Raw genomic sequence first — 56,339 nt, forward strand, 5'->3', positions numbered from 1 at the left:
ACCTGTCTTCTTTTTCGTCATTGTCGTGCGAAAGAGAGGTGGGGGGTCCCTGGGCCGGCCCCGCGCCAGGGGCCCGCCCCTCCTCACCGCTTCCTACTGGTGCCGCGCCCTGCGCCTACGGGCGACCAGGACCAGCGCACCGCCGGATGCCACCAGCACCGCGCCGCCGACGATCCCCAGCGGCACCAGGGCGTTGGCCCCGGTGTTGGGCAGCTGTCCCCCGGGCGGGGGCAGCGGGTTCACCGTCGACGGGCTCGGCGACTCCGTCGGCCCCGGCGGCGTGGTCGGCTCCGGCGCGCTCGGCGAACTCGACGGGCTCGGCGGGCTCGACGAGTTGGTCGGCGTCGGGGTCGGCGTCGGGGTGGGCAGCAGCTTGTTGACCGCCGTCACCGAGACACCGTCCGCGAGGTTGTCCGAGGTCAGCGCCAGCGGACCGAACACGGTGGTGTCCGGAGCCGCGTAGCCGTCGGGCGGGCTGAGCTCCTGCCAGTAGTACGTCCCCGGCACCCCGGCGCCCTGGCAGAGGCCGTCGGCGCCGGTCGTGCAGGGCCCGCCCACCGCCGTGTCGGGCTTGTCACCGCCGGTCTGCAACCCGTCGGTGCCGTTGGTGTCGTGCCACAGCTGGAACTTCGCCCCCGCCAGCGGCTTGCCGTCCTGGTCGTGCTTGACCAGGCGCAGCGCGCCCTCCTGCTGCCGGAACCCGAAGTCGAAGGTGTGGTCGTTCTCGCCCGGCCCGCCGGTGCTCAGTGCCCGTTCGGGGAACTTCGTGCCGGGCGGCACCAGGCCCTTGGAATCGATGAAGTGGTTGTCGCCGACGTCCGCGTCGGTGGGCACCCACTGGTAGAGCGGCCCGCCCTTGGCGTAGTCCGCCGGGTTGTCGAGCCGGATCGTGTACTTGGTCCTCGGCTTGAGGCCTCCGGTGACGTTCGAGTCGTCGAAGTAGTACTCGCCGCGCTTCGTCGTCTTCGTCGTGCCGACCAACTTGCCCGACTCGTCGTAGAGGTGGACGGTCGCGCCCTCGACGGGGCGCTGGCCCGGGTTCTGGATGCCCTTGCGCTCGGGGTCGTACCAGACCCGGTTGCCGATCTGCAGCGGAGCCTGGTCGCAGAGCACCTCCAGGTCGCCCATCGAGGCGCCCTTGCCGAACGGCGCGATCGTCCCGACCGGGTTGAGCCGGAAGCCGAACTGCGGGTCCTGCTGGCCGTTCGCCCGCTGGAGGAACGACGTGCCGTACCCGAGGGCGGTGTGGTTGGGGTCGAAGGCGGAGACCGCGACGGTGCTCTCGACCTTGGAGAGCGCCATGCCGGCGAACGCCGTGTTGCGGTGGCCGCCCCAGGTCGTGTCGAAGAACCGGGTGCCCCGGGGAGCGAGCCCGCAGCCGTTGTTGGTGTCCATCACGTACGTGCCGTTCGCCCGGCAGGCCTTGTTCAGGTCACCGCCGGACATGACGACGGCGACGGAGCCCGGCGCCGGGGAGCCCGGCGCGCGGTCGCCGAAGCGGTCGCGGAAGGCCAGCAGCATCGAGCCGTCGGTCTCGAACGTGATCTCGCCCAGCTCGGGTTCGGGTTGGGCGATGGTGTAGTTGCCGCACGAGCGGCCGTTCTGCGTGGTCGGGTAGGTGCTCGTCCACGGGAACCAGCTCGCACCGTCGCACGGGCCCGAGCCGACGGTGGACTGGCGCGGGTAGTCCAGCGGCTGGTCCAGCACCGGCTTGGCGAACACGCCGGTGGCGAGGTCGAAGGGCAGGACCACCGCGCGCAGGTCGGTGAGCTTGCCGGTGGACTCGCCGGAGCACACTCCGCCGAGGTAGCCGGTGCCGTCCTGGAGGCCGAGGCCGAACGGACGCCAGTCCCCCGCCGCCGGGCAGCCCGGGTCGGGGATCGGGTAGGAGGCCGTCGGGCTTCCGGCGGCCGCCACGGTGGCGTTGTAGCGGTAGAGCTTGCGGTCGTTGAGGTTGACGACGAACAGGTCCTTGCCGTCGTCGGTGATCTTGATGCCGCCGAGGCTCTCCCTGCCCGGCGTGTCGAGGAATGCGTCGTCGGTGCCGCCGCCGTGGGCCGTCGAGCCCGCGTTCGGGACGGTGGTGAACAGCGTCGTCTTCTTCTGCGCGATGTCGGTGACGTAGATCGCCCCGGCACCGCCCGGACCGTAGTCGGTGGTGCGCTTGGCCACCGCCGAGGAGAACAACCGCCGATCGGCCTTGTTCCAGGCGATGCCGTACAGCGTGCCGGTATCGGCGTTGGTGGCGAGGTTCGTGGCGGTCACGCCTTCGCCGTCCTGGCCGCGCGCACTGTACGGGAAGGAGACCAGCGTGCGCTGGGCCCCGCCCTCGCGGTCCATCGGCTGGCAGGCCGTGACCAGCGGGGCGTTCTTCTGGCAGTAGTCACCGGGGTTCCAGAGCCCGGTGGTGTACGCCACGTTCTTGCCGCCCGAGAGGTCGACGAACTCCTCGTTGCTGCTCAGCTGGGTCGGCGCGCCGTCCAGCCCCTGCCGGGAGGCGAACGCCGGGAACAGCACGCCCGGCTTCGGATTCACCACCTGCACCCGGTACTTGCCCCCGGACGGCTTGGCCGCCGCCGGGGCCAGGGTGACCGTCCCGTCGGCCGCCGTCACCCCCTCGATCGCCAGCCCGGCGTCATCCGTGAGCGTCACTTTCACGCCCGCGAGCCCTGGCTCCAGGGCCGGTGTCCACACTCCGCTGGTGTCCACCGCCCGGATCACCCGGACGGTCACCGTCCCGTCGCCGGGCTGTGGAAAGGCCGCCGGCGCCGTCACCAGCGCCGCAGCGGACAATCCCATCGTCAGCGCCGCGACCTGCGCGACGCACCTCGTTCGCTGCCTCGTTCTTCCCAATGTCCCGCTCTCATCATCGACGGGTTATCACACCCGGGCTGATCAGGAGTCATCAGCAGATCGGCAATCTTAGCTCTCCGCAAGGGAATTGACGAAACTTCATGTGCACGCGTGACAAGAGCGCCACACCTACTCCACCACCAGTTCGAATCCGGACCCGTTCGTCCGATACCGGCCGCCATGCTCGAAAACAGCACCTTCAGCCGGATTTCGTCCGAACAAACGGTGGGGCGCGGGGACAGCCCAGGACGCAGGGACGGTGGCGCGGGAGCAGGTGGGGCGGGGCGAGGCGGGCCGGGGCGAGGCGGCCCGGGGCAGCGCCCGAAGCACGCCGGCGCGCGACCCTGTCGGACCGGGCGGGTAGCGTGGCAGACGTGCCCCAGGTGTCCCGAGTCCCCCTACCCGACCTCGTCCGACTGCGGCGGGCCCGCGACCGGATGGACCGCGACTACGCCCAGCCACTGGACGTGTCGGCGCTGGCGCACACCGCGCTGATGTCGCCGGGCCACTTCTCCCGCAGCTTCCGCGCCGCCTTCGGCGAGACCCCGTACGGCTACCTCATGACCCGCCGGATCGAGCGGGCCAAGGCGCTGCTGCGGCGCGGCGACCTGAGCGTGACGGAGGTCTGCATGGCGGTCGGCTGCACCTCGCTGGGCTCGTTCAGCTCGCGGTTCACCCAGCTCGTCGGCGAGACCCCCAGCGCGTACCGGGCCCGGGACCACGGCCACGCCGCCGCCCTCCCGGCCTGCGTCGCCAAGGTCCACACCCGGCCGGCCAGGACCGGGGAGGCGGGCGACCCCACCGGCCCGCAGCCCGGCTCCGACCGGGCTCGGCAGTAGCCCCGGACCCTAGGGCGAGTCGGACACGCCTCAGGGCGTGTCCTCCGGATCCGGCTCCGGGGGCAGGCCCACCTCCTCGCGGTCCTCCTCCGTGCGCTCGTCGAGCTCCTCCTCGTCGGGCCGCCGGGGCAGACCGCGCCCGTGCCCGGTGTCCGGGTCGCCTTCGACGTCCTTGTTGGGCTTGTGGTGCGACATGGCGCCTCCTCGCCCCCGATTCCGCCGGTACCTTCCCACTCAAACGCGCGCCCCGGGCGCCCGCAAGCCGGGGCCGCGATCACGGGGCGCCCCGCCCGGGGCCTCGGGGAACGCCGCCGACTCGAACTGCGCCCGCTGGTCGGCGTCCAGCCGCAGCACGTCCACGAGCAGCCGCACCGTCTCCCGCCGGGGCCGCAGCGCCCCGCCCCGCTCCAGATTGCGCACCGCGCGAACACTCAGCGTGGCGAGGTCGGCCAGTTGCTGCTGGGTCAGGCCCCGGTGCTTCCGGTGTCCGTGCAGCATGTCGCCAAATCGCATCTTTCCCGACCTTTCCCTGTCCGCGTCAGCCGGCTGCTCCAGCCTTCGTAACGCGACCGGAGAACCGTCGGGTTCAACGGCCGGGCGGCGTGAAGTCCGGCTTCGGCCACCGCCCTTGACTCGCTGTCACCATCGGTGAAAGGAACCCGCCGGTCCGCCGCCTCACCACTGCCGTGCGCTCGCCCACGGCCGGGGCGACCCCCCGACCGTCGCCCCCCGTCACGGCTCCGCCCGCTCCGGTGCGCGTTGCAGGCGGAACGCGTCCGCGAGGACGGCCTGGGCCAGCACCCGGGCCGGGCCGCGCGCCGTGGTGCGTCCCGTGGTGAGGGCGAACTCGGTGGTACCGAGGTTGGGCAGGCCCGGCTGGTCGGGCAGCACCCGCAGGCCCGACGGGATCAGGCTGCGGGCGTGCGGCACCACCCCGAGGCCGGCCAGCGCGGCGGCCCGGACCCCGGAGAGGCTGGTGCTGGTGCAGGCGATCCGCCAGGGCCGCCCGTCGCGCTCGCAGACCTCCAGGGCGCGGACCCGGGTGAAGCTGGGCGGCGGGTAGACGATCAGCGGCAGCGGCTCGGCCGGGTCCGTCCGGAAGTCCTCCGCCGCGATCCACACCAGCTTGTCCTGCCACACCAGTTGGCCCTGCGAGCCACCGCCGGGCGGGCGTTTGCCGAGCACCAGGTCGAGCCGTCCGTCGGCCAGTTGCTCGTAGAGCACGGCGCTGAGGCCGACGGTGAGTTCGAGGTCGACCTGGGGGTTGCTCCGCCGGAAGCTCCGCAGGATCTGCGGCAGCTCGGTGTGGACGAAGTCCTCCGAGGCGCCGAACCGCACCCGCCCGCGCACCTGCGTCTGCGCGAAGTAGCCGAGCGCCTGCTCGTGCGCCTCCAGGATCGTCCGGGCGAAGCCGAGCATGGCCTCGCCCTCGCTGGTGAGCTGCACGGAGTGGGTGTCGCGCAGGAAGAGCTGCCGGTCGGCGGCCGTCTCCAGCCGCCGCACGTGCTGGCTGACCGTCGACTGCCGCAGCCCCAGCCGCTGGGCGGCCCGGGTGAAGCCGCCGGTCTGGGCCACCGCGAGGAAGGACCTCAACTGCACCGGATCGAACACATGGCCATTCTATCCGCTGATATCACGGATCATGATGACAGTGAGTTCCGCCAGCGGGATTCACAATCACCCCGGCGGACGGCAGGCTGAGGCCATCCCACCCGAACCGCCACCGCGGAGAACCATGCCTCGCCCGAACCGCCCGCTCCGCTCCCACCTGCCCCGGCGCCCCGCCCGCCTCCGGGTCGACCCGTTCATCGCCGCCCTGCTGGGCACCGTGGCAGTGGCCGCCCTGCTCCCCGCCCGCGGCGCCGCCGCACCGGCCTTCTCGGACGCCGCCACCGGCGCCGTCGCCGTCCTGTTCTTCCTCTACGGCGCCCGGCTCTCCGCCCGCGAGGCCTGGGAGGGGCTCAAGCAGTGGCGGCTGCACGGCACCGTGCTCGCGGTCACCTTCGGCCTCTTCCCGCTGCTCGGGGTGGCCGCCCACCTGCTGGTGCCGGCGGTGCTGTCGCCGCAGCTCTACCAGGGCCTGCTGTTCCTGACCCTGCTGCCCTCCACCGTGCAGTCCTCGATCGCCTTCACCTCCATCGCCCGCGGCAACACGGCCGCGGCCGTCTGCAGCGCGACCTTCTCCAGCCTCTTCGGCATCGTCCTGACCCCGCTGCTCGCCGCCGTGCTCCTGCACACCAAGGGCGGCATCTCGCCGGGCACCGTGCTGGAGATCGCCGAGCAACTCCTCCTCCCCTTCGCCGCCGGCCAGGTGCTGCGCCGCTGGATCGCCGCCTGGATGGCCCGCCACCGCGCCGTCCTCGGCCTGGTCGACCGCGGCTCGATCCTGCTGGTCGTCTACAGCGCCTTCAGCGCCGCCGTGGTGGGCGGGGTGTGGGGCGCCCTCTCCCTGCCCCGGCTGGCGGCCCTGCTGGGGGCGGAGGCGGCGCTGCTGGCACTGGTCCTGACCGCGACGCTGCTGGTCGGCCGCCGACTCGGGTTCGGCCGGGGCGACCTGGTCGCCATCGTCTTCTGCGGCTCCAAGAAGAGCCTGGCCAGCGGCGTCCCGATGGCCACCGTCCTCTTCCCGGGCCCGGCGGCCGGGCTGATGGTGCTGCCGCTGATGCTCTTCCACCAACTGCAACTGATGGTCTGCGCCGTCCTGGCCCGCCGCTGGGGCGCGCAGGCCGAGGGCGCCGGGGCCACGGCGCAGCCGGCGGCCGCGCCGGCCCTCGACCACGCGGCCTGACGGGCTCCGCGCGCCCTCAGAGGCCGACGACGTCGACGGCCTGCGGGCCCTTGGGGCCCTGCTCGACCTGGTACTCGACCCGCTGGCCCTCCTCCAGGGACCGGTACCCGACCCCGACGATGGACGAGTAGTGGACGAAGAGGTCCGGGCCGGGGACGTCCGGCGCGATGAAGCCGAACCCCTTCTCGGCGTTGAACCACTTCACCGTGCCGAAGTTGATCAAGGCGCGCCGGCCCTCCGCTGCCCGCCCGGCCACCGCCTGCCCGGTGTCCGCCCACGCCGGGGCGCCGACCGCCGCCAGGGCGCCGACGGCGACGACCGACGCGCACACCACGGCCGCCACGCGGCCGCGCACAAGGACGAGAGGGGACATCACAAGCCTCCTGGCTGGAGAGGGACTGGGCCGTTCAGCAGTGGCACGCGCGACTGATCGCATACTCACGGTGTCCGCCGATACCCCGTCCCGCAAGCCCGGACGACCGACCGGGCGGTCTTCCGTCCCAGCCACCCACGGGCCCGCGAGGCAGGGCCCCGGTTCTGGACCATTCGAGGCCCATCGGCGGGGTTCCCGGGATGGCGGCGGCCGGGATCCGTCGCGCCGTGCCACCGTCACCCTTCGGCCCGCCCCGCTCCGAGTGCGTGGGCCTCACTCCCGGTCCGACGAAAGAAAGGGAACCCACGTGTCCGTACGCCGAAGCGTTGTGATCGTGTCCGCCGTCCTCGCCGCGCTGTCCACCGGCGTGGCCCCGGTCGCCGACGCAGCCCCGCCGGCCGCCCCGGAAATCCTGGACTGCGCCGTGAAGGCCGCCGTCACCTTCAGCCCGCCGCTCTCGGCCGACCCGCAGTCCATCACCATGGCGGCCGGCGGGACGGCGAGCGGGTGCACTGACTCGCTGGACGGCCCGACGGCCGTGACGGGCGGCACCGTCACCGCGACGCTCAGGTTCGGCACGCTCAGCTGCAGCCCGGCGACACCGCCGGCACTGGCGCCGGGCTCCTCGGCGACCTTCACCTGGAACCTGAAGGACGGCACGCAGGCGACCAGCACCGTCACCGACATCGCCATCGTCGAGGTCGACGGGTCCGGGACCCTCACCGGCACCGTCACCGCCTCCTCCACCCGCCTGGCCGGGCAGAAGCTGACCGCGCTCGTGGACGTCACCAGCGACCAGCCGCTCGTGGACAACTGCGTCGACGTCCTGCTCGGAACCGGCCGGCCCATCGCCGACTCGACCCTGACCGCCGACCTCTCCTTCAGCTGACACCAGGCCGACCTGCCGTCCCTCCGTCCCTCCGTCCCGCTGACCTGTCCTCCCTCCGACGCGCGCAGGGCCACCCCGCAAGTGGCGGGCCCTGCGCGCGTCGGCGCAACCACCGTACGTTGGCGTCGAGTTGTCACCATGCCTCCCGCCGTCCCACCACCGCCCCGGGTCAACCCGCAGGGTCGGTGAGCCGGTAGACCGTGATGCCGGCGGCGCTCGCGACGGGGTGGTAGCCGGCGGCGGGGAGGGCGCGGAGGGCTTCGACCTCGTCGCGGGCGGGGAGGAGCCCGTCCCGCGGCTGGTCGGCTGCCACCACCCAGTCGGGCCGCGCGCCGGGGCCGCCCGGGTAGCGGGGGAAGAGGTAGACCCGGGTGCGGCCGGTGAGTTGGGCCGCGAAGCCGTTGGCGGCGGCCACCTCGGCACCGTCCGGGATCCGGCGCAGCAGCGCGCTCACCGCGTCGACGGTCGCGTCGCGCTGCCAGGTGGCGGGGCGGGCCAGTTCCGCGAGGGGCTGGGCGGGCAGGGCGGCGGCCGTCACGGCGAGCCCGACAGCCACGGAACCGCGGACCGTCCACCGCCGCAGGCCGTGCCGGGCCCGGAACCGGAGCCGGGTCAGGGCGTCGACGAAGGCGAGGAAGACGATCGGCATCAGGACGGCGCCGTAGTGGAAGCCCGTCCCCCAGTAGAACGGGTTGGTGGACCAGAAGCGCCAGCCCAGCGTCGGCAGGGCGAGCAGGATCAGCGGGGAGCGCAGCGCCAGGAACGCGGTGGGGGCCAGAATCGTGACGACGGTGTGCCACTTCTCGCCGGGCAGGAGCAGCCTGGTCACGGGGTTGCCGGCCGGGCCGTCGACGCTGGAGAGGTAGGTGTAGGCGCCGCCCGGGTTGAGGGCCGGGATGACGACCAGCAGCACCAGGAGCAGGGTGGCGGCGGAGAGCGCGACGACGCTCGCGCCCAGTCGGCGGCGGCCGTGCCAGAACAGGTAGCAGCCGATGACGGCGACCGTCGCCGCGAGGTCCTCCTTGACCAGCAGCAACGGCAGGGCGAAGCCGACCGCCGACCGCCACTGCCGGAGCATCAGCCGCTCCAGCGAGAACGCCAACAGCGGTACGGCGAAGGCGATTTCGTGGAAGTCGAAGCCGACGGCCTGCTGCAGGCCGACCGACAGCCCGTACCCGACGCCGATGCCCGCGCCCGCCCACCGGCCGACCGCCCGCACCGCGGCCCTGGTCACGGGGACGGCGGACACGGCGACCAGCGCCGCCTGGGCGACGAGCAGGGTGAGCGCGGAGGGGAACGCCCGGTAGAGCGGTGCGAGGGTGACCAGGATCGGGTGGAAGTGGTCCCCGAGCAGGTGGAACCCCGGCCCCTTCAGCTCGGAGACCGGCGCGCGGCCCTCGGCATAGCCGCGCACGGCCTGCTCGAAGATGCCCAGGTCGAAGGCGTTCGTCCGCAGGTGCAGGTGGCGGGAGACGGACAGCGCGGTGTAGGCGGCGAACAGCACGGCGGCGAGCGCCCAGGGCAGCAGGGCCGTCCCCGCCCCCTCGGCGGCGGGCCGCCGCCGTTCGGGCACGGGCCGGGTCTCGGCCGTGGCGCGGGCTGCACGGATCGGGCTCAGGGGCAACGGGGGCTCACTTGCGACGGGGCGGACGGGGCGGACGGGGAGTGACCCCGGAAGCCTCCGACAAACCCGCTGAAGATCCGCTGAAGAAGCCTGAGCACACCTTCAGAAACCGTGACGCCCCCGTGCCCGCGTACGCGGGTGCGCTCGCGTACGCGCGGTCAGGACACCGACGCACGGGGGGGGCGAAGTCCGGCAGGCGTACCGGCGCACGCCCCGGGGGGCTTGAAGCTCCTTCGCGCTCCACGGGGTCGGTACGCGCACCAGTGAGCGTCGTTCACGCCGATGGCGGCGGCCACCGCCCGGGCAGTAGTTCCTCCGGGCGCGACCGATCGGCGCCCTCCCGTGAGCCGGTCGGTGCGAGCACGTCCCCACGTGCGGAGGAATCGTGACCAGGTGCTGCATCGTCCAACTGCCCTTCCCGTCCACCCGCGACCCCGATGACCGGCTGTCCGCCTACTACCAGGACTACGACCGCCGCTTCCGCGCCTTCCTCCCGGAGTACTTCATCCCGTCCGACGGGCTCTGGGAGATTCCGCTCTGGGTCGCGCACCTGACCGCCCTGCTGGACAGCACCGCGATCGACTCCTGCTTCGTCGACCTGTCCCGCACCCCTGCCGACAGCGAGGCCTGCGGCGCTCCGATCATGGCGGCGACGGCACCCGGCGATCTCGTCCTGTTCTCGCCGCTGGCCCAGAACTTCCGGCTCGCCCTGGACCTCGCGGGCGAGCTGGAACGCGCCGGGCGGCGCGTCGTCCTGGGCGGGAACATGGCCCCGCTGGCGCCCGAGGGCTCCGTGCACGCCGTGCACCGCGGGCAGCTCGACGCCGGTTTCGCGGCCGTCCTGGTCGAGTTGGCCTCGGGGCGGGGCGGCCGTACGGAGAAGCGGGCCGCCCTCGGGCTGGTGGCCGAGCCCATCACCTGGGCACCGGACTACCGCCATCTGGACGGCTACAGCGGCAAGGTGCCGATGCTGCGACTCAACGCCAGCCACGGCTGCCTGTACAAGTGCGCCTTCTGCGGGGACGCCTGGAGCAAGCAGCTCACCCTGGTGGGGAACAGCGCCCTCCGCGCCGAAGTGGACCAGCTCTCCGACCGCTTCCCGGACACCCGGCTCGTCTACGTCGGCGACAAGACCTTCGGGCAGTCGCGGGAGGCGGTCCGCAACCTGCTGGAGGTGTTCCGCGACCGCCCCGGCTACAAGTTCATCGTGCAGACCCACGTCCTCCAGGTGAAGGAGTGGGTCATCGAGGCGATGCTCGAACTCGGCGTCGTGGCGGTCGAGCTCGGCTTCGAGTCGGCCGACTCCCAGATGCTCAAACGGCTCGGCAAGCTGTCCCGCGGACTCGACGACTACACCGAACGGATCCACGCGCTGAGCGACGCCGGCCTGAAGGTGGTCCTCAACATGATGGGCGGACTGGACGAGGAGACCGAGGAGTCCCACGCGCAGACCGTCCGGTGGCTGGAGGCGAACCGCCGGGCCCTGTGGCTCTTCAACCTCTACAACTTCGTCCCCTACCCGCTCACCCCCGACTTCCAGCGCCTGCGCGAGCGCATCTTCACCTGGGACTTCGCGCAGTGGCGGGAGGACGCCCCGGTGGTCTACCGGCCCAGCCACCTGACTCCGGAGCGCAGCTGGGAGCTCTTCCAGGAGAAGATCGCCGCTGCCCACCGCATCGTCCGCGCCCCCGTACCGGCCCACCCCGACCACCCCGGCCACTCCGACCACTCCGACCACTCCGACCACTCCGCAAGGGAGACCGCATGAACCAGCCCCCCACCCAGCCCCCTTACCAACTCCCCGACTTCGAGGCGCTCCACCGCAGCGTCAAACCCGAGGAGTTCGAGACCGACCCGCTGCCCGGGTGGGCCGGCCTCGCCACCCTGTTCGGTGCCCCCGCCGCGGACCGGGCGCAGGTCGACGTCGGGGAAGACGGCTGGGTGGCGGCCGGCGTCCCGTACGACGCGACCGCCAGCTCCCGTCCGGGCGCGGCCGAAGGGCCGCGCGCGATCCGGCAGGCGAGCCTGGTGTTCTCCAGCTACCTCACCAGCCTGGGCCAGTGGAAGATGCTGGACACCCGCAGCGGCCGGACGTTCCGCTACCGCGCCCCGCGCGTGGCCGACGCGGGGGATCTGCACATCTACCCGACCGACACCATCCGCACCTTCCAGGCGGTCGCCGCCGGGAGCCGGCGGCTGAGCGGATCGGCGCCGCGCCTGGTCTTCCTCAACGGAGACCACTCGACCACCTTCCCCACCTTCGCGGGCTTCCGCGCCGGCCGGCTGGACCGGGGCGCGCGGCGGGTGGGATTCATCAACATCGACCACCACTTCGACTTCGGGAACTGGAGCACCCTGCACGGGCCGCTCTACCACGGGTCGAACTCCCGCCGGATCAGCGAGCTCCCGGGGATGCACCCCGAGGACATCGCCTTCGTGGGCGTCGGCGACGTGACCAGGTACGACCAGTTCCGCGGCCTGCTCGACCGGGGCTTCCACGTGGTGCCCGGATCGCAGATCCTGCGCCAGGGCGCGGCCGCGGCCCTGCGCCCGCTCATCGAGCAGCTCGGCGAGCGCTGCGACACCGTGTACGTGTCGCTCGACATCGACGTCCTCGACAGCGCCGTGGCGACCGGCACCGGCCACGTGACCATGGGCGGCATCGACACCGGCCACCTCCTGGACGTCTACGAGGAGTTGCGCGCCCTGCCCGTGGAGGCCGTGGACATCGCGGAGGTGGCCCCCCGCTACGACCCCTCCGGCAGCACCGCGCAGCTCGCCGCCCGGCTGCTGTTCGAGTTCCTCTTCCGCAGCGAGAGCGCCGCACCCGACCTGGCCCCCTGGACCGACCTTCGCCAGGAGCCGTGATCCGTCCCGTCCCCTTTCAGGGCCTGGTCACGGCATCGAGTAGCGCCCGGTGTCCACCCGCCGCCCCAACGCCAGGTACCCCGCCGCGGCCACCGTGCCGAGGACCGCGCAGCACCCCCAGAGGGCGCCCCGGCCGGCGTGGTCCAGCAGCAGCCCGCCGGCGACCGGCCCGAGGAAGGAGGCCGCCGACCAGGCCAGCGAGTTGACCCCCTGGTAGCGCCCGCGGGTGCTCGTCGCCGAGAGCTCGCTCACCAGGCTCATGCTCGTGGGTGCCTGGATCATCTCGCCGAGCGTCCAGACCCCCACGGTGGCGGCGTAGTAGAGGGCGGAGGAGCCCGCGAACGCGGTGAGGCCGAAGCCCGACCCGGTGAGCAGCGCGCTGACCAGCAGCAGCATCCCCCGGTGCTGTCCCTTCGTCAGGCGGGTCACCGGGATCTGCAACAGGACGATCAGCAGACCGTTGATCCCGATCACCACTCCGTACTGCGTGCTGGTCAGCCCGGCCTTGCCCATGTCCACGGCGAGCGTCGTGTTGCCCTGCTGGAGCATCAGCCCGAAGGCGAAGGTCAGCCCGACCAGCGCCATGAAGCGCCGGTCCCGGAAGACCGTGCCCAGCCCGGCGCTCGGCCCACTCCCCGCCCCTTCCCCCACCCCTTCCCCCGGCCCTTCCCCCGGCCCGGCGGCGTCCCGCTGCGGCTCGACGGGCCGGGTCTCCGGGACCCTGGCGAAGACCACCACGGCGCAGAGCAGCGTGGACAGGGCATCCACGAGGAAGAGCACCCGGTAGTCGTGGGCGGCGACCAGCCCTGCCAGCGCGGCCGATACACCGAACCCGATGTTGATCGCCCAGTAGTTCAGCGCGAAGGCACGGGCCCGGTCGGCGGCCGGCACCAGGTCCGCGATGATCGCGGACGTCGCCGGTCGGGAGGCGTAACTGCTCAGACCGACCAGGAACGCCGTCGAGGCGATCGCCAGCTGCCCGTCGGCGAGACCCAGGGCCGCCGTGGTGAGCGCGGTGAGCAGCTGGGCGGCCAGCAGGGTGGGCCGCCGGCCGATCCGGTCCGCCAACACACCGCCGACCAGCGCGGCGATCGCCGAGCCGAGGCCGATGAGCGAGGCGACCACCCCCGCGTACGAGGCCGAATAGCCACGGTCCGCGGTGAGGTAGAGCGCCAGGAACGTGACCACACCGCCGAGCCGGTTGACCAGGGTCGCGGCCCAGAGCCACCAGAAGGCACCCGGAAGCCCGCCGAGCGACTCGGCGACCGAACGGTGGAACCGGACGATCGGACCGGCAGGGGCAGAAGCGGTCATGGGGCGGCTCCCGAGCGACGAACGCCCGTCAGACGGTGGCGACACCCGCCGGAACAACCACGCACCGAGACGGGGACCCAGGCGGCCAGGCCACCCGAACCGGCCCCATCCTGCCCTGCCCGAGCCACCCCCGCACGTCTCGGCGAGTCGCTCGATTCCCGCCCGCCCCCACCGCCTCGAACGTCGCAGCGCCCCGCCCGCCCCGGGGACTACTTCGCGCCGGGCGCCGCGTGATGGATCTCGGTGATCCTCGCGGCCGCGTCGAACCCGAGGACCGGGTCGGGGCGGTCGGAGAGCAGGCTCTCGTACAGCGGCCGGTAATGGGCCACCTTCCGGGCCGTCCGACCGTCCGTCCCGAAGGCGGCGAGCAGGTCACCGTCCCGGGCTGCGAAGCCGGTCATGGAGGTGTGGTCGATCCACACCTCCACACCCGCCCGGCCGAGGACCAGGCTGCTCTCCTTGCTGCTGGAGCCCGTGAGCCAGCTGCTGCGCAGACGTGCGGTGCCCGACTCGCCCCGGGACCGGTACTCGGCGGTGCACCACGCGCTGGCGCCGCCGTCCAGCTGCCGGGCGGAGGTGAGCGCCGTGAGGTCGACCAGGCGGGTGAGCATGCTGAGCTGGTTCACCCCGGAGTCCATCCAGCTGGAGCCGTAGGACTCATAGGCACCGGCGCCCTTGAGGACGTAGGGGTCGTAGAACGCGGAGGTGACGGCCGTGACGGGCCCCCACTCGGGATGCTCGGCGAGCAGCTCCGCCGCCCAGCCGACCTCCGGCGAGAAGGCGAAGTGGTGCGCGGTGAACAACCGGCCCCGCACGTCGACCGCTTCGTCCAGCGCGCGAAGCCGCCCGAGCGAGGCGAGGTCGTGGACGAGGGGTTTCTCGACCAGCACCTTGGCCGTGGAGAGCCGGAGAGCCTGGGCCGCCAGCTCCGCGTGCGTGTGCGTGGGAGTGGCGAGCACGAGCAGATCGGGTCGGTGCTCCGCGAGCGCGTCGTCCAGGCCGGCGTGGTGACGCGGGGTGGTTCCACGGAACGAGGGCGGTTCCGGCCGGTTCGGATCGACCGTGAACTCGACCAGCACATCGTCCCGTTCGGCCAGGACCGCGAGATGGGTCTGCGCGATGGTGCCGACGCCGACAAGGCCGACGCTTACGAGGTCAGTCATCAGACTCTGCTTTCTCCGGACGACTCGGCCGAGGTGCGGGGGCCGGGGAGCGTCATCGACGTGTCACCACCGCTGCCCAGCGGCCCAACGACGCGACGGGGCCGTCCACCCAGCCGACGGCGGGCAGGTGCTCCGCGGCGGCGAGGGAGCCGTCGATCCAGGAGGTCGCGATGGGAACCCAGTAGGTGTTGCCGCCGGACGTACGGGTGCGCGCATCGAGCTCGGATCGCGTGCGACGAGCACCTTCGTGGTCACCGGCGAGCACGCCGAGGAGGATATCGGCCACGTCCGCCAGGTTGTGGCCGCCCCGGTAGGCGATCCCGTCCGCAAGGTGCCGGGTGTCTCCCACCGCGGACCGGGCAGCGCCGACGTCGCCGGCCATGGCGTGGGCCACCGCCTCGGCGGACCGGAGCTTGACCAGTTCGACGGGGTTGGGCACCAGGTCGAGCAGTTCCCGGGCCCGGCCCGCCGCGTCGGCGACGGCTGCCGTGTCCCCGGACCAGCAGGCGGTCTGCGCCAGGTTGGCGAGTGCCTTCGCCTCTGCGGCGGCCAGTCCCTCGCGCCTCGCCAGGTCGATCGCCTCGTGGTAGACGGAAGTCGCTTCCTCGAAGCGGGCGTTGACCCGCCAGATGTGCCCGGTCAGCCGGAGCCGTTCGCCTTCGTCCTCCGGGCCACGGACCGGCTGTTCGTGCAGGGAGGCGAGAGCGGCCGCGAACCGCCCGTTGAGGTAGTCGAAGTCGCTGAGCCAGTAGCGGGCGGCCGCGTCGAACTCGCCCCCCACCAAGCCCCGGTAGATCTCCGCGGCCTGCGTGTAGTCGCCGTGGTTGCGCAGCGCGTGGGCGAGGTGGATGCGGACCAGCTGTGCCGTCCGGCCACCGTGCCGCACGCCTCCGGCCGCGCCGCCGAGCACCTCGATCGCCTCCTCGACGCGGCCGGTCCGGCGGAGCTGGACTCCTCGGATGGCGGCCCGGATCGCCCGGTACTCGGGGAGGCCCACCGGGCCGCCGGTAAGACCGGCGCCGAGCTCCGACCACTGGCCGGCCTCGACGAGTCGCTGGGTGGCCAGCGTCATCCAGTCGTCGAAGACACCGTGCTCGGCAGAGAGTTTGAGCCCGGTTTCGAGGGCTTGCGCCGTCGCCACCCGCCCGCCGGAGGGGCCCAGGCGTTCGCCCAGCCAGCTCAGCAGCCGGGCGGCGACCTCACTGCGGTCGCGATCCGACCAGCCGTCCGGAAGCGTCCGGTCCGCCTCGCCGATGGCCTGCCGCAACGCCACGTGCAACGCGTACGGGAACGCATAGGCGTCGTCGTGTGTCAGGAACGGTCGGCGAAGGAAGCGTGCCACGCTCCCGTCGGAGACTCCGGGTTGACCGGCGCGCAGCAGCTCTGCGCCCACCCGGTCGGTGAGCGCCGCTGTTCGGACCAGGTCGCGTTCCTCCCGGGGGAGGTCCCTGATCGACCGGGTCGCGACGGCTGTGAACGAGCCGCCGAAGTCCGCCACGGAGGGTTGCCCGCCGCGTGCCAGCAGGGCGGCGCAGTGCGAGACCGACAGGTCCAGGTACAAGGGCAGCCCCTGGCCGCCGGAGATGACGCGTTCCCGGATCTCCGCCGACATCGCGGGCTCACCGCCCCGGACGAGGGCCTCACGGAGATAGCTGTCCGCGTCGGAGTCCGACAGGTACCCCACGAGGTGCTGCCGTGGTTCGGCCGTGTCGTTGCTGAAGTGCAGCTGGGGCCAGCACTCCGGGCCGGTGAAATCCAGCTCGCCGCCCGCGCCCGAGTCGGCCCAGTCGATCCGGTTCCGGCCGGTGATGACGAACAGCACGTTCGGCATCAGATAGGCGCAGCGCTGGACGAACCGTTCCACTGCGCGATCGGCCTGGCCGTTGACCACCTCGAAGGTGTCGAGGAAGACGCACACCCGGGGCCGCCGGCCCGCCCGACCGCCCCGGGGTTGCCGTTCCAAGTCCCAGGCCAGCAGGTACGGGAAGTACGAGAGCGTCTCGTAGTCGGCGTCCGCCTCGACCAGTTCGGCGAACAGGTCGCAGTCGGCCAGCAGCCGGCCCTCCCGCACCCGGTCCCGGACGGCGCGGTACGTGACGAGCGCGGCCCGGTGGGCCAGTCCGGTCAGACCTCCCAGACCACCCGGGTCGACCTGCTTCACGGCCTCCGCGATCTGGTCGCCCAGCGCGATACTCCGCGAGGCGCGCCGCAGCGCCGGCGAGGCGTCCAGGAACTCCTGCAAGGCCTCGCCGGGGTGGGCGCGAGCCCAGTAGGAGGCCAGTGCCAGGTCGAAGGCCGGCCAACGGCTCCCCAACTGCCCCAGGGCGGCCCGAAGACGCAGCAACAGGCTCTCGATGTCGCCGGCGCCCTCCTCCGAGAGATCGATCCGCACGGTCACCACGTCGTCGCGCTCCTTCTCCCGCGCTTCGGCGAGGAGGCGGCGCTCCAACTCGTGGGAGAGCGTCGTCTTGCCTATGCCACCCACGCCGTAGAAGGTCAGCACGTTACGGCGGCCCTGCCCACGGTCCACGACCGGCGAGACCTCGGCCTCGTCCAGCATCCGGTGGAGCTCGTCGACCGACCGGGCGAACGCGGCCACTTCGTCGACCCGGTTGGTGAAGACCTGCTGAGCCGTGACGGTCGACGAAAGGCCGCTCATGAATGCAGCCCTCAGGTTCACCCGTGCCATGCGGCCTCCTGGCGTGCGTCGAGCCCCGGTCGGTTCGGCGGCATCTCCCGCAACAGGATGCCGTGCTGAAATCTTGTCAGTGATTGATGCGGCGCCACAATCTCGCCCATGGGGTTTTCAGGCGGCCGACCCCGTGCGCTCCTCGGCCACGACGATGGGGCGCGGCGGGGCCTCGGGTAGGCTCCCCGAGCATGTCTCAACCTGCGTGGCGTGCCGCATCCGCCGACTGGTCGATCCGCCGGGGTACGGCGTCGAAGGGTTACGGCACGTCAAGGAGCCTGATACCGGCGCTGGATGCCGTACGCATCGGACTGCATCGTGGCGCCCGCACCCTCGGAATGGGACCGTCCGATTCTGGCAGGAGTGCCTTCCCCGGGTGTGCAGCCCGATGACCACGCTGACCGTGGAGGAGATCGTCACGCCGGCGTTGCGGCTCGCGGGCGGGCTGCGCCGGCCCGCCTCGGGGCAGGTCGCGGCGCGCATGACGCACCTGGGCGCGTGGTGATCCGCCGCATCCGGAGGCTGGTCCGCCTCGTGGTGCCGGAGCGCAGGGACCTGTCGCTGGCGTGGAGCACGATCAAGGGGCGCAAGGGCGGGTTCGTCGGCTCCTTCGTCGCGATCGCCGCGGGCTCGGCGGTGATCACCGCGTGCGGGATCCTGCTGATGTCGGGGCTCAGCACCGGGGTGGCCCCCGAGCGCTACTCGGGCGCGGCGGTGATCCTCGGCGCGGAGCAGTCGTACTGGCTGGACGAGAGCTCCGAGGTCCGCTACAGCGAGCGCGTCACGCTGCCCGCCGACAAGGTCGCCGCCGTCGCCGCCGTGCCCGGTGTCCGGTCCGCCGTCGGCGATGTCGGCGTCGAGGTCGGCGTGCTGGCCCCGGACGGCCGCGCGGTGGGCGGCCCGGACGGCTTCCCCGTGGTCGGGCACGGCTGGTCCGCCGCGGTGCTCGGGCCGTTCGCGGTGCGTGCGGGCAGCGCGCCCGCCGGGCCCGACGAGGTCGTACTCGACGCGGGCCTCGCCGCGCGCGCCCACGTGTCGCCCGGCGCGACGGTGCGGCTCGTGGTCGGCTCGGTCGCGTCGTCGTACCGCGTGGTGGGTGTAGCCGCGCCGGAGGGGGGCGCGTTGGGCCGCCAGTCCGCGGTGTTCTTCACCGACGGCCGGGCGGCCGAGCTGTCCGGCCGCCCGGACCGGGTGGACGCGATCGGTGTGCGGGCCGGGCCCGACGTCACCCCGGAGCAACTGGCCGGCAGGATCACGGCCGCCGTGCCGGGCGTGGTGGCCCACACCGGCGCGGGGCGCGGCAATGTGGAGTTCTTGGACGTGGGCGACGCCCGCAGCCTGGTGGTCGAGACGTCGGCGTCGTTCGGCGGCACCATGGTGCTGATCGTGGTGTTCGTGGTGGCGAGCACCCTCGCGCTGTCGGTGCAGCAGCGCAGGCGCGAACTGGCCCTGCTGCGCGCCGTCGGCGCGACGCCCCGGCAGATCCACCGGATGATCGGCGCCGAGATGACCCTGGTGTCGTTGGCGGGCGCCCTGGTCGGCGCGATCCCCGGCGTCGTCATCGCGTTCGTGATGCGCGGCGCGTTCGTCCTCGCGGGCGCGATGCCCGCGGACTTCCGGATGGACGTGGGGTGGCTGCCCTTCCTCGCCTCGCTGGCGCTGTGCATGACCAGCGCCCGGCTCGGCGGCTGGCTGGTCGCGCGCCGGGTGTCCGGGACCAGCCCGGTCGAGGCGCTCGGGGATGCCGCCGTCGAGCCCGGGAGGATCGGCCGGGTCCGGCTGGCCATCGGCTTCCTGCTGATCCCGCTCGGGCTGTTGCTGACCTCGGGCCGGGTGGCGGTGTCGGGCGACTCTGCCGCCGACACCGCGGCGAGCGCGGTCCTGTTGTTCGTCGTGGCGCTGGGCTGTGTCGGCCCGCTGCTGGTCAGAGGCGCCGTCGTGCTGTTCGGCCCGCGCCTGAACCGGCAGTCCACGGCCCCCGGCTTCCTCGCCCAGGCCAACGCGCGGGCCCATGCGCGGCGGCTCGGTTCGGCCGTCACCCCGCTGGCCATGGGCGTGACCTTGGCCGCCGTGCAGGTGTTCGGCGCCTCCACGACGATCGCGGCGTCGCGGGACCAACTCGACGCCGGCCTGCGGGCCGACCACGTGCTGACCTCGTCGTCCGGCGCCGGGGTGTCCCCGGAGGTCGTGGACGCCGTGCGCGGCGTGCCCGGCGCCGCCGTGGCGACGCCGGTGGCACGGATGCAGGTGCTGCTGACGTTCCCGTCCGAGGACAGCACCGCGACCAAGGTCTTCGCCGCCCAGGGCGTCGCGCCCGAACGGCTCTCCGAGACCATGGACCTCCGGGTGGTCGACGGCGACACCGCGGAACTGCGCGGCGAGACGGTGGCGTTGAGCCGGGTCGTCGCGGACACCGTCCATGCGCGGCGCGGTGGGACGGTCGACCTGCGGCTCGGTGACGGCACGGCGATCAGGCCGCGGGTGGTGGCGGTCTACGAGCGGGGCCTGGGCTTCGGGGACGTCACCCTGCCCAACGACCTCGTCGTCGCGCACACCACCGCGCGGGTCGACACCGCCGTGCTGGTCAGGTCCGCGGACGGGACCGACCCGAAGGCGCTCGCCGACGCGCTGCGCGGCGCCGTCGGGCGCTACCCGACGGTCCAGGTGGGCGGCCAGGAGGCGTTCAAGGGCGCGCCCGGGGGCGGCGGTTCGGGTGGCTGGGCGCTCAACCTCCTGTTCCAGACCGTGCTGTTGGGCTACATCGCCATCGCCGTGGTGAACACCCTGGTGATGGCGACGGCGGCGCGGGTGCGCGAGTTCGCGATGCTGCGACTCATCGGCGCCAACCGGGCCCAGGTCCGCGCGATGATGAACGGCGAAGCCAGGATCGTGGTCTTCTCGGCGCTGCTGTTCGGTCTGTTGGCGACGATCCCGCCGCTGGTCGGCATCAGCCTCGGGCTGACGAGGTCACCCGTTCCGAGCGTCTCCCCCGTCGGCCTCGTCGCGATCGTGGCGGTCACCGTCGCGCTCTCCTGGGGTTCGATCGCGATGGCCACCCGGTCCGCCCTGCGGCCGGCGCCGGTCGACGCGATCGGCGGGCGCGAGTGAGCCGCCCGGCGAGCGGCTGATGCCGCCCGCGGGGCGGGACTGACAACGGCTCCTGCGGCCTGCGGAGTTGGGCCGGCGGTGAGTGGTTCGCCCGGCGGCCGGAATGCCGATGCACGGGGCTTGAACATCCGGGCTTCGAAGCTGCCAGACTGGGAGCTGCCGGACTGGGAGCTGCCAGACTGGGAGCACGGCTCAGGGGCGGATGGCGACGGCCCCGTAGCAGGAGGCCGCCGCGTCGGTGATGTGCTCGGTGTCGTCCGCAGGCGCCGGGTGCCAGCGCGGAGTGGCGGCGACGCCCGGCTCCATGAGGTTCCACCCGGTGAAGAACTGCGCGAACTCGTCGCGGGTGCAGGCGGCGACGGGGGTTCCTGCGGCGGTGTAGACCTGGATGAGCCGAGCGGTCTCCTCGGCGGCGAAGTCCTGCGTGAAGTGGCTGATCACCAGCGCGGAACCGTCGGGCAGTTGTGCCTTGAGGCCTTCGGTGATCCGCTGGGCCTCGAACGGCACGAAGTGCAGCAGGGCGTTCATGCTGAGCGCTATCGGCTGGGTGAAGTCCAGGATCGCCCGGGCCGAGTCCAACAGGTCTGCGGGCTCACGCACATCGGCCTGCACGTAGGCGGTGACGCCCTGTTCGGTGCCGTGCAGAAGCGCCTTGGCGTGGAGGAGCACGATCGGGTCGTTGTCGGCGTAGACGACCTTGGCGTCCGGTGCGACGGACTGCGCGACCTCGTGCAGGTTCGGCGAGGTGGGGATCCCGGTGCCGATGTCGAGGAACTGCCGGATGCCGGCCTCGGCGAGCAGGTGCGTCGACCGGCGCATGAAGGCGCGGTTGGCGCGCGCGGCGGAGCGGGCGTAGGGGAAGACCGCCAGGGCCCGGCCGGCGGCCTCACGGTCGGCGGGGAAGTTCGTCGTGCCGCCGAGGTAGTAGTCGTACATCCGCGCGGAGTGCGCCAGGTGTATGTCGAGGTTGACCTCTACGTCGTCGGTCCCGGCGGTGCCGTCCGTCATGCGTTCCCCCTGAGTCATGCGTTCCCCCTGATGCATCATCGACTCGCCCTGCGCAGGACAGGACCGATCCGCGCCCGCGCCACCGTGGCGAGCGGTGGCGAACCCTGGCGCGGCCCCTTCCACTATGCCCACACGCCCGAACGGCCAATCAAGGGCCGCTGCCGGTGACGACGCGACCGTGCAGCAGGACGACCGAATCAGAGCATGTAGTGACCCACTCCGACCATGTTCGAGCACAGTATCTCCATCATCCGCCGCGCCTTGTGTCTGATCTCGAAACACCTTGCCGCGGTTTAACATCTCGGCATCCAATCCGCCTTAATGTTCCTACCAGGGAAGCGAGTTCCCGCTGTGACCGCCGTACGGCCATGGGGTTCCACCACGGTCGGCGGCCCGCACCGGACGGCAGCCGACAGGCGTGCCGCAGGGGAGGAATGGGACGTGACCGAGAGCGACTGGGTGGTCGGAGGCCGGGACCGCCTGACGTTCGACGCGTTCTGCGACACGCACGAGGGGGCGTGGAGCGGGTTCGCCCGCGCGCGCCTTCGCGACGACGACGCCGCACACAGAGCGGTGGAGATCGCGAAGGTCCGCGTGTGGAAGGAGTGGCCGCGCATCCTGCGCGAGCAGATCCCGCCGTTCCACGCCTGGACGATCCTCAAGGAGGAGATCGGCGCCGCCTTGGCGGAACTGATGATGAACGGCGAGCCGCTGCCCACCCAGGCGAGCGTCCCCGGGTGGGTCTACGCGGTGCGGATCGCCGCCGAGCGGGCGCAGCACCTGATGGAGAGCGAGGGCAGCCACGAGCAACTGTACGTCGCGATACGGAGGTTGTCCGAACGGCGGCACGACGTGATCGTGCTGCGGTACCTCCTCGACCTGCCGGACGAGCAGATCGCCGACTGCCTGGGGACGACCGAGGCCAACGTCCGTTCGACCGCGAGCCAGGCCCTCGACCGTCTGGCCGCGGCGCTCGGCGGCCGACGCGGGGAGAGCCGGTGAGCACCGAACACGACCGGGCCCTGCACCCGAACATGGCCGGCATCCACGTGCCCACCCGGGCCCCGCGGCCGCAGCCGGGGGGTACGGGCGTCTCCTGGGAGCGGCTGCTGACCGCCCCGAGTCCGCTGTCCTCCGAGCACAGGCAGGCGGCCCACGAACTCGACCTCGCCGCGTCCCTGGTCCTCTCGATGCCGTCCGCCGCGGCCTCCCTGGGCCTCCTCGTCAACGGCGCGCAGATCCACCCCGAGGGCGCCCTCGTCCTCGGCGCGCTGCTGTACGTCGCGGGCCATCGCGACGGCGCCCAGTTCTGGTGGCAGTTCGCGGCCGGCGGCGGTTCCTACACCTCCGCATCGTTCCTGAGCCTGCTGCACCGCAGCCTCGGGGAGTTCCTGGACGCGGAGGTCTGGCGCCAACAGGCCGAAGCACTGGCCACCAAACCCCGCCCGCCACAGCGCGTCCTGGGCACCCCTCACGCACTGCTGCCGGCCCAGGTGCTCACCGACATCCTCGCCCGGTGCCACTACGGCCTCGACGTGAAGCTGCCCCCCCGCCTCGCGGCCGTGATCCACCAACTCCCCGTCGCCGCCGACGACCCCGAGTACGGCGAACTCCCCCAGATGAGCAGCACCCTCGTCCGCGACCTCACCGACGAACGCTAGCGACCACACGAACCCCCGCCTCCCCCAGGGGCGGACGAGAAAAGGCCCCCGGCCGGCACTGCACGAGCAGTGCCGGCCACGGCGCCCGGGACGAACCGAATGCACCGTAGATTCGGCATGGATCGGCGAGGCCCGGGAGTTGCTGTTCGTACAGCTCGGTCACCCAGGCAGGAGCCCTGACATCGGTACCCTCCGTGCCAACTCAGACCTCCATGCCCCTGACCAGCGCGTTTCCCTGGAGCGGATAGGCTGGCCACCTGAACGGAGCCTGTTCATGGCCCGGCGTCGCGCGCTTCTGGCAGCAGGGAGGTGAAACGGTTGCTCTACGTTCCGCTATGGGGTAGGGAGAATGCCGCGAGCCGCGAGCCGCGAGCCGCGAGCCGCGAGCCGCGAGCCGCGAGCCGCCTGAACGGCTCTGTGGGATCCTGCGGTCAAGCGGAGGTGCACGATGGATCCCGATGAGCGCATTCACGTCCCCGTAGGGGCGGGTGCCGACCGCTGGCGAACCTTCGATGGCGAACGGACCGTGGTCGTGGCCGCGCGGACAGTCACCTCGCTCGTGCGCGTCCTGGACGTGGTTCCCGAGATACTCCACGACGACGCCCGGATCACCGTGGTCTTCGGCTACGACCCGACGTCGGCCTTCAACGACGGTGTCCTCGACCTGCTCCGTTCACTGCGCTGCCGCACCATGCCCTGGCCGCAACTCGCCGAGTGCGATCCCGACCTGGTGATCTCCGCTTCCGAGAACCTCACCGTCCCACCGGGCGACTACCCGATCCTGGTCCTGCCCCATGGCATCGGCTTCCAGAAGCAGGTCCCCGACTCGGCCAGCGCGGGCACCCGTCTGTCCGGCCTGGTTCCGGACGCGCTGTTGGCGGCCCGCCGGGCCTGGCTCGCGGTGTCACACCCCGCCCAGGAGGCCCAGCTGGCGTCATTCCACCCCGGTACGGCGGGCAGAACCGTCCTGGTGGGCGACCCCTGCTACGACCGGCTCCTCGCCAGCGGCCGATGGCGCGAACGATACCGGTCCGCCCTGGGCGTCCTGCCGGGCCAACGCCTGGTGCTGGTGACCTCGACCTGGGGCACGGAGTCACTGGCCGGACGCCACCCGGGTCTGCCCGCCGAGTTGTTGGCCCAGCTACCGGCCGACGAGTACCGAGTCGCCCTTGTCCTGCACCCCAACGTGTGGTCCGGGCACGGCGCTTGGCAGGTTGGTGTCCTCCAACGAACCGCGGTGGAGGCCGGACTGACCACCACCGACCCGACGAACGGCTGGCAGCAAGCCCTGGTCGCCTCGGATCTGGTGGTCGGGGACCACGGTTCGGTGACCATGTACGGAGCAGCGATCGGACGCCCCGTATTGCTCGCCGCCTTCGGCTCCGAGGCCGTCCCCGGCACGGCAGGCTGGGCTCTGCGTACGGCCGCACCCCGGCTGGACACCGCGCGGCCCCTACCCGGACAACTTGAGGCGGCACTCGCCGATCACCGCCCGGGCCGCTACGAGCAGGTCACCTCCGAGGCGTTCGCCGCCCCCGGCGAGGCACTCCCCCGGCTCCGCGAGACGGTCTACCACCTGCTCGGCCTGGCCCGGCCCAAGCAGCCCCCCCGTACCGCCCGTGCCTTTCCGCTGCCGGCCCCGGGCGCGGCACCGCCCTGTTCCCTGCTGGTCCACACCACGATCACCAGACGCCGGAACGACGCGATCGAGGTGGACTTGCGCCGCTTCCCGGCCGCGCTGGTCGGTGAGCTGGCGGAGACGGCGGACTCGTTCCGGCATCTGGCCTGCGACGTGGACGAGCCGGACACTCGACTCACCGAGAGTGCCACCACTATCCTGGCCCGCTCGTCAGTCTTCGCCGCCGACGACGGTCGGCGGCGGATCACCGAATTGCTGACCGACTTCCCCGGCGCGAGGCTGGCCGCGGTGTCGGCCGAGAACGGGTGCCTGGTCGGCCTGCGCGGCGGCAGTACAGTCGAGGTCACCACCACCGCTACCGCTACCGCTACCGCCAGACCGTGCCCTGACCCGGGAGCGGCTGCCGCGGCGGTATACACCTGTCTGCGCCTCGGGGTACCACCGGACGGCATCGCAGTGACGCTGCGTTGCGGAACCCTCGGTCAGGAGCTGCTGCTCCGAACGCACCACCCGGCAGCAGTCGATCAGCCCCTGGCGAGTCGGGACAGGACTTCCGCCGCCCGGGGACTGCCGCCTTCCTCGTAGACCGCGAGCGCCCTGCGCAGGCAGTCCCGCACCTCGGCCGGGTCGTCCAGCAGGTCCGCGAGGTCCTCAAGCGCCCGCGCCTCGTAGTGGGACGCCTCCTCCTCGCGCAGGCCGATGACCGCCTGCCGCAGATCGGCCACTGCCCCGGCACGATCCCCGAGCCGCGCCCTCGTCCGCCCCAGGTCCGCCAGCGCCCGCGCCGCCATCCGCGCGTCGCCCCGGGCGAGCAGGTCCTCCCTGGCCAAGGCGAGACCGGCCAGGGCGGCGGCATGATCGCCGCCGACGCTCTGCGCACAGCCGAGGAAGTAGCGGGCGAGGGCAGCCCCGCGCCCTTCCTCGGCCTGGAGGTTGAGCGCGAGCGAGGCACGGTACGCGTCGATCGCGCGAGCCGGATCATGCCGGTCCCAGTACCGGCCCAGGAACTCCTGCACCGAGGCCTGGAGGACGAGGTGGCCCGACTCCACTGCCAGCTGGTCGGCAGCCTCCAACTGCGTCCACGCCTCGTCGTCCCGACCCAGGTCGAGCAGCGGCCGGGAAAGCAGGCTGCGCAGCCTGGCCTCGGCCGCCGGCTGCCCGTCGCGCGCCGCGGCGGCAGCCCCCAGTTCCAGGGATTCGCGCCAGTCCGCCAGGTGTCGGTGATGCAGGAAGAGCACAGTGAACACCTCGGCCAGCTGCCACACCTGGCGGTCGAAGCCGAACGTCCCGGCAGCCCTGATCACGGCGAGGATGTCACCTCGTTCGGCTTCCAGCCAGTCCAGGGCATCCTGCCGGGGACTTCCCGTTGTCCCGAACGGCCCGGCGCCGTCGGCGTCCGCTCCGGAGCCACTGGTTCCGAGGACCTCGGCGGGCTCGGTGATCCTCAACCGATCGGCCCGTACGGCGAGATCTGCCAGGACGGCCAGGGCGCGGTAGTGACCGCTGACCCGGCGGACCACCTCCCGCTCCGTGCCGGGCGGGTCGAGCCGACGGGCCATGTCCCGTGCATGGAGCCGGACCAGACCGTGCATCACGTACCGTCCGTCTTCGGTCCCGGTCAGCAGGCTCGCCGCTTCGAGGGTGTCCAGTGCCTCCTGCGCAGCCTCCCGGGAGTACCCGGAGGCCAGCGCCACCAGCGCGGTGTCGAAAGCCCGATTGGGAAGGCAGCCCAGGATCCGGTAGACCCCTGCACCGGTGGTGGGGAGGCCCCGGTAGACCAGTTCGAGTGCTGCCGCCATGGTGCGCTCCTCGTGGCCGGACGACTCGGCGATCCGACGGAAGCGGTCCTGCTCGTCGGCCAGTTCACCGACCAACGAACCGATCGTCAATCGCCGGTGGGTCACCAAACGGGCGGCACACAGCCGCACCGCCATCGGCAAGCCGCCGCACAGCCCGACCAGTTCGGCCGCGGCCTCCGGCTCGGTCTCGACTCGCCGCTCCCCGCAGAGTGCGGCCAGCAGTTCCAGCGAGCTCTCCTGGTCAAGCACATCGAGCTGGAGTAGCGCCGCCCCGTCGAGGGCGAGCTCCCCCAGCCGCCAGGTGCTGGTGGCGAGCACCGCGCTGCTGGCTCCCTGCGGCAGTAGGGCAGTGACCTGGGCCGGGTGGCTGACATCGTCGAGTACCACCAGCATCCGCCGGTCCGCCGACAGGGTGCGGTAGAGCGCCGCACGGTCGGCAAGCCTGGTTGGTAGATAGGGGTCGTACACGCCGAGACCGCGCAGGCACATCGCCAGCGCCTCTGAGACGTCCCCGCTGGCACCGCCACCCAAGGCCCCGAAGTCCACATAGAACTGGCCGCCCGGAAAGCGTTCCTGATGACGGTGGGCCCACTGGCGGGCAGCGGCGGTCTTCCCAATGCCGGGAAGACCGCTGAACACTCCGATGGGACATCCCTGGGCGTCCTCCCCGCCCGCTAACGCCCTGTCCAACTCAGCGAGCGCCCACTCACGGTTGACGAAGCGGCGCGGCGGCCGGGGCACCTGGTCGGGGCGCTGGCGCGCCGTCCCCGGCCCCGGGGACGGCGCCGAGTGGTAGTTGAAGGTGATGCCGCCATGGACGCTGCCCACTTGCGCGAGTTGGCCGTGCACGGTCCCTGGCAGGCTGTTGACCACGTGCGGTGGCACGGGGTGCTCCGCGCCCTCCGGCCCGTTCACGCAGCCCACCGCCTCTCCGGATCGCCAACGAGGTCACGTTACTGGAAGGACCGCCCGGAAGACGACGGTTCGACCGATACGAGCGGGACATGCCACACGAGGCCCACAAAGCCGAGTCCGCCACACCTCACGCGGCCGAGTCTCGCCGATCCGCAGGCCCCCGCGAGGAGAAACCTGTGCCTCCCCGGCCGGCTCTCCCTATGGTGTGAACGACCGACACCGATGACCGAAGGAGCACCACTTTGGATCCGATCACCGCCGCCGCCCTCACAGCACTGGCGGGCAGCGTCGCCGGCGAGGCCGGACGCCAGGCATGGCAGGGGCTGTCCGCACTGGTGAGGCGGCCTTTCCGCCGTGGCGGAGAGCAGGAGGAGTTGCCCGGGATCAGCTCAGGCGAGGTGGAAGTCGCCGCCCTGGAGGCGGTGCCCGCCGATCCCGGACGAGCCCAGGCGTTGGCGACCGCCCTCGGCGTACGAGCCGCCTTGGACCCGGACTTCCGAGTGCTTCTCGATGAATGGTGGGCCCAGACAACGGCCGACTCCACGAGCTCCGTCCACAACACCATCAGCGGCGGAACGCAGAACGGAACGATCGTCCAGGGACGAGACTTCTCCAACCTCACCTTCAACATGCCGGGCACCCCGCGAGGCAATGACGGCAGCTAACACCCCCTCGGGCTCGGGCAGCCGCCGGAAAGATCGGCTGCACCAGCGACCCGCCGCAGGAACGACGAGAGCGACTGGGGCGCCGGTCCCCTCCGGTGCCCCAGTTTGCGGGCAGAAACGGCCAGCGCGCTGCGCTCCAGCAGCGCGTCCGCGTCCTCTCGCTGCGCGATACGCACCGCCACGTCCATGGGCCTGGCCCCCTTCGGTTCCGGGTTGAACTCGCTTTCATAGTCGTCGTCTTGGCAGCAGGGCTCCGGTCCCGACTCGTGGCCGGGCGTCGCGGTCACCTGCTTGCGGCCGGCGGCGGGGCGCTGTGGGTGCGGGGGCTGCCGGGGAAGGGGATCCTGGTCCAGTGTTCGGCCGCCGTGCCGGTGGAGGTGGCGTCCGGCGTGGCCCGTAATGCGTCGGCAGCTCCTTCGGCGGGTGGGGAGTGGGCCGGGGTGAGGACGAGCAGGAGTGCGTCGGGGGCTTCGACGAGGCTGAGCCATCCCTCTTCGCGCTCGAAGCCGTGCAGGTCGAAGCCGTGCAGCAGGCCCTCGACGGCTTCGTCGAGCGCCTGCGCGGTGACGGGCGTGCGCCAGTGGGCGACGGTCGCCCGGGCGAAGTCGCGGGCCGCCGTGGCGGCGTCCGGGGTGCCGGGCAGGTGTCGCGCCGCTGCTCTGGGCACTCCCAGTCCCAGGGCCAGGTCGCGGTCGAAGCGCGGATGGGCGTGGTCCTGGGGCCCGATCACGGGTGTCCTCCGATGCTGGGGTGCGGCGGGTGTCTGCGCAACGTTTCCCGCCCGTCACGGGCCGCAACCGCCCCGGGGGTGGTACGGCGAGGCCCGAAAAACGACACCCGTTTGGAGGACACCGCGTTCGAATCGGCTGCCGCTAGCATTCCCGGGCCGGGCATTTGCAATTGCAAATGGGATTGCAAACGGCCTCGGCCGTCCGCATGTCCGTGCGATGGGAAGGGGAAGAATCGAATGACTGTCGAAATGCCGGAGAACGGGGTCCGCGCCGATTCGCTGGACGTGGAATGGGTGAAGAGCCCGAGCAGTCGCGAGGTGGGGAACTGCGTCGAAGTCGGACCGCTGCCGGACGGCGCCGTCGCCTTCCGCAACTCCCGCGACAAGGAAGGGCCCGCCCTGGTCTTCAACCGCGGCGAGGCCGAGGCCTTCGCCTGGGCCATGGAGAACAGGGCTTTCGATCACGTGTTCCACCGCTGATCGGCCCGATTCCGTGGGATCTATAGAACGGCGGGTATGCGGGATGGGCGCCGTGGGATAGTGCTTTCCCGAAACCGCGCCCTCAGGAGTCCCGCATGCCCGCCCTCCCGGACCGTCCCACGCCGAGCGACCCGGACGGCGACGAGGTACGCAAGCTCCACTGGAGCGGACCGGTGGGCGCGGCGAAGGTCCTGGGCACGGTGCTGCGGTCGCTGCGGGAGGAGCGGCGGCTGCGTCTGTCGGACGTCGCTCCCCGGATCCGGGCGTCGGCGTCGAAGCTGAGCCGGATGGAGCGCGGGGAGAGCACCCCCTCCAAGAGGGACGTCAACGACCTGATCACGATCTACGGCGTCGGCCCCGAGGTCCGCGCGCACGTCGACGTGCTTCTGGAGCGGGTCGTGGCGGGACCGTTCGCGGCCGAGTACGCCGACATCACACCCGGCTGGTTCAGGCGCATGATCGGGCTGGAGGTCGAGTCCGCCCGCATCCAGTACTGGGAGGGCGGAGTGGTGCCCGGGCCGCTGCAGACGTGCGCCTACGCGCGGCGGATGATCAAGGCCGGCCTGCCCCGAGCCCCCGCCGAGGAGATCGAGCGCCGGGTGAGCCAGCGCATGGACCGCACCCGGCTGCTGGACGACGCCGACCGCACGGTCGTGGCCCTGCTGGACGAGAGCGTGCTGTACCGCAACACCGGAGGCCCCGAGGTCATGATCGGGCAGCTGGAGCACCTCAAGGAGCTCAGCCGGCGGCCGAACGTGCATGTGGCGATCCTGCCGTTCACCGCGGACCTGACCCCGCCGTCGGGGGCCTTCACCCACCTCGCCTTCGAGTACGGCGGCCCGAGCGACGTCGTCTACGTCGAGGGCCCCGGCATCGGGGCCATCTACCTGAGCAAGGACCCGGACGTCGAGCGTTACGCGGACCTGCTGAACACCCTTTTGTTCCACGTCGCCGACTACGAGGTCGGCCTGGCGCTCATCGACGAGGCGATCGGGATCCACCGGGGCAGGATGCGCCGCCCCGGTCAGTGAGCCCTGGCGACGCCGCCGAACTCCGTCCACTCGTCGCTCGTCTGCGCCGTCCGGGCAGCGGCCGGGTCGGGACGCCACTGCGACACCTCCACCACACCGGGGTCGAGGATCTCCATGCCTTCGAAGTAGCCGACCACGTCCTCTTCCGTACGGACCTCCCCCCAATGGCGCTGGGTGAGGTCGGCCATCAGGTCCGTGATCCGCCGGCGGACGTCGAGATGGGGGCTGACGAGCTGGGAGATGGCCATGTAGGCGGGGGCGTCGGCGGGCAGCCGATCACGGACCTGGCGCACGAGCCGCGCGGGCGGGACGGATCCCTTCTCCGGGATGCAGTGCAGGACGGAGACGAACAGCGCCGCCGTCGGCACCCGGGGCAGGATCAGGTCCTGCACGGCCTTGCTGGAGAAGATCTCGTCGGTGTCGCGCATGTCGGCGTGGACGACGGCCGTGTTCGGGTTCCCGGCCAACAGGGTTCGGCCGGTGTGCATCACCATCGGGTCGTTGTCGATGTACACGACCCGGCAGCTGTCGTCGATCTCCTGAGCTATCTGGTGCACGTTGCGCTGGGTCGGCAGGCCCGAGCCGTGGTCGATGAACTGCCGCACCCCGTAGTCACGCACCAGCGTCTGCACCGTGCGCACCAGGAACGCCCGGTTGATCGCCGCGACCTCGACGCTGCTCGGTGCGACCTTCAGCAGATCGCGCACCCCGTCACGGTCGGACTGGAAGTGCGCGTGCCCGCCCAGCAGGAGGTCGTACATGCGGGCCACGCTCGGAACGGCCGGATCGTAGGTGACGGGAGAAACGATTTCCGCATCCGGTTCCAACGCGACCACCCCTGGCTCGGCCCCTTGATCGAAGTGCCCATGCTAGAGCGCTACATGACACTGCGCCAGGTTGTTAAAGGGTCTCGGAACCCGTAAGGCTGAACTCCGGGCGGATGTTATGGCGCACCTGAGCGAAGGGGTGGCGCAGGTACGAAATCCCGCGCCACCCCTTTCACTCCACGCCCGCCGGAGCCGCCCCCTTCGGTCACGCCCTTCCGGGGCCGAAGGCGAGTTCGCCGACCAGGGCGCGCGGCAGCCCCCGCTCGGCGGCGAGCACCAGCCCGGCCGCAGCCGCCGGTTCGACGCCCATCAGGTCCGCGGCCTCGGTCAGTCGCATCCCCAGCCGGTAGTGCAGGACGGCGGCGTCGGCCGCCGCGACGGGCAGCAGGCGGTGCAGCACGTCCTCGCCGTCCTGGCCGTACGGCATCCGGCAGTGCAGGGACACCGCCTCGCGCACCAACACCCACGCTCCGGCCGCAGGGCTGCGCTCGCACACCAGCCGAGGCCAGCACGCCACCAGTGCCTCCACGACATGGTCGACGACCTCGCCGGCCGCGGGCGTACGGCCCAGCCGGGCCACCGCGTACCCCCGGTACAGGCCGCGGCGGCGTTGGACGAACGCGTCCAGGCCCACCGCCTCAGCCCCCGTCACGGTCCTCGCCCCCTTCCGGCGCCGCCGAGCGCGCGAAGCACCCGGACGGTCCGAACTCGTCGGAGTAGACGGCCGCGAGCGCCGCGTAGTGCATGCGTTCCCAGTACGGGCGCAGGTCGCCCGGGTGCCCGCCCAGCGCCGCGGCCAGCTGGCTGACCACCGGCCAGTCCGGCACGGTCTCGCCCGCCAGCACCGATCGCACCAGCTCCGCCGACACCCCCCGGGCGAGGGCGCACACGGCTTCGGCGTCGGGCTGCCCGGCCGCCAGGTGCAGGCCCCGGATCGCCCGCAGCATCTGGTCGGCGGCACCCGCCACCGACACCCGCCCCGGGCGCTCGGCGCCCTGGGCCACCTCCCACAGCAGCCGCAGCTCCTCCGGCACCCCGCCGAAGGCCCGCGCCAGCGTCTGCAGGACCGGCCACGTCGGCACCCGGTCCCCGGCGAGGATGCGCGAGACGTACGACGGCGAGCACCCGGCCAGCTCCGCGGCGGCCTGCGGGCTCACCCTGCTGCGCTCCTGCAGCGCCGTCAGCGCCGCGGCGAGCAGCCCCGCACGGGGTCCCGAATCCGGCTCCGGCTCCCCCGCCGAGGCCGGTGCCGGCGCGGCCGGTGCCGCGCCCGAAGCGGTCCCCGGCGCGGGCGGGGCCTGCCGGTTCGAACGCCGGCTCAGCTGCTGTTCCACCCGCCGCAGGGTCCACCGGCGCCGGGCCGAGTCCGGCTGGACGCCCAGCGCCGACCCGATCTCCCCCCACTCCATCCCGTCGGCCCGTGCGTCGCGGACGACGGCCGCCACATAGTGGTCGGCGTCACCCCGCAGCGCCCGCGCGCACGCCAGCCTCACCGTCAACGGCGCCCGGCGCGCCTGCGCCTCCAGCAGCCGGCCGGCACCCGCGTGCACGTCCTCCGCCACCAGTTGCCCCCAGCCCCCGGCCGCCCGGGCGGGGCGGCGCGCCGCCCCCTTGGCCGCGTCCCGCAGCCTCTGCGCCTGTTTCTGGCACGCCACCCGGTGGTACAGCCGGGGTCGCCCGGCCCTGACCGGCCGCCTGAACACCTCTCCGCACGACGGCAGCGCACACACCACCGTCACCCATCCCGCCATCCTCACCCGCTCTTTTCTCTCTCCCTCGGCGGTATTTCCACCCCCGGGGGCGGGCCGCGGCGCGCGGCGCCCCCGGGGCCGACGGACCGGGGCGCGTCCGCCACGGCGGACGCCCCCCGACCGCCCTGCTACGGGTGCAGCCGCAGCCGCCGGAACCGGCATCGCGCCTGACCGGCGGCGGTGACCAGAGCGCCGATTCCGGCGAACCGCCGCCCCGACCGTCTGTCGGCACATGCCAGCGGCACATTCGCGGCCGAGGAGACCGAACCGAGGGAGACCGAAACTCGCCAGTAATCAAAGCCGGACGGCCTTCGGGCCGGCAGCGGGACACTGGTACGTTCGGTGGTGATCACGGGACGCATCAACCGCCCCGTGAGGGCGTAGCAGTGCATGACACTCCTCCGCTCCGGGCCCCGGCCGACGGTGGACAGACCATGGCCGGGGCTGCGCTTTCTTGACGCTGAAAAAGGTACTCCTCCGTGAAAGCGGTTTGCACCGCAGATGTCTCAACCCGGTGCTGCACGTGCTGATGGGAATGGCATTGCCGGTGAGATCCAGCAGCGTCTGCGGACCTCGCAGCGACACCGGTTCCGCTCTCACCATGACGTGACGATCGGACAGAATCGGGCATGTGTTGACGCTATCCGGGCTCTACCGATCGGTAATAGCCGATTTCCGGGCCGGTGCACCGCGTGGCGACTACAGGGCCGTAGATGGACGGGGCGGTTTTCGGTATTCATCGAATTGCAGATGCAAGCAATCGGATGATGAGATTCCACAAAAGCCGTGATGCAAGTCACATGATGTGGCGGTCGTGGGCAGCGATCATCGCGCGAGCGCACGGTACGGACAGATCGCCCGGCCCCAGGCGCCGTGATATCGGGAGGACCCGGCGAGTCAGCTGACAGCTCGTCAGCAAAGGCAGCAAGAGGTCGGCAAAAGGTCAGCATCGGTCCGATTGAAGGCTGCCGCGCCGCCCCGAACGCGCGAGTCGACGTGACATCCCGCAGGGCCCTCCCACCCAACCAGCGCGCGCCTCACGAACGCAGTTCACCAGGTCAGCGCACGCGCCCCCGCGCCTTCAGCGGGAGGGCGGGGAGCTCCGGCGCGCGCAGCCGGTCGCCGGCGTAGCCGTGGACGTCGCCGAAGCGGGCGGTGGACATCCAGTCCTCACGGGCCCGGGTGATCTCCTCGCCGGATCGGCCGATGAAGTTCCACCACATGAGGATCTGCTCGTCGAAGGGTTCGCCGCCGAGGAGGAGGACGGCGGCGTCGGTGCGGGCGTGGAGGGGGAGTTCGGGGCGGCCACAGCCGAGGTAGAGCATGGAGCCGGGTTCGACGCGGACGCCGTCGACGTCGACGCTGCCGGACATGGAGAGGACGGCGTACTCGAAGTCGGGGACGAGCGGGAGCTTGAGGTCGGCGCCCTCGGTGAGGGCGAGGTCGGCGCCGACGAGGGGGGTGTAGGCGGTGCCGGGCGAGGTGGCGGTGTCGAGGGTGCCGAGGATGACGGTGCCGCGCAGGCCGGGGGCGGTGACGACGGGCAGGTCGGCGTGGTGCTCGAAGGTGGGGGCGGTGTGCCGGTGGGCGTCCGGGAGGGCGACCCAGAGCTGGGCGCCGTGCAGGTAGCGGGCGTGCGGGCGCGGGGATTCCTCGGAGTGGGAGATCGCCCGGCCGGAGGTCATCAGGCCCAGTTCGTACGGGCGGACGGTCTGGAGGCTGCCGAGGCTGTCGCGGTGCAGCACTTCGCCCTGGTGGAGCCAACTGACCGTCTGGAGGCCCATGTGGGGGTGGGGCGGGACCTGCATGCCGGGTTCGTCGGCGATGTCATCGGGTCCGTAGTGGTCGACGAAGCACCAGGCGCCGACCATCCGGCGGCCCAGGTTGGGGAGCAGGCGGCGGACCATCGTGCTCTCGCCGAGCTGGACCTGACGCCCGGTCAGCAGGTCCTTGACCGGTCCGGTGTCGGCCTCGCGGCCGCAGGTGGTCGGGGAGGGCTTGCGGTCGAGGTTGCTCATGTGCGGTTCCACCACCGTGCGGAGAGGGGCCGGGCGAGGGGCGTTCGCCAACGATCATCCCTGACGACCGTTGAATCCTCCACCCCTCGCCGGGCCGGGCCCCGGAACACCGCTCCTGAACGCCACCCCGCCCGGGCTCAGTGCCCGCAGGCCCACCAGGCGTCCGCCGAGGCCTTGGTCGCGAGCTCCCGCAGCTTGCGCACGGCCTCGGCCGGGTCCTCGGCCCCGTACACCGCCGAGCCGGCCACGAACACGTCGGCGCCGGCCTCGGCGCAGCGCTCGATGGTGCCGGCGGAGACGCCGCCGTCGACCTGGAGCCACAGTTCCAGGTCGTGCTTGGCGATCAGCTCCCGGGTGCGGCGGATCTTCGGCAGCATGATGTCGAGGAACGCCTGGCCGCCGAAGCCGGGCTCGACGGTCATGATCAGCAGCATGTCGAGCTCGGGCAGCAGGTCCTCGTACGGCTCGATGGGCGTGCCCGGCTTGAGGGCCATGGAGGCGCGGGCGCCCTTGGCGCGGATCTCGCGGGCGAGGCGGACGGGCGCGGCGGCGGCCTCGACGTGGAAGGTGACGGAGCCGGCGCCGGCCTCGACGTACTGGGGGGCCCAGCGGTCCGGGTCCTCGATCATCAGGTGGCAGTCGAGCGGGGTGTCGGTGGCGCGGGCGAGCGACTCGACGATCGGGACGCCCAGGGTGAGGTTGGGGACGAAGTGGTTGTCCATCACGTCGACGTGCAGCCAGTCCGAGCCCCTGACGGCCTCGGCCTCGTCGGCGAGCCGGGCGAAGTCCGCGGACAGGATGCTGGGGTTGATCTGCGCCATTACCGACTACCTTCACACGAGGGGTCACACGAGGGCTGCGGCGTCCCGGGAGCGGGCACCTCGTCCCATCATCTCGCGCCGACGCCCGGCCGGGCGCACACCTGGACCTCCCCGTGACCGTCATCACACCCGGTCCGGGATTACCGTGGCCGCCGCCGTGGTCATCAGCACTGAAGCGGCCCGCGCGCGCCCGATCCGTCGGCGCCCGCCGAGCCGCCCCGTCCGGCCGGGTTCGCCCCGCCCCTCTCCGAGGAAGGTCCTTCGATGGCCGATCTCGTCCACCCCGCCCGTGCACTGTGGTGGCTCTTCGAACCGGTGCACGCCGTCACCTACTTCCTGCCCGAGAGCCGCGAGGCCTACGAGGCGGCCGGGCTGCACGGCGGCTGGCGCGGCTACTTCGCCAGCCGGTCGGCGCCGCTGGGCGCGGTGGACGCGCCGCCGGTGATCGCCGCGTTCTTCAGCTTCTCCCCGGCGATGGTCGAGCGCGCGCTGCCGGAGGTGTGGACGCACGCGAGCCCGGAGGAGGCGCTGGCCGCCCGGTTGAAGGGCTCGGCGGCGGCGCTGGCCCGGCTGCTGGAGCACGTGGACCCGGCGCAGGTCGAACTGGTGGTGGAGGCCCTGGAGCGGGCCGCGGGCCGGCTCGACTGCGTCGGCCGGGTGCTGGCCGCCGCCAACGCCGCGCTGCCCCGCCCCTCCGGCCTGTACGAACGGCTGTGGCAGGCCGCCACGGTGATGCGCGAGCACCGCGGGGACGGCCACGTGGCGGCGCTGGTGGCGGCCGGACTGGACGGGTGCGAGGCGCTGGTGGTCCGGTGCGCGATGGACGTCCGGCGCGAGATGCTCCAGCCGATGCGCGGCTGGACGGACGAGGAGTGGGACGCGGCCGCGGCGCGCCTGGTCGAGCGGGGCTGGCTGACCACGGCGGGCTCGGTGACCGAACTCGGCCGGATCCGGCACCAGTCCCTGGAGGCCGCCACCGACCTGGCCGCCGCGCGGGTCTGGGAGGACTACCCGCGCGCCGAACTCGACCGTCTGGCCGCCGCGTTGAAGCCGATATCGGCGCTCTGTCGCAGCCAGCTCCCGGTCAACCCGGCCGGCCTGCCGGACAACCCCTGATCAGCCCCTGATCAACCCTTGATCAGCCCCTCATGAGGTCCCGACCAGCCGCCGGTCAGCTCCCGACCGGTTGCTGGTCGGGAACCGATCGGGCGCCACCCGTGCCCGGCGGGCCGAGGACGATCCCCCGCCCGGCGTAGAAGCGCTCGAACGACCGCCACGGCACGTGTGCGAAGGACTGCGACTCCCCCGGGAATCCGGACGGGTTGTGGATCACCACCGCCGTGTCCGTGGCGCCCACCACCAGCACCAGGTGTCCGCCCCGCCGCACCGGCGCCGGACCGGCCGGCTCCCGGATCGCGGGATGCACCGACACCATCACCAGCCGCCCGCCGGCCACCTCGGCCGCCAGCTCCGCGGGCGCCAACTCCCGCGCCTGCGCGGCCAGTCCCCACCGCCGCCGGACGTAGTCGGCGAACGGCGTGTGGATCAGTCCGCGCAGGCTCTCGCCGTCCCGGACGTACGCCCCCGCCGCCACGCACTCCCCGGCCAGCGTGAGCGCCGGGGGCGCCAGGCCCCACCAGTGGTCGAGTGCCATCCGCAGGCAGGCCACCCCGCACAGCCGCCACGACCACCACGCGTACTCCTCCGGGGTGGTCGCACCGGACTGCCCCCACCGAGGGTCCTCGGCCGCGTCGACCTGTCCGTCGATGATCACCCGCACCAGCTCGGCCGATTCCCACTGCGCGTGGTACGGCACCTCGTGCACCACCGGCCCGCCCGTGGGTGCACCCGCCGGTGCGCCCGTCGCTGCGCCCGCGTGTGCTCCGGCCGATGCGCCGGTCGGCGCGCCCGCCCGTACACCTCTCGGCGCGCCCGTCGGCATCCCGCCCTGCTCCTCCGCCATCCCCCGACGCTCTCACGCCGCAGCACCCGGGCCGACCCGCGACACTCCCTGAGCGCCCGGTGAGCACCCCTACTCGGGCACGCGCTCCCCCGAGCCGTCCTTCGAGCCCTCCTTCAGGCCTTCCGTCGAACCCTCCGACCGGTAGGCCAGTCGCTGCGACGCGCGGCGCCCACGCGCCTCGAGCGGCAGGGAGCCGGTGGCGCCCGCGAGACCGAACGGCGGCATGTCGAAGTAGATCGACTCGTACCCGCCCTCCGGCACCACGTACGTCTCGTGCCACAGCCCGACGTGCCGACGGGCCTTCCCCTCCCGCAGTTTGCGGTTGACGATGCCCCAGACGCTGTGGTGGAAGCCGTCCGGCGCGCTCGCGTAGCCGTACAGTTTCTCCTTCGACTCCCAGTACTGGACGACGTAGTACGTGCGCGGCGAGGCGGTGAGCAGGATCCGCCCGCGCAGGCCGCGTTCGGGGCTGCGCCCCAGTTCGTACAGCATCCGGAACATCGCGAACATCACCGGGCCCCAGTGGTGGACGGCCCAGAAGCGGTTGATCCGCATGCCGATCAGCAGCACCACGGTGTCGCCGGTGGCGCCCGCGGTGGTGTAGCCCGGCGTCGGCTTGGCGAACATCGATCGGACGAACGTCGTTCCCATGGACATCTCGGCCTCCCGCACCCCATGTAATCGGTGATTACATCAGGGCCGGGAAACCCGGTCAAGGCTCACTGCACGCACAAATCGGTTACTGCGAAGGAAGGTTGGCGATTCCCTGACCGAAGGTGTCGAGCACCTTCCCGGCCAGCTCCTCCGCCTCCTCCCCCGGCAGGTAGCCGTCCACGATCATCTGCGCCAGCCCGAACACCAGCGCCTGCCCGGCCAGCCCCATCAGCCCCGGATCCCCCGGACGCAACCGGCCCGCCTCCTGGTCCGCCACGATCAGACCGGTGAACGCCCGGTCCATGCCGTCCAGTTGATCCCGCAGCTCCGGCTCCCGCGAGGCCACGAACACCCGCGAACGCACCAGGTCGAACCGGTGCGGATGGTGCAGCGCGTACCGGACGAACCCGAGCCCGACCGCCCGCATCACCGACCCCCCGGCCGACCCCCCGGCCGGATCCACCGCCGCCACCGCCGCCACCTCGGCCTCCTGGCACCGTACGAAGTCCGCCAGCACCCGGTCCGCCAGCGCCGTCAACAACGCCTGCCGGTCCGCGAAGTGGCGAAACGGCGCCCCCGCCGACACCCCGGCCCGCCGCGCCACCTCCCGCATGCTCACCTTCTCCTGCCCGTACTCGTCCAGCAGCTCGAACGCCGCGGCGACCAGCGCCTCCGGCAGCGATCCGTGGTGGTACGAGCTGCGCCCGCCAGGCCGTTCCGTCATGCCTGCCTTGCTACCACAGCAGGCCGCCCCACCAGGAAACCGTCACCCCACCGATCGGAGCCCCATGCCCACGCACATGCCCACGCCCATGCCCACACCCACGCCCACACCGACCGCCCCCACCCCCCAACCCGCCTCCCGCGCCGCCGCCTTCGCCGCCGCCTACGCCCTCCTCCGCGCCTCCGCCACCCTCGCCGACCACTGGATCCAGACCGACCACCAGGCCGGCACCAAGGGCCGGCCCACCCCGGCCGGCCGCCGCGCCTGCGCCGCACACGTCGCCGCCTACACCGCCACCCAGGCCGCCGCCCTCCTCCTCGGCACCCGCGCCCTCGGCCTCCGCCCCAAACCCCGCCGCCTCCTCGCCGCCCTCGCCCTGTCCGCCACCACCCACTACCTCGCCGACCGCCGCGAACCCCTCCGCCGGGCAGCCGACTTCACCCGGCGGGGAGGCTTCGTCCGCCTCGCCGAGCACGGCATGAACGGCGCCTACCTCCTCGACCAGGCCTGGCACCACGTGTTCGAGACCGGCGCCGCCCTGATCGCCGCGACGTGACAGCATCCGTCCACCGCTCACGGCAGCCCCCCGAGCCGCGCCGCGGCCGCGAGCAGGCCCTCGGGGTCCGTCACGAGGGTCAGCTTGCGACGCCCCTCCGGCATCCCGCCGAACGGCGGCAGCGCCGTGAGCTGCCGCAGCAGTTTGGGGCCGATGGCCAAGCAGTCCGCGAGGTCCTTCTGAGCGACCCGCAGGTGAACGCCGTCGGGCCCGCTCACCGCGAGTTCCTCGTTGTCGAGCAGCGGCGCCAGGAGCCACGCGAGCCGCGCCACGTTGTCGCCGGACCGCGACAGGACCTGGGTCTCCAGCTGCCGGCCGATGACGTACGACCAGATCGCCGCCCCGTACGCGTCCTGGAACGCGCGGCTCCTGAACAGCTCCGCTCCGAGGGTGACCACTTCGCAGTCCGTGTACGCCGTCACGGTGGCCGTCCGCGGCCGGCGGCCGTACACGGCCATGTCCCCGAGGAGGTCGCCAGGGTGCCGGAGGACGATCAGCTTCCCGTCCTGGTCGATCCGGACGGCGCCCTTCTTCAGGAAGGACACCGAGTGACCCGCGGCGCCCTGCCGCATCAACTGTCCGCCTTTCCGAATCCACCTCACTTTGGCGGAACCGAGGATTCCCTCCCAATCGGCGTCGGACAGGTGATCTCGAAATGTTCGATTCAGCCCGAACGCCTGCTCCGCCGTCGAATTTCCCCACAAGGTCATGGCGAGAGATTAGAGGCACCGCACCCCAATCAGGCTGCACGTCAAGCAAGTTGCCACACACCCGGACACCTTCCCCATATCGGGTGCTACCCTGCCGCACCTTTGGATCGTCCACGAATGAGCCTGTGGCGCACCCCACATCGTTAAGAGGCCTCCGGCCCCCTAATTTTCGCCGCCGGGCCGCAGACTCCTGGTCATCAGCTCGACCGCCCGGTCGACGCGCCCGGACCGTACGTTCCAGGAGGCCGCCATGCCCGAACCCCCGTCACTTCCCGGCGACTCCAGCCAGCCCCTGCCGCCGCTCTCCGGCCTGCTCTGTGTGGATGTGAAAGGCTTCACCGAGCTGCCCGGCGCGGTCCACGCGCCGGTCAGCGCCCACCTCGAGCCCGTCATCGACGCCGCGCTCACCGCGGCCGGCCTCGACGACCTCCGGACCGCGAAGAGGTTCCCCGCCAACTCCGGCGACGGGCTCGCGTTCGGCTTCGACCCCGTGCTGCTGGGGTACGTCGTCCACCCGTTCCTCGACCGCCTCGACGAGCAACTCGCCAAGCACAACGCCGATCCGGGCCGCGTCCGGCTCCGGATGCGGGTGAGTGTCCACTCCGGTCACGTCGCGCCCGAGGGCGTGCCCGGCGAGGGGAACGGGCCGGCGAGGAACGAACTGCACCGGCTGCTCGACTCCAGAGAGGTCAAGGCCGTTCTGGCCAGGGCCAGCCCGGAGACGACGCACCTGGTGGCGATCGTCTCCGACCGGGTGTACGAGGACGCGGTCGTCTCCCGGCACTCCGGCCTGCACCCGGACCGGTTCCAGAGCATCCTGGCGACCGTTCCCGGCAAGGCGTTCGCCCGGCGGGCGTGGTTGTACGTCCCCACCCCGTCCGGGAACCTCCTCGCCCTGCCGGAGAGCTCCTCGTTCCATCCGCCCCGCTCGCTCCGGCGGCTCTTCAGCGCGTTGCGCCGTCTGAGTTCGAAGATCTGGCCCATTCTCGATCCGCACCGTCCGTCGGGAGGAACCGACCCATGGCTCTGATCACGTACAACAGCCTGCTCGACGTCATCCACGCCCGGGTGACCAGCGCCGCCCACCTGCGACCGGAGGTCCTGCCGGTCGAGGTCGGCGGGGAGACCGTCCACCTCGACCTGCCGCAGGCCCGGGCGGCACTGTACGAGCGGCCGGTGGACGAGGTGCTGCGCCGCGAGGTGTGGCGTCGGGCCGTCGCGCTGGGCCAGCACGACGCGCTGGCGTCGGCCATCGGCTCGACGGAGGTCACCGGCTGGGTCGAGGCCGTCGTCTGGCTGGCGCTGCCGCACCTCAGGCGGGTGGCCCGCCAGGCGGCGGGCCGCCTGGGGGCGGACCGGAGGGACGTCGAGTCGGAGGTCGTGCTCGCGGTCGTCGAGCGGCTGGCCGAGGTCTCGGTGGACGATCCCGACGTCGGGCCGGAGCTGCTCCGGGCGGCGGGCCGCCGGGGGTGGGAGTTCGCCCGCCGGTCGGCCTCCGGCGGGCGGCCGGTGGAGGACATCGCCGCCGTGGCCGACGCCCGCACCGCCGCGTCCACCGAGGACCTCTGGGAACTGGCGATCTCCCGACCGGACCGGCCCGACGGCCTGGTCGCGCCGCTGCGCCTCACCTCGCGCTCGGCGGTCGAGGGCGCGCGGCTCGGTGAACTCGCGGACCACCTCGGCCTGCGCGAGGTGGTCCACCGGACCCACCGGCCGCACCGTGGCCCGCGGCTCGGGTCGGTCTCGCTCCGCTCGACGGCGGTCGGCCGGTGATCGCCCCCGCCGAAGGCCCGCTGACCTTCCCCGAGTTGTTCGGCCTCCCGCTGTCCGTCGACCTGCGCACGGCGGCCCGGGCGTTCGGTATCTGCCTGGCCACCGCCTACAACCTCGTCCACCGCGACGCCTTTCCCTGCCCCGTCATCCGCACCGGGTACCGCTACCGGGTGCCCACCGTCGGCCTGCTCAGCGCCCTGGGCATCGAGGAACTCCCCGTCTACGCGTCCGATCTGGCCCCCTGGGTCAGCGCCCCGCCGCTGCCCGGTCTCGAATGGAAGGACCTCGCGTGATCGCGATGACCACGACCGCCCACCCGGAGCCGCTCCGCCCGGAGCCGTCCGGACCGGAGGCAACCCTCCCGGAGGCGCCGGCGCAGCTGCCGACCTGCTTCGTGATCGGCCCGATCGGGGACCGGCACGCCGAGGTCGGCAGTCCGGCCCGCCAGGCGTACGAGACGTCCCTGGAGACCTTCGAGGAGGTCATCGGCCCGGCCTGCGCCGCCTTCCGGATCCAGCCGCTGCGCGCGGACCAGATCCAGCAGGCCGGGGAGATCACCGAGCAGATCTGCCGCCACGTGCTGCAGTCGGACATCGTCATCGCCGATGTGACGGGCGGGAACGCCAATGTGATGTACGAACTCGGCCTTCGGCACACGACCGGCCGCCTCACCATCCACATCGGCGAACACGGGCTGCTGCCGTTCGACATCTCGCCGATCCGGACGATCCTGTTCAAGCGGTCGCGCAGTGGACTGGTGAGCGCGCGCAACGAGTTGCAGGAGGCGCTGAACCGGGGGATCCGGGAGGGGTTCGCCCCGCTGACCCCGGCCAGGATCCTGCTCGGCCTCCGCTCCCGGGACGAGGCCGAGGCCGGTCCGCCCGTGCAGCAGCGGGCGGACGGGGAGGACGCGCCCGGCCTGATCGACCTCTTCGCCACGGTGGAGTCCGAGATGGACCTGCTGACCGAGGGCATCGAGACCATGACCGGGCTGGTGAACGCCATCGCCGCCCTGGCCGAGGAGTTCGGGCCTGACATGAAACGCGCCGCCGCGAAGGGTGCGCCGCCGTCCGCCACGCTCGCGGCGACCAGGCGCTTCGGCACCGCCCTCGGCGGGCCGGCGGCCGAACTCAAGGTGTGCGCCGAGGAGTTCACCACCCGAATGTCGAACATCGACGCGACCGTGCACGCCTCGCTGGACATGTTCCAGCAGCTGCCGCAGACCGGGGAGGGCCAGGAGACCCACAGCTTCCTGCACCAGCTCATCGACATGTCCCAGGCCTCGCGCGAGGGCCTGGAGACGCTCCGGCTCTTCCGGACGATGATGGAGTGGCTCACCAACGTGAGCCGCGATCTGCGGGCCCCGGCCAAGGACATCATGGCCGCACTCGACCTCGTCACCGCCGCCATGGCGCGGGTCGAGACGTGGGACCAGCGGGCCCGCGCCCTGGTCTGACCGCAGGGGCGGGCGCGGGGACGGCCGCAGGACGGGCGCCGGGGGCAGTGGGCCTCCCGGCGCCCGGGCGCGGCTACCAGGCGTAGTCCTCCGGGGCGGGCTGGTGGCCGGGGAAGAGTTCGTCGAGGCGGTCGAGGGTCTTCTGGTCGAGCTTCAGGTCGAGGGCGGCGACGGCGGCGTCGAGGTGGGCGGGGGTGCGGGGGCCGATGATGGGGGCGGTGACGGCGGGGCGGGTGAGGAGCCAGGCGAGGCCGAGGTCGGCGGGCTCGGTGCCGAGGTCGGCGGCGAGGTCCTCGTAGGCCTGGAGGCGGTCGCGGTGGGTGGCGAGGAGTGCGTCGGCCTGGGGCAGGGCGCCACGGACGCGGGTGCCTTCGCGTTCCTTGCGGAGGATGCCGCCGAGGAGGCCGCTGCGCAGCGGGGACCAGGGCAGCAGGCCGAGGCCGTAGTGCTGGAGGGCGGGGATGACCTCCAGTTCGATGGTGCGGTCGAGGAGGTTGTAGAGGGACTGTTCGCTCACCAGGCCGAGGAAGTGGCGGGAGCGGGCGGCCTCCTGGGCCTGGGCGAGGTGCCAGCCGGCGAAGTTGCTGGAGCCGACGTAGATGATCTTGCCCTGGGTGACCAGGACCTCCATCGCCTGCCAGATCTCCTCCCAGGGCGTGTCCCGGTCGATGTGGTGCATCTGGTAGAGGTCGATGTGGTCGGTGTTCAGGCGCCGCAGGCTGGCTTCGACGGCGCGGCGGATGCCGAGGGCGGAGAGTTTGCCCTCGTTGGGCCAGTCGCCCATCGGCCCGTACACCTTGGTGGCGAGGACGGTGCGCTCGCGGCGGCCGCCGCCCTGGGCGAACCAGCGGCCGATGATCTCCTCGGTCCGGCCCCTGAGGTTGCCCTCGCTGTCGCGGCCGTAGGCGTTGGCGGTGTCGAAGAAGTTGATGCCCCGCTCGTGGGCGGTGTCCATGATGCGGTGGGCCTCGGACTCCTCGGTGTGGGGGCCGAAGTTCATGGTCCCCAGGCAGAGTCGGGAGACGGTCAGGCCGGTGCGGCCGAGGTGGGTGTACTCCATGGCGCCCACCTTCGGCCGTACCGGAGCCGGTGTCCAGCACATTCCGTCAGACGAGCAGGCCCACAGGCGCGCAGACGAACCGGGCCGGACGGAATCGCCGGATTCCGGCCTGTTCAGCGCCCGTGCGTGGCGAACTTCCGCACGGCGAGCGGCACACAGAGCGCGAGCAGCAGGCCGCTCCAGAGCAGCGAGGCGAGGACGGCGTGCTGCATGGGCCAGGCGCCGCCGGCCGCGGAGGGGTTGCCGAAGAGTTCGCGGCAGGCCTGGACGACGGCGCTGACCGGGTTCCAGTCGGCGACGACCCGCAGCCACCCGGGCATGCCGCCGGTGGGGACGTACGCGTTGGTGACCATCGCGATCGGGAAGACCGCGACGGAGAGTTGGCCGGCGGCCTCCTCCTTGCCGATGGTCAGGCCGAGGCAGGTGCCGACCCAGGTCATCACGAAGCGGAAGAGCAGCAGCAGGGCGAACGCGCCCGCCGCGTCCCCGGCGCCCTCGCGGACGCGCCAGCCGGCGGCGAGGCCGACGAGCGCGAGGAGGGTCAGGACGACGAAACTGACGAGCAGGTCGGCGAGGGTCTGCCCGAGCAGAAGTCCGGTGCGGGAGACGGGCATGGAGCGCAGCCGGTCGGTGATGCCGCGGCCGACGTCGCGGGCGGCGCCGACCATGGTCACCATGATGCCGTTGGTGGCGACCATGGCGAACAGGCCGGGCATCAGGAACTCGCGGTAGTCGCCGCCGCCCGGGATCCGCATGGCGCTGCCGAAGACGTACCCGAAGACCACCACCATGATCACCGGGACGCCCAGCGAGGCGGCCAACAGGCCGGGCGAGTGGCGGTAGTTGAGGAGGATGCGGAGCATCGACGTCCAGGTGTCGACGGCCAGCCGGGCGGGGCGGGACGGTGTCGGCGCGGGGCGGGACGGCATCGGCGCGAGGTGGGACGACATCGGCGCGGGGGTGTACGCGGCGGCCATCAGGCGGCCCTCCTCAGGTTTTCGGCGGATTCGCGGGTGAGCGCGAGGAACACGTCGTCCAGCGAGGGGGCCCGTACGGCGGCGTCCTCGGCGGTGATCCCGACGGTGTCCAACTCCCGTACCAGCGAGGGCAGCAGGACGGACACGCCGGGCTGGGTCAGTACCGTCACGGTCCGTTCGGCCGCGTCGACCTGCGCGTCGCCGCCCGAGAGGGTGGACAGCACCACGGCGGCGGCGGCGAGTTGGGCCGGGTCGGCGAGGGTGACGGACAGCTGGCTGCCGATCGCGGCCTTGAGCCTGGCTGGTGGGCCGGTGGCGATGGCGGCGCCGTGATCGACGACGACGATGTCGTCGGCGAGCCGGTCGGCCTCCTCCAGGTACTGGGTGGTGAGCAGCACGGTGGTGCCGCCGTCGGCCAACTCCTTGACGGTGTTCCAGATTTCCTGGCGGCTGCGCGGGTCGAGCCCGGTGGTGGGCTCGTCGAGGAAGAGCACCGGGGGGCTGGTGACCAGGCTGGCGATGAGGTCGAGGCGTCGGCGCATGCCGCCGGAGTAGGTGCGGACGAGCCGGTCGCCGGCCTCGGTGAGGTCGAAGCGTTCGAGCAGTTCGTCGGCGCGGGCGCGGGCGCGGCGGGCGCCGAGGCGGTGCAGCCGCCCGAACAGGTGGAGGTTGTCGCGCCCGGTGATGCCCTCGTCGACGGCGGCGTACTGCCCGGCGAGGCCGATGGCCCGGCGGACGTCCTCGGCGGCGCGGGCGACGTCGTGTCCGGCGACGCGGGCGGTGCCCCGGTCGGGGGCGACGAGGGTGGCGAGGACGCGGACGGCGGTGGTCTTGCCGGCGCCGTTGGGGCCGAGCAATCCGCAGACGGTGCCGGCGGGAACGGTGAGGTCGAGGCCGCGGAGGGCCTCGGTGGTCCCGAATCGTTTCTCCACGCCTGCCATCTCGATGGCGGGTCGGGCGGTGTCGGACATGGCTCTGCCCCTTCTCTAGGTACAGCGTACGTAGAAGCGTGAGCCAAATGCTACTACGTACGTCGTACGTATCTAAGATGGGGGGCGAGGTGATCACCCAGTGCCGTCCAACGAACCCCCCAGCAACAGCGAGCGCCCAGCCACCCCCGAGGCGCCCGAACTGATCTGGCTGCGCCCCGAACGCACCGGCCGCGGGCCGAAACCCGCCCACAGCCGGACGTCCATCGCCGCCGCGGCCGTCGAGATCGCCGACGCGGAGGGCCTGGACGCCGCCTCCATGCGCCGGGTCGCGGCCGCCCTCGGGGCGGGCACCATGTCGCTCTACAACTACGTGCCGAAGAAGGAGCACCTGCTCGACCTCATGCTCGACGCCGTCACCGCCGAGTACGAGCTGCCGGCCGCGCCGAGCGGCGACGTCCGCGCCGACCTCGCGGCGCTCGCCCGCCAGCAACTCGCCATCTTCCGCCGCCACCCCTGGCTGCCGACCCTGGTGCTCGCCCGCCCGGGCATCGGCCCCAACGCCCTGCGCTACACCGACCACTTCCTCGCCGTCACCGCCTCCACCGGCCTGGGCGGCGGCGCCCGGATGGAGGCCATGGCCCTGTTCAACGGCTTCGTCTGCCAGTACGCCCAGTACGAGCAGACGGCCGCCGCGGGCGCCAAGTGGCAGGCGGAGCTGGTCGGTTACCTCACCCGGGCCGCCATGAGCGGCGAATACCCGCACCTGGCCCAGGCGTTCGCGACGACCGGACCGCCCTCCGATCCGGACGCCGCCTTCGACCGCTCGCTGGACCGGGTGATCACGGCTATCCTGGCCCCGCCGACGCCCCGCTGAGCCCGCCGACCGGCCCCGCCCTCAGGCCCCGCCCTCAAGCCCCGCCCTCAGGCCCCGCCCTCAAGCCGCGACCGCGACAGCACCGCCACCGCCCGCCCGTCGACCAGCACCAACACGGCCTCGTGCGCGCCCCCCAGCGCCGCCCGCGCCTCGGCCGGCGACTGCCCGACGCCCACCGCCGGCAGCGCCGGCCCGAACAGCGCGCCCAGCGGACCACCCGGCGAATCACCCGGCGAACCACCCACCGGATCGCCCGGCTTGGCGCCGCCGTCCGCGAGCGCCGCCGCCAGCACCGCCCGCGACACCGAGCCGACCACCTCCGTCGCGCTCACCCCGTACGGCCTCGCCGCCCGCGCCAGCACCACCGGCGCCACCCCGCCGGGCACGGCGCGCAGCGCCTCCAGCGCCTCGCCGACCGTCGCACCGGCGTCGACCGCGACCAGCGGGCCGGCCCCGGCGAGCAGCGGCCGAAGGCCGCCCGCCGACTCCGACTCCTCCTCCAGGAAGCCCCACTGCCGCATCCAGTCGTCGCTGTGCACCTTGGACAGGTACGAGCGCCCGGAGTCCGGCAGCAGCACCACCACCAGGTCGTCCGGCCCGAGCCGCCGCGCGACCCGCAGCGCCGCCGCCACCGCCGTGCCCGAGGAGGGCCCGGCCAGGATGCCCTCCTCGCGGGCGAGCCGACGGGCCGTCAGCAGCGACTCGCGGTCGGGGATGCGCTCGAAGGCGTCCACCACCTCCGACCGGTAGGCCTGCGGCCAGCGGTCCTCGACGGTGCCGGGGTGGAGGAAGTGCCCGATGCTCTCGACGAACCACGGGCTGCCGTCCCCGCCCCCGTACATCGAGGACTCCGGGTCGGCGCCGACCACGGTCACGGAGCCGCCGGACACCTGCTGGAGGTACCCGCCGGTGCCGGTGACGGTCCCGCCGGTGCCGACGCCCGCGACGAAGTGGGTGACCCGGCCGCCGGTCTGCTCCCAGATCTCGGGACCGGTGGTGCGCACATGGGCGTCCGGATTGGCCAGGTTGTCGTACTGGTTGGCGAGCCAGGCGCCGGGGATCTCCTCCACCAGCCGCTGCACGACGTTGAACAGGTGGGTCGGGTCCTCGGCGGGCACGGCCGTCGGGGCGAGCACCACTTCGGCGCCGTACGCCCGCAGGATGTCGGACTTCTCGGGCGCCGACTTGTCGGACACCCCGGCGATCACCCGGTAGCCGCGCTGCCGCCCGACGATGGTCAGCCCGATGCCGGTGTTGCCGGAGGTCGCCTCGACGATCGTCCCGCCCGGCCGCAGCAGGCCGTCCCGCTCGGCGGCCAGCACCATGGACAGCGCGGCGCGGTCCTTGACGCTGCCGCCGATGTTGAGGAACTCGGCCTTGGCGTAGATCGGCGCGGGCAGCCCGGCGCCGAGCCGGGCGAGGCGGAACAGGGGCGTCCCGCCGATCGCGTCGAGTACGGATTCGTGCACTGCGGCCATCACGGCCCCTTTCACTGGCTGTCCGCCCGAGCCTGCCCGAACGCGCGGTCAGATAGTCGCTGGTGCTGTGACCGCCTGACCGACCGCGAACCGCAGCCCCGGAGTGCCGAAAGGGACAAGTTCACGAGAAGGACAGCGACAGAAGGACGACTCAGGAGGCGAACGGCTCGATCTCCCCCGCAAAGACGATGACCTGGTCGATGAGGCTCCGCCGCAGATGGACGACGTCCGTTCCCGCCAGACGGGGGCCTCCGTCCGGCGTGGTGAAGACCCACTGGTACCGGGCCCACTCGTCAGGCATGTCCACCGCTGAGCAGCGCGCCATCGTGCCGGTCCCCGCCGGGTGGTGCCGGATGTCCAGCACGAACTGCTCGACCGCCGCGATTCCTTCGCTGCGGCCCAACGGCCCCCAGAAGACCACGTCTGAGGTCAGGGCCTGGGAGAGCAGGGCAGTCACATAGCTGTCGTCCGAGGCGTTGAACGCGGAGATGAAGGTGTCGATCGCGGAGCGTGCCGTCTCTTCCTGCATGCCCCAGTAATACCAGCCGTTGCTCGTGCGCTCGTCCCGCGAGCCGCCTTCCGATCACGGTGGGCCATCCCGGTCACAGCACTGGCAGCCCCGGATCGTCGAGGCCGAGTCGGCGAGGGTTCTCGACCGTAAAGGGGCGCGAACAAAGGCGCGTGGCGCCCATTGCGCGCCCCTCAGATTTGCTGCGCTCCAAAGTGCGCAACGGTACGGCCCGCGCCCGCCCCGCCGATCGGGTGTGTGCGGAGAGTGATCGGCGCGCGATCAGATCAGCGGGTCGAAGAGATCGCGCCCCCAGTGGCCGAGCCAGGACGCGGTGGCGGACCACCGGGCCTGACCTTCCGCACCTTCCGTGGACTCGTCGTACGGCAGCACGGCGGTCGGGGCGAGCCAGCCCTCCCCCGGGTCGATGCGGACCCGCAGCACCTTGAGCGGTCTGCGCAGGGCGACGAACATCCGCAGGTCGTCGGTGTGCGGGCAGTGGGTCTCGTAACGGTCGTGGACGGTACGGCAGATGGACTTGATGTCGGTGTCCGCGAGCAGGAGGTGGCGGCTGCCGGGGCCGAGGTTGACGCAGAGGCGGCGGCGGGCGGTGTCGCGGTCCGGGTACGGCAGGTTCTGGTGGTTGTCGACATGCAGGCCGAGGCACAGGCCGTTCTCGGGCAACCGGTGGGTGACCAGCTCGCCGGGCGGGTCCTCGGCCGGTTCGAGGGCGACGTGCAGCGGATCACCGAGGAGGCCGACGAGCGCGGCGACGGTGTGGACGTCGGTGACGGTCCCGGGGAGGCGGAAGAACTCGGCCAGGCCGCTGTCCTTGGTGAAGAGGCCCGGCGCGTAGCGCTCGGGGTGCTCCTCGGGGAGCGGGGCCCAGTCGCCGGCGGGGACGACGGCTCCGTTCTCGTAGTCGGGCTCACCATGGACTCTGCGGACGTTGCCGATGTCGCAGCGGGCGCGGAGGGCCGCCGGGTCGCGGAAGGCGATGGCGGCGGGGTGCATGGTCGTCATGAGGGGGGCTCCTCGGTTCAGTCGTTGTCGTCGTCGGAGTTGTCGCCGTGACGGTTGATGCCGGTCATCAGGGCGGCGGCCAGGGTGGTCCACCAGACGACGTCGGCGGTGGCCGGCTCGCGCGGCGGGACGAGGTTCGAGGCGAAGCAGGCGAGGGCGAGGCTGGCGGCGGTGATCGCAGCCGTGGTGGCGAGCTTGATGGTGCTCAACTTTCGGGCGAGGGAACGTTGCTGTCCGCGGTACGGAGGACGCGCGCCCAGACGCGCTTGCCCGCGCCGCACCGCGCGATCACCCCGAAGTCGACGGCGAGCCGGCGGGCGAGTTCGATCCCACGGCCGCACTCGTTGAAACGGCCCGGACGCCGCTCCAGGAGCGGGAGGTCACTGCGGGGGTCCCAGACTTCGAGGCGGCAGCCGCCGTCGAACTCCTGAAGGTAGAGCCGGACTTCGCCGTCGCCGTGACAGGCGTGGACGACGGCGTTGGTCACGAACTCGGAGGCGATGAGGACGAGGTCGTCGACCGGGTCACCGACCCAGCCCCAGGAAGTGAGCTGGTCACGGACCAGGCGGCGGGCGGTACGGACCGAGGTTTCGTGCTCGGTGAGGGTGGTCTCCCAGGATCGGAGGACCGGGTTACGCAAGGTGGACATGAGTCACCCCACACCTTCAGTGGCGTGTTCGTTCGGTCACAGTGAGTGTGGCTGACATCAAATCGAACCCGCAACCCGAACGCAATGACAAATCCGTGGATCTTGAAACGAGTTGAGTCGCCTGCGCATCATGGCGAGACTGGACCCAAACTCAGAGGGAGGGGCGCCACTTGAGCAAGGACCTGTCAGCGATCAGGCAGATCCGCCTCGGCGACGAGCTGCGCAACTGGAGGCTGTACAACAACAAGACCCTTGCCGATTCGACAGCAGGCCTGAAGGGTTGGAACCCCGCCCGCCTCAGCAGAATCGAGCGTGCCCACCAGCAGATCAGCGCAGCCGACTTGAAGACGCTGCTGGATCACTACGGCATCGATGGACAAGAACGCGAGGACTTCGAGAGCCTGCTCAGCGACGGCCCTGCGAGGCGTTGGTGGCGTGGACTGGACTTTGCTGACAGCATCACCTCGGCCTTCGCGGAGTACCTTGATCTCGAAGCCGACGCCTCGCAAATTTCCGAGTACTTTCCTGCCGCGTTCCCCGGGTTGCTTCAAACCGAGGGCTACGCAACCGAGATGATCGCGGCCAGCCTCAGCGCTCCTAATGACGAGCAGATTGAGGCCGCCACAGAGGTCAGGATTCGTCGCCAGCGCAGGCTCACCGACAGTCACCCACTCAACTTCGAGGCGTACTTCGGAGAGGTCGCCCTGCTGGTGGCCGGAGATCAGAGGGTTCTGGCGGATCAGATCCGGCACGTCATCAAGGTGTCTCAGTACCCGAACGTGACCGTCCGCATGGTGCCACTCAGCGCTGGCAGGCCTGGAATTCTGGCATCAGGCGTGGTGCTGATGCGCTTCCCTGGGGATCCAGAAGGAGGATTCGTCTTCATCGAAGCAGTCGGCGGTATGCTCCCGCGTAGAACGGGACGCGACGTACGACGAGCCGAGCGCGCCATTGGCCGTGTTGAGCGCTGCGCGTTGTCACCCGAGGACACCATCACCGCCCTTGAGCGCAAGTTGGAAGAGCTGACGTGAGCGAGAAGCGCAACCCGTACGACCACAACCCCGCCGACGCCGGCTGGACCAAGTCCCCCTTCTCCGCTGACGACAACGGCAGCTGCGTGATCATCGCGCGCTTCCCCAACGGTGACGTCTGGCTCGGCGACGACAAGAACCCGAACCACCCCCACCTCGCCTTCGACCAGGCCGAATGGACCGCCTTCATCCAGGCCATCGAAGCCCACGACCCCCGCTTCACCGCCTGATCACCCACCGGGAGGCCAAGATGCGCGACCGCCACGACCCCTACGACCACAACCCCACCGACGCCGACTGGGCCAAGTCCCCCTTCTCCGCAGAAGGCAACGGCGACTGCGTGATCATCGCGCGCTTCGACAACGGCGACGTCTGGCTCGGCGACGACAAGAACCCCGGCCGCCCCCACCTCGCCTTCGACCAGGCCGAATGGACCGCCTTCGTCCAAGCCATCGAAGCCCACGACCCCCGCTTCACCGCCTGACCGCCCACCGCCCACCGCCCGGGCCGGGACCGCCGGGAAGCCCTGAGTGGCTGTTGCCGGCACCGGGCCGGTTCACGCTCGCGAAGGCCGCGGCTGGGCAAGGCGCCGGGTCATGAGCATCGTCGCCGAGCTGCCCGAGGCTAGGTTGGCGCGGTGCATCCGATCCGTTTCGAGGCCGCCACGACAGACGGCGTCCATCTCTTCCACTACCTCCCCGGCAATGACCTGGCGGTGACTCGGCACTGGCCTGGCCTGTGGCAGGAATGGCCTGAGGAGGGGACGCCGCACACCGAGTGGGCCGTGAACAACAACAACATGGAGGAAGTCGCCGTCTATGTGGGCCTGGTGTGGCGTCTGACGGCCGGCCTGGACCGCTATGTGATCCCGACGTACTACTGCGACGACGCCGAGCGTTTCCTGAAGCAAACGCCGATGCTGGTGAGCTGGGAGTACGAGGTCGACGCCAAAGCGCCGACCGCCACCACACGGGACAAGGGCTTCGTACCTGGTCGTACGGCGAAGCCCCTTCGGGTGGAGCCGACCGCCGCGGAGCTGGACCATGCCGGTCGTGCAGGCTTGTTCCGGTTGTCGACGCCTCGCGACCTGGTATCCGCGCTGCATGCGGTGATCTTCGACGCCTCGTCGGAGACCACGGTGTTCGCAGTCGCCCCCGGACCGGAGCGTCGCCAGCGTCTGGTGAGCGCGTTGAGCGGCCCGACTCCCCCTACTCTGGCCGAAGTCCTTGAGGGAGAAGGGGTGTTCGTGGACCTGACGATCGGCTCGGATTTCGACTACTACGACTCTGTCATGGTGGCGTCGCGCGCCGATCTGCGGCACCGGGTCGATGACCTGGCTGCCGACTATGCGCGCAGGATCTCGGCATATGAACTGCGCCTGGACGAACTCGCAAGTGTTCCGGACTTCCTCCGGGCGATGCCGGAGCTTGCCGGTGTGGACTTGGACGTTCCCTGAGCCCTCGATCACTCGATCGAGACCCTCGTTCGATCGGCAAGCCGCTTGATCGGTACGACAACAGCTTCTGGGTGCCGTCGAGCAGCTGGCGGTGGACCGCGGGGACGGCGGTGACGCGCAGGGTGTAGCCCTGGCCGCGCCGCACCGTGACGCCCTGATCGAGGGCGGTGGGCCGGCGGACTCCAGCCCGGTGGTGCGGAGGAAGTCGGCGACCGTGCCCGGCATGTCGGGCGTGACCGGCAGCTCGGGGACGGTGCAGGGCGAGGCGGTCGCGGTGGAGCACGTCGAGGACGTCGAACACGTCGAGGATGTGCCCGGTGCCGCGTACGAGGCGGAACATCTCGCAGATGTGCACGGTGTCGCCCGGCCGCGCACAGGTGAGCGGTTCGCGGAACTTCGGGCGCTGGAGGGGGTGGAGGCCGCTGGAGGTGCCCGGCGCCTCCTCGAAACGCCGTCGGCGTCGAGGGTCAGGCGCCGAAACCGTCCTCAAACTCCGCGCACTGCTCGCCAACGGCGCCCTCGATGCGAACCACTGACCGAGGGCCGGGACCTGGAGCCGACACGGCGCCGGCGATCACAGCCGGTCACCAGCAGGCTGGTTCGGTTGATCCCCGAGGCCGCACCCGGCGCCGCTCACCGCGTCCCCCGCGGCGAGCGGCGTCGACATTACCGCTCATCTGATCGACCGTCAACCAGTTCATCCGAACTGCCCCACACGCACAGCTCCCGCCATTACGCTCCCAAGCGTGATCACGCCCGGCGTCGATCCGGGCGCATTCCGTCATCACCACCACAGGGAGCGCATGCCATGAGCGAGCTGGTGTACCCGTCCGACCCCGGCCTCAACGGCCACGCCGTGGACGCGGCCGAACGCACGTACAAGATGAACGGCTTCGACCCGGCGCGGGAGGACTCGAAGCTCTCCTACACGCCCTGCCGGGTCGCCAAGCCCGCCTTCAACACCTACCACCGCAGCGGCGAGCAGACCGTGTCCGGCTTCCTGGACACCACCTGGGCCTACGACAGCCGCCTGACGGACGACACCGGCGGCCCCACCGGCGGGCCGGGCGCGGACCTGACCCGGCTGGAGGCCGCGAACGGCGCCTTCGACGAGATCGTCCTCGGCCTGGTCGGCCTCGTCGGCGGCCAGGGCAGCCTGGCGGCCGCCACCGCCCAGGCCGCCCAGGACTTCGGCATCGCCTCCTCCGAGCGCGGCGCCGTGACCTTCATCGACGCCTGGAGCGCGGCCGCCGCCTACCTCGGCTACGGGTTCGACGGCTGGGTCTCCAACGACTACCAGGACCTGTTCACCCAGCCGAAGGCCCAGGGCCTGCTGGGTGCCGCCCGGCGCCTCAAGGAGCGCAACCCGAACCTCTCGGTCGGCCTGCACATCGGCGGCTGGGACCTGAGCGAGGCGTTCCACTCCATCGCCCAGGAGCCCGCCTCCCGGCGGCGGTTCGCCCAGTCCGTCGTACGGATCTTCCGTGCCTTCCCGATGTTCTCCACCCTCCACCTGGACTGGCGCTGGCCCGGCTCGGCCGGCGCCCCGGAGGCCGGGTACGGCCCGGAGGACGCCGGGAACTACGCCGAGCTCATCCGCGAGACCAGGGCCGCGCTGTCCGCCGCCGACCGGAACGCCACGATCGCCGTCGCGGTGCCGGCCTCCGCCGCCCAACTGGACGCGATGAACGTCCCGCTCCTCATCGAGGCCGGCGCCGACCGGCTGGACCTGATGTCCTTCGACTTCTTCGGCAGCCCCTGGTCCGAGGGGCTCGGGCACCACACCTCGCTGCGCCGCGATCAGAACAGCAGCCAGACGGACTGCGTCGACAACGCCGTCACCCACCTCATCGAACACGCCGGCGTGGCTCCTCACCGCATCCACCTCGGCTACGCCACCACCACCCGCAACGCCAAGCACGCACACATCACCGGCATTTCGCCCCTGCGCGGCAGGTACGACAACGGCTCGGGCGAGACGGTCGGCTCCTTCGCGCCCGGCACGAGCACCTGCGCCGACGTGCTGCGCAACTACCTCGACCTGGAGCAGGGCAAGGGCCGCAACGGCTTCGAGCTGTACACGGACGTCGTCGCCGACGCCGACTACCTCCACAACCCCAGCACCGGCGTCTTCCTCTCCCTCGACACCCCGCGCTCCGTCCGCGCCAAGGCCGAGTACGCCCGCGCCCGGGGCCTCGGCGGCCTGTTCGCCGAGCACGCCGAGGCCGACCCGGGCGTGCTCACCAACGCCGCCCGCGAGGGCCTGGGGCACACCGTCACCGCGACGGTCGTCGACATGAAGCCCCTCTACGTCACCGGCCGCAGCTGACGGCGGGCGGCGCCGTCCGCACCGCGGGCATCACGGGAGGTCCCGTGATGCCCGTCGTCGGCCCGCTAGGTTCTGTCCGCGCGATCATGAGCGGAGCCAGATGACCAGTGCGGCGACAGTGACCGTGCCGAGGAAGATGTACACGCGCTTGTCATACCTGGTCGCGACGGCGCGGTGCGACCGCCTCGGGACCGTCCGAGGGCCTCGCCGGCCGCCCGGGGGGGCGGGGGGCCAGGGGGTGGCCCATGGGTGGTGTTCTGCGAAAAATTCCAGAGGATGGCCAGCCAGACGCTCGTTTTTCCGAACGACGAATTGTTTCCCCAGGAGGCCATA

The 56,339-nt window shown here is 72.0% G+C and carries 53 protein-coding genes; 24 read left to right on the top strand and 29 right to left on the bottom strand.

The window, feature by feature from the left end; all coding sequences use genetic code 11:
* Positions 1-93: 93 nt before the first annotated feature.
* Positions 94-2,799, bottom strand: coding sequence for an SdrD B-like domain-containing protein (locus ACFVX9_RS15775; protein ID WP_387982060.1), 2,706 nt, complete (start codon positions 2,797-2,799; stop codon positions 94-96).
* Between the two features lie 491 nt (positions 2,800-3,290).
* Between ACFVX9_RS15775 and ACFVX9_RS15780 the strand changes: the two genes are divergently transcribed.
* The gene (locus tag ACFVX9_RS15780; protein WP_380370795.1) at positions 3,291-3,692 is read left to right on the top strand and encodes a helix-turn-helix transcriptional regulator; all 402 of its coding nucleotides are present in this window, start codon (positions 3,291-3,293) and stop codon (positions 3,690-3,692) included.
* A gap of 30 nt (positions 3,693-3,722) precedes the next feature.
* Here ACFVX9_RS15780 and ACFVX9_RS15785 read toward each other — a convergent pair whose 3' ends face one another.
* From ACFVX9_RS15785 to ACFVX9_RS15795, 3 genes are all read right to left on the bottom strand, one after another.
* Positions 3,723-3,887, bottom strand: coding sequence for a hypothetical protein (locus tag ACFVX9_RS15785; RefSeq protein WP_380370639.1), 165 nt, complete (start codon positions 3,885-3,887; stop codon positions 3,723-3,725).
* 39 nt (positions 3,888-3,926) lie between these two features.
* Positions 3,927-4,205 carry a helix-turn-helix domain-containing protein gene (locus ACFVX9_RS15790; protein WP_380370641.1) on the bottom strand — a complete coding sequence of 93 codons (279 nt, stop codon included), beginning with the start codon at positions 4,203-4,205 and terminating at the stop codon, positions 3,927-3,929.
* Between the two features lie 219 nt (positions 4,206-4,424).
* Positions 4,425-5,303, bottom strand: a complete 879-nt coding sequence (locus ACFVX9_RS15795; RefSeq protein ID WP_063346601.1) for a LysR substrate-binding domain-containing protein — start codon at positions 5,301-5,303, stop codon at positions 4,425-4,427.
* Between the two features lie 124 nt (positions 5,304-5,427).
* Between ACFVX9_RS15795 and ACFVX9_RS15800 the strand changes: the two genes are divergently transcribed.
* The gene (locus ACFVX9_RS15800) at positions 5,428-6,480 is read left to right on the top strand and encodes a bile acid:sodium symporter family protein (protein ID WP_387982062.1); all 1,053 of its coding nucleotides are present in this window, start codon (positions 5,428-5,430) and stop codon (positions 6,478-6,480) included.
* A gap of 16 nt (positions 6,481-6,496) precedes the next feature.
* Here the strand turns inward: ACFVX9_RS15800 and ACFVX9_RS15805 are convergent, their stop codons facing one another.
* Positions 6,497-6,700, bottom strand: a complete 204-nt coding sequence (locus ACFVX9_RS15805; protein WP_387982134.1) for a cold-shock protein — start codon at positions 6,698-6,700, stop codon at positions 6,497-6,499.
* A gap of 487 nt (positions 6,701-7,187) precedes the next feature.
* Between ACFVX9_RS15805 and ACFVX9_RS15810 the strand changes: the two genes are divergently transcribed.
* Entirely contained in the window at positions 7,188-7,742 is a 555-nt protein-coding gene (locus ACFVX9_RS15810) for a hypothetical protein (protein ID WP_380370646.1), read from the top strand.
* Between the two features lie 169 nt (positions 7,743-7,911).
* Here the strand turns inward: ACFVX9_RS15810 and ACFVX9_RS15815 are convergent, their stop codons facing one another.
* Positions 7,912-9,315 carry a DUF2079 domain-containing protein gene (locus ACFVX9_RS15815; protein ID WP_387982064.1) on the bottom strand — a complete coding sequence of 468 codons (1,404 nt, stop codon included), beginning with the start codon at positions 9,313-9,315 and terminating at the stop codon, positions 7,912-7,914.
* A 436-nt stretch (positions 9,316-9,751) separates the two neighbouring features.
* Here ACFVX9_RS15815 and ACFVX9_RS15820 point away from each other — a divergent pair, with 436 nt between their 5' ends.
* A complete protein-coding gene (locus ACFVX9_RS15820; RefSeq protein WP_387982065.1) occupies positions 9,752-11,134 on the top strand; it encodes a B12-binding domain-containing radical SAM protein in 1,383 nt (460 codons plus the stop codon).
* On the top strand, positions 11,131-12,234 hold the full coding sequence (locus ACFVX9_RS15825) for an arginase family protein (protein ID WP_387982068.1): 1,104 nt from the start codon (positions 11,131-11,133) through the stop codon (positions 12,232-12,234). Before ACFVX9_RS15820 ends, ACFVX9_RS15825 begins: the two co-directional genes overlap by 4 nt.
* A gap of 27 nt (positions 12,235-12,261) precedes the next feature.
* Here ACFVX9_RS15825 and ACFVX9_RS15830 read toward each other — a convergent pair whose 3' ends face one another.
* The 3 genes from ACFVX9_RS15830 to ACFVX9_RS15840 all read right to left on the bottom strand — a co-directional run bounded on the left by ACFVX9_RS15830 (position 12,262) and on the right by ACFVX9_RS15840 (position 17,370).
* Positions 12,262-13,548, bottom strand: a complete 1,287-nt coding sequence (locus ACFVX9_RS15830; protein ID WP_387982069.1) for an MDR family MFS transporter — start codon at positions 13,546-13,548, stop codon at positions 12,262-12,264.
* A gap of 209 nt (positions 13,549-13,757) precedes the next feature.
* On the bottom strand, positions 13,758-14,711 hold the full coding sequence (locus tag ACFVX9_RS15835) for a Gfo/Idh/MocA family protein (RefSeq protein ID WP_387982070.1): 954 nt from the start codon (positions 14,709-14,711) through the stop codon (positions 13,758-13,760).
* A 52-nt stretch (positions 14,712-14,763) separates the two neighbouring features.
* Positions 14,764-17,370: a tetratricopeptide repeat protein gene (locus ACFVX9_RS15840; protein ID WP_387982072.1), complete on the bottom strand. Its 2,607-nt coding sequence runs from the start codon at positions 17,368-17,370 to the stop codon at positions 14,764-14,766.
* Positions 17,371-17,898: 528 nt separating this feature from the next.
* On the opposite strand from ACFVX9_RS15840, the gene ACFVX9_RS15845 reads away from it, so the two are divergent.
* The gene (locus ACFVX9_RS15845) at positions 17,899-20,508 is read left to right on the top strand and encodes an ABC transporter permease (RefSeq protein ID WP_387982073.1); all 2,610 of its coding nucleotides are present in this window, start codon (positions 17,899-17,901) and stop codon (positions 20,506-20,508) included.
* A 192-nt stretch (positions 20,509-20,700) separates the two neighbouring features.
* On the opposite strand, the gene ACFVX9_RS15850 is transcribed toward ACFVX9_RS15845, so the two are convergent.
* Positions 20,701-21,516 carry an SAM-dependent methyltransferase gene (locus ACFVX9_RS15850; RefSeq protein ID WP_380370665.1) on the bottom strand — a complete coding sequence of 272 codons (816 nt, stop codon included), beginning with the start codon at positions 21,514-21,516 and terminating at the stop codon, positions 20,701-20,703.
* A 441-nt stretch (positions 21,517-21,957) separates the two neighbouring features.
* Here ACFVX9_RS15850 and ACFVX9_RS15855 point away from each other — a divergent pair, with 441 nt between their 5' ends.
* From ACFVX9_RS15855 to ACFVX9_RS15865, 3 genes are all read left to right on the top strand, one after another.
* Positions 21,958-22,518 (top strand): RNA polymerase sigma factor, encoded by a 561-nt coding sequence (locus ACFVX9_RS15855; RefSeq protein ID WP_387982074.1) that lies wholly within the window; start codon positions 21,958-21,960, stop codon positions 22,516-22,518.
* On the top strand, positions 22,515-23,177 hold the full coding sequence (locus ACFVX9_RS15860; RefSeq protein ID WP_380486097.1) for a hypothetical protein: 663 nt from the start codon (positions 22,515-22,517) through the stop codon (positions 23,175-23,177). The genes ACFVX9_RS15855 and ACFVX9_RS15860 overlap by 4 nt, the downstream gene beginning before the upstream one ends.
* Positions 23,178-23,709: 532 nt before the next feature.
* Positions 23,710-25,401, top strand: a complete 1,692-nt coding sequence (locus ACFVX9_RS15865; protein ID WP_387982076.1) for a hypothetical protein — start codon at positions 23,710-23,712, stop codon at positions 25,399-25,401.
* Here the strand turns inward: ACFVX9_RS15865 and ACFVX9_RS15870 are convergent.
* Positions 25,341-27,500 carry an NB-ARC domain-containing protein gene (locus tag ACFVX9_RS15870; protein ID WP_380370675.1) on the bottom strand — a complete coding sequence of 720 codons (2,160 nt, stop codon included), beginning with the start codon at positions 27,498-27,500 and terminating at the stop codon, positions 25,341-25,343. The genes ACFVX9_RS15865 and ACFVX9_RS15870 overlap by 61 nt on opposite strands.
* A 272-nt stretch (positions 27,501-27,772) precedes the next feature.
* On the opposite strand from ACFVX9_RS15870, the gene ACFVX9_RS15875 reads away from it, so the two are divergent.
* Entirely contained in the window at positions 27,773-28,195 is a 423-nt protein-coding gene (locus ACFVX9_RS15875) for a hypothetical protein (protein ID WP_380370677.1), read from the top strand.
* A gap of 283 nt (positions 28,196-28,478) precedes the next feature.
* Here ACFVX9_RS15875 and ACFVX9_RS15880 read toward each other — a convergent pair whose 3' ends face one another.
* Entirely contained in the window at positions 28,479-28,925 is a 447-nt protein-coding gene (locus tag ACFVX9_RS15880; protein WP_380486091.1) for a hypothetical protein, read from the bottom strand.
* Between the two features lie 237 nt (positions 28,926-29,162).
* On the opposite strand from ACFVX9_RS15880, the gene ACFVX9_RS15885 reads away from it, so the two are divergent.
* Positions 29,163-29,405 carry a DUF397 domain-containing protein gene (locus ACFVX9_RS15885; RefSeq protein ID WP_380339792.1) on the top strand — a complete coding sequence of 81 codons (243 nt, stop codon included), beginning with the start codon at positions 29,163-29,165 and terminating at the stop codon, positions 29,403-29,405.
* Between the two features lie 95 nt (positions 29,406-29,500).
* A complete protein-coding gene (locus ACFVX9_RS15890; protein WP_380339795.1) occupies positions 29,501-30,436 on the top strand; it encodes a helix-turn-helix domain-containing protein in 936 nt (311 codons plus the stop codon).
* Here the strand turns inward: ACFVX9_RS15890 and ACFVX9_RS15895 are convergent.
* The 5 genes from ACFVX9_RS15895 to rpe all read right to left on the bottom strand — a co-directional run bounded on the left by ACFVX9_RS15895 (position 30,430) and on the right by rpe (position 35,853).
* A complete protein-coding gene (locus tag ACFVX9_RS15895) occupies positions 30,430-31,272 on the bottom strand; it encodes an SAM-dependent methyltransferase (RefSeq protein WP_387982079.1) in 843 nt (280 codons plus the stop codon). The genes ACFVX9_RS15890 and ACFVX9_RS15895 overlap by 7 nt on opposite strands.
* A gap of 196 nt (positions 31,273-31,468) precedes the next feature.
* Complete coding sequence (locus ACFVX9_RS15900; protein ID WP_159398358.1) at positions 31,469-31,915, bottom strand: hypothetical protein; 447 nt, start codon at positions 31,913-31,915, stop codon at positions 31,469-31,471.
* On the bottom strand, positions 31,902-33,014 hold the full coding sequence (locus tag ACFVX9_RS15905; protein ID WP_159398359.1) for a helix-turn-helix transcriptional regulator: 1,113 nt from the start codon (positions 33,012-33,014) through the stop codon (positions 31,902-31,904). Before ACFVX9_RS15905 ends, ACFVX9_RS15900 begins: the two co-directional genes overlap by 14 nt.
* Before the next feature lie 1,058 nt (positions 33,015-34,072).
* Positions 34,073-35,032 carry a pirin family protein gene (locus tag ACFVX9_RS15910; protein ID WP_387982080.1) on the bottom strand — a complete coding sequence of 320 codons (960 nt, stop codon included), beginning with the start codon at positions 35,030-35,032 and terminating at the stop codon, positions 34,073-34,075.
* A gap of 137 nt (positions 35,033-35,169) precedes the next feature.
* Positions 35,170-35,853 carry a ribulose-phosphate 3-epimerase gene (gene rpe, locus ACFVX9_RS15915; protein ID WP_380370691.1) on the bottom strand — a complete coding sequence of 228 codons (684 nt, stop codon included), beginning with the start codon at positions 35,851-35,853 and terminating at the stop codon, positions 35,170-35,172.
* Positions 35,854-36,117: 264 nt separating this feature from the next.
* On the opposite strand from rpe, the gene ACFVX9_RS15920 reads away from it, so the two are divergent.
* Positions 36,118-36,969, top strand: a complete 852-nt coding sequence (locus ACFVX9_RS15920) for a hypothetical protein (protein WP_380370694.1) — start codon at positions 36,118-36,120, stop codon at positions 36,967-36,969.
* A gap of 55 nt (positions 36,970-37,024) precedes the next feature.
* Here the strand turns inward: ACFVX9_RS15920 and ACFVX9_RS15925 are convergent, their stop codons facing one another.
* The 3 genes from ACFVX9_RS15925 to ACFVX9_RS15935 form a co-directional block, all read right to left on the bottom strand.
* Entirely contained in the window at positions 37,025-37,669 is a 645-nt protein-coding gene (locus tag ACFVX9_RS15925) for a C39 family peptidase (protein WP_387982082.1), read from the bottom strand.
* 216 nt (positions 37,670-37,885) lie between these two features.
* Positions 37,886-38,443 carry a DUF4188 domain-containing protein gene (locus tag ACFVX9_RS15930; protein ID WP_387982136.1) on the bottom strand — a complete coding sequence of 186 codons (558 nt, stop codon included), beginning with the start codon at positions 38,441-38,443 and terminating at the stop codon, positions 37,886-37,888.
* 112 nt (positions 38,444-38,555) lie between these two features.
* On the bottom strand, positions 38,556-39,194 hold the full coding sequence (locus ACFVX9_RS15935) for a TetR/AcrR family transcriptional regulator (protein ID WP_387982084.1): 639 nt from the start codon (positions 39,192-39,194) through the stop codon (positions 38,556-38,558).
* Between the two features lie 88 nt (positions 39,195-39,282).
* On the opposite strand from ACFVX9_RS15935, the gene ACFVX9_RS15940 reads away from it, so the two are divergent.
* Positions 39,283-39,750 (top strand): hypothetical protein, encoded by a 468-nt coding sequence (locus ACFVX9_RS15940; protein ID WP_387982086.1) that lies wholly within the window; start codon positions 39,283-39,285, stop codon positions 39,748-39,750.
* A gap of 17 nt (positions 39,751-39,767) precedes the next feature.
* On the opposite strand, the gene ACFVX9_RS15945 is transcribed toward ACFVX9_RS15940, so the two are convergent.
* Positions 39,768-40,460: a Crp/Fnr family transcriptional regulator gene (locus ACFVX9_RS15945; RefSeq protein ID WP_387982088.1), complete on the bottom strand. Its 693-nt coding sequence runs from the start codon at positions 40,458-40,460 to the stop codon at positions 39,768-39,770.
* A gap of 250 nt (positions 40,461-40,710) precedes the next feature.
* Between ACFVX9_RS15945 and ACFVX9_RS15950 the strand changes: the two genes are divergently transcribed.
* The 4 genes from ACFVX9_RS15950 to ACFVX9_RS15965 are packed head-to-tail and all read left to right on the top strand — an operon-like array spanning position 40,711 to position 43,689.
* The gene (locus tag ACFVX9_RS15950; RefSeq protein WP_380492414.1) at positions 40,711-41,490 is read left to right on the top strand and encodes a hypothetical protein; all 780 of its coding nucleotides are present in this window, start codon (positions 40,711-40,713) and stop codon (positions 41,488-41,490) included.
* Positions 41,481-42,233 (top strand): hypothetical protein, encoded by a 753-nt coding sequence (locus ACFVX9_RS15955; RefSeq protein ID WP_387982091.1) that lies wholly within the window; start codon positions 41,481-41,483, stop codon positions 42,231-42,233. The genes ACFVX9_RS15950 and ACFVX9_RS15955 overlap by 10 nt, the downstream gene beginning before the upstream one ends.
* Complete coding sequence (locus ACFVX9_RS15960; protein ID WP_380487073.1) at positions 42,230-42,526, top strand: DNA-binding protein; 297 nt, start codon at positions 42,230-42,232, stop codon at positions 42,524-42,526. Before ACFVX9_RS15955 ends, ACFVX9_RS15960 begins: the two co-directional genes overlap by 4 nt.
* Positions 42,523-43,689, top strand: a complete 1,167-nt coding sequence (locus tag ACFVX9_RS15965; protein WP_387982093.1) for a hypothetical protein — start codon at positions 42,523-42,525, stop codon at positions 43,687-43,689. The genes ACFVX9_RS15960 and ACFVX9_RS15965 overlap by 4 nt, the downstream gene beginning before the upstream one ends.
* A gap of 73 nt (positions 43,690-43,762) precedes the next feature.
* Here ACFVX9_RS15965 and ACFVX9_RS15970 read toward each other — a convergent pair whose 3' ends face one another.
* The 3 genes from ACFVX9_RS15970 to ACFVX9_RS15980 form a co-directional block, all read right to left on the bottom strand.
* Positions 43,763-44,749 (bottom strand): aldo/keto reductase, encoded by a 987-nt coding sequence (locus tag ACFVX9_RS15970; protein ID WP_380487077.1) that lies wholly within the window; start codon positions 44,747-44,749, stop codon positions 43,763-43,765.
* 113 nt (positions 44,750-44,862) lie between these two features.
* Positions 44,863-45,726: an ABC transporter permease gene (locus tag ACFVX9_RS15975; RefSeq protein WP_387982095.1), complete on the bottom strand. Its 864-nt coding sequence runs from the start codon at positions 45,724-45,726 to the stop codon at positions 44,863-44,865.
* Positions 45,726-46,697, bottom strand: a complete 972-nt coding sequence (locus tag ACFVX9_RS15980; protein ID WP_380370716.1) for an ATP-binding cassette domain-containing protein — start codon at positions 46,695-46,697, stop codon at positions 45,726-45,728. The genes ACFVX9_RS15975 and ACFVX9_RS15980 overlap by 1 nt, the downstream gene beginning before the upstream one ends.
* A 100-nt stretch (positions 46,698-46,797) precedes the next feature.
* On the opposite strand from ACFVX9_RS15980, the gene ACFVX9_RS15985 reads away from it, so the two are divergent.
* Positions 46,798-47,532 carry a TetR/AcrR family transcriptional regulator gene (locus tag ACFVX9_RS15985; protein WP_380492406.1) on the top strand — a complete coding sequence of 245 codons (735 nt, stop codon included), beginning with the start codon at positions 46,798-46,800 and terminating at the stop codon, positions 47,530-47,532.
* Positions 47,533-47,579: 47 nt separating this feature from the next.
* On the opposite strand, the gene ACFVX9_RS15990 is transcribed toward ACFVX9_RS15985, so the two are convergent.
* The 5 genes from ACFVX9_RS15990 to ACFVX9_RS16010 form a co-directional block, all read right to left on the bottom strand.
* The gene (locus ACFVX9_RS15990; protein ID WP_387982097.1) at positions 47,580-49,010 is read right to left on the bottom strand and encodes a pyridoxal-phosphate dependent enzyme; all 1,431 of its coding nucleotides are present in this window, start codon (positions 49,008-49,010) and stop codon (positions 47,580-47,582) included.
* 151 nt (positions 49,011-49,161) lie between these two features.
* Entirely contained in the window at positions 49,162-49,539 is a 378-nt protein-coding gene (locus ACFVX9_RS15995; protein WP_063346728.1) for a hypothetical protein, read from the bottom strand.
* 261 nt (positions 49,540-49,800) lie between these two features.
* A complete protein-coding gene (locus ACFVX9_RS16000; RefSeq protein WP_387982099.1) occupies positions 49,801-50,541 on the bottom strand; it encodes a hypothetical protein in 741 nt (246 codons plus the stop codon).
* 17 nt (positions 50,542-50,558) lie between these two features.
* Positions 50,559-50,750: a hypothetical protein gene (locus ACFVX9_RS16005; RefSeq protein WP_387982101.1), complete on the bottom strand. Its 192-nt coding sequence runs from the start codon at positions 50,748-50,750 to the stop codon at positions 50,559-50,561.
* Positions 50,747-51,190 (bottom strand): ATP-binding protein, encoded by a 444-nt coding sequence (locus ACFVX9_RS16010; RefSeq protein WP_380370731.1) that lies wholly within the window; start codon positions 51,188-51,190, stop codon positions 50,747-50,749. The genes ACFVX9_RS16005 and ACFVX9_RS16010 overlap by 4 nt, the downstream gene beginning before the upstream one ends.
* 170 nt (positions 51,191-51,360) lie before the next feature.
* On the opposite strand from ACFVX9_RS16010, the gene ACFVX9_RS16015 reads away from it, so the two are divergent.
* From ACFVX9_RS16015 to ACFVX9_RS16035, 5 genes are all read left to right on the top strand, one after another.
* Positions 51,361-52,221 carry a helix-turn-helix domain-containing protein gene (locus ACFVX9_RS16015; RefSeq protein WP_380370734.1) on the top strand — a complete coding sequence of 287 codons (861 nt, stop codon included), beginning with the start codon at positions 51,361-51,363 and terminating at the stop codon, positions 52,219-52,221.
* Positions 52,218-52,451: a DUF397 domain-containing protein gene (locus ACFVX9_RS16020; RefSeq protein WP_380370736.1), complete on the top strand. Its 234-nt coding sequence runs from the start codon at positions 52,218-52,220 to the stop codon at positions 52,449-52,451. The genes ACFVX9_RS16015 and ACFVX9_RS16020 overlap by 4 nt, the downstream gene beginning before the upstream one ends.
* Positions 52,452-52,471: 20 nt before the next feature.
* On the top strand, positions 52,472-52,705 hold the full coding sequence (locus ACFVX9_RS16025) for a DUF397 domain-containing protein (RefSeq protein WP_380487089.1): 234 nt from the start codon (positions 52,472-52,474) through the stop codon (positions 52,703-52,705).
* A 153-nt stretch (positions 52,706-52,858) separates the two neighbouring features.
* Positions 52,859-53,677 carry a hypothetical protein gene (locus ACFVX9_RS16030; RefSeq protein WP_380487091.1) on the top strand — a complete coding sequence of 273 codons (819 nt, stop codon included), beginning with the start codon at positions 52,859-52,861 and terminating at the stop codon, positions 53,675-53,677.
* 808 nt (positions 53,678-54,485) lie between these two features.
* A complete protein-coding gene (locus ACFVX9_RS16035) occupies positions 54,486-56,006 on the top strand; it encodes a glycosyl hydrolase family 18 protein (protein ID WP_380564942.1) in 1,521 nt (506 codons plus the stop codon).
* The last annotated feature ends 333 nt before the right edge of the window (positions 56,007-56,339 follow it).

It is taken from the genome of Kitasatospora sp. NPDC058243 (genome assembly GCF_042882025.1).
GTDB lineage: Bacteria > Actinomycetota > Actinomycetes > Streptomycetales > Streptomycetaceae > Kitasatospora.

Coding starts and splice junctions, on each gene's coding strand:
- ACFVX9_RS15775 (WP_387982060.1), bottom strand. CDS start 2,799: ATGGGATTGTCCGCTGCGGCGCTGGTGACGGCGCCGGCGGCCTTTCCA.
- ACFVX9_RS15780 (WP_380370795.1), top strand. CDS start 3,291: ATGGACCGCGACTACGCCCAGCCACTGGACGTGTCGGCGCTGGCGCAC.
- ACFVX9_RS15785 (WP_380370639.1), bottom strand. CDS start 3,887: ATGTCGCACCACAAGCCCAACAAGGACGTCGAAGGCGACCCGGACACC.
- ACFVX9_RS15790 (WP_380370641.1), bottom strand. CDS start 4,205: ATGCGATTTGGCGACATGCTGCACGGACACCGGAAGCACCGGGGCCTG.
- ACFVX9_RS15800 (WP_387982062.1), top strand. CDS start 5,428: ATGCCTCGCCCGAACCGCCCGCTCCGCTCCCACCTGCCCCGGCGCCCC.
- ACFVX9_RS15825 (WP_387982068.1), top strand. CDS start 11,131: ATGAACCAGCCCCCCACCCAGCCCCCTTACCAACTCCCCGACTTCGAG.
- ACFVX9_RS15830 (WP_387982069.1), bottom strand. CDS start 13,548: ATGACCGCTTCTGCCCCTGCCGGTCCGATCGTCCGGTTCCACCGTTCG.
- ACFVX9_RS15835 (WP_387982070.1), bottom strand. CDS start 14,711: ATGACTGACCTCGTAAGCGTCGGCCTTGTCGGCGTCGGCACCATCGCG.
- ACFVX9_RS15840 (WP_387982072.1), bottom strand. CDS start 17,370: ATGAGCGGCCTTTCGTCGACCGTCACGGCTCAGCAGGTCTTCACCAAC.
- ACFVX9_RS15850 (WP_380370665.1), bottom strand. CDS start 21,516: ATGACGGACGGCACCGCCGGGACCGACGACGTAGAGGTCAACCTCGAC.
- ACFVX9_RS15885 (WP_380339792.1), top strand. CDS start 29,163: ATGACTGTCGAAATGCCGGAGAACGGGGTCCGCGCCGATTCGCTGGAC.
- ACFVX9_RS15890 (WP_380339795.1), top strand. CDS start 29,501: ATGCCCGCCCTCCCGGACCGTCCCACGCCGAGCGACCCGGACGGCGAC.
- ACFVX9_RS15905 (WP_159398359.1), bottom strand. CDS start 33,014: ATGGCGGGATGGGTGACGGTGGTGTGTGCGCTGCCGTCGTGCGGAGAG.
- ACFVX9_RS15910 (WP_387982080.1), bottom strand. CDS start 35,032: ATGAGCAACCTCGACCGCAAGCCCTCCCCGACCACCTGCGGCCGCGAG.
- rpe (WP_380370691.1), bottom strand. CDS start 35,853: ATGGCGCAGATCAACCCCAGCATCCTGTCCGCGGACTTCGCCCGGCTC.
- ACFVX9_RS15920 (WP_380370694.1), top strand. CDS start 36,118: ATGGCCGATCTCGTCCACCCCGCCCGTGCACTGTGGTGGCTCTTCGAA.
- ACFVX9_RS15930 (WP_387982136.1), bottom strand. CDS start 38,443: ATGTTCGCCAAGCCGACGCCGGGCTACACCACCGCGGGCGCCACCGGC.
- ACFVX9_RS15935 (WP_387982084.1), bottom strand. CDS start 39,194: ATGACGGAACGGCCTGGCGGGCGCAGCTCGTACCACCACGGATCGCTG.
- ACFVX9_RS15940 (WP_387982086.1), top strand. CDS start 39,283: ATGCCCACACCCACGCCCACACCGACCGCCCCCACCCCCCAACCCGCC.
- ACFVX9_RS15945 (WP_387982088.1), bottom strand. CDS start 40,460: ATGACCTTGTGGGGAAATTCGACGGCGGAGCAGGCGTTCGGGCTGAAT.
- ACFVX9_RS15950 (WP_380492414.1), top strand. CDS start 40,711: ATGCCCGAACCCCCGTCACTTCCCGGCGACTCCAGCCAGCCCCTGCCG.
- ACFVX9_RS15955 (WP_387982091.1), top strand. CDS start 41,481: ATGGCTCTGATCACGTACAACAGCCTGCTCGACGTCATCCACGCCCGG.
- ACFVX9_RS15970 (WP_380487077.1), bottom strand. CDS start 44,749: ATGGAGTACACCCACCTCGGCCGCACCGGCCTGACCGTCTCCCGACTC.
- ACFVX9_RS15975 (WP_387982095.1), bottom strand. CDS start 45,726: ATGGCCGCCGCGTACACCCCCGCGCCGATGTCGTCCCACCTCGCGCCG.
- ACFVX9_RS15980 (WP_380370716.1), bottom strand. CDS start 46,697: ATGTCCGACACCGCCCGACCCGCCATCGAGATGGCAGGCGTGGAGAAA.
- ACFVX9_RS15990 (WP_387982097.1), bottom strand. CDS start 49,010: ATGGCCGCAGTGCACGAATCCGTACTCGACGCGATCGGCGGGACGCCC.
- ACFVX9_RS15995 (WP_063346728.1), bottom strand. CDS start 49,539: ATGCAGGAAGAGACGGCACGCTCCGCGATCGACACCTTCATCTCCGCG.
- ACFVX9_RS16000 (WP_387982099.1), bottom strand. CDS start 50,541: ATGACGACCATGCACCCCGCCGCCATCGCCTTCCGCGACCCGGCGGCC.
- ACFVX9_RS16010 (WP_380370731.1), bottom strand. CDS start 51,190: ATGTCCACCTTGCGTAACCCGGTCCTCCGATCCTGGGAGACCACCCTC.
- ACFVX9_RS16025 (WP_380487089.1), top strand. CDS start 52,472: ATGCGCGACCGCCACGACCCCTACGACCACAACCCCACCGACGCCGAC.
- ACFVX9_RS16035 (WP_380564942.1), top strand. CDS start 54,486: ATGAGCGAGCTGGTGTACCCGTCCGACCCCGGCCTCAACGGCCACGCC.